At 60.1% G+C, this 57,671-nt stretch carries 39 protein-coding genes (2 of these 39 cut by a window edge); 27 read left to right on the top strand and 12 right to left on the bottom strand.

Translation table 11 applies throughout. The annotated features are described in order from the left end of the window. The 4 genes in view from ulaC to AB8804_RS07520 are tightly spaced (at most 13 nt apart) and all read left to right on the top strand, a layout consistent with a single transcriptional unit that may run on beyond the window. On the top strand, nt 1–298 hold the 3' portion of the coding sequence (gene ulaC, locus AB8804_RS07535) for a PTS ascorbate transporter subunit IIA (protein ID WP_112012015.1). The gene continues 170 nt to the left of window position 1, outside the view; the window shows 298 of its 468 coding nt (coding positions 171–468); its start codon lies beyond the left edge, outside the window; the stop codon is at nt 296–298. A gap of 13 nt (nt 299–311) precedes the next feature. Continuing rightward, on the top strand, nt 312–962 hold the full coding sequence (ulaD, locus tag AB8804_RS07530; protein WP_023334265.1) for a 3-keto-L-gulonate-6-phosphate decarboxylase UlaD: 651 nt from the start codon (nt 312–314) through the stop codon (nt 960–962). Nucleotides 963–971: 9 nt separating this feature from the next. Beyond that, the gene (locus AB8804_RS07525; RefSeq protein WP_371184788.1) at nt 972–1,838 is read left to right on the top strand and encodes an L-ribulose-5-phosphate 3-epimerase; all 867 of its coding nucleotides are present in this window, start codon (nt 972–974) and stop codon (nt 1,836–1,838) included. Continuing rightward, the gene (locus tag AB8804_RS07520; RefSeq protein ID WP_371184786.1) at nt 1,825–2,511 is read left to right on the top strand and encodes an L-ribulose-5-phosphate 4-epimerase; all 687 of its coding nucleotides are present in this window, start codon (nt 1,825–1,827) and stop codon (nt 2,509–2,511) included. Before AB8804_RS07525 ends, AB8804_RS07520 begins: the two co-directional genes overlap by 14 nt. 139 nt (nt 2,512–2,650) lie before the next feature. On the opposite strand, the gene yjfY is transcribed toward AB8804_RS07520, so the two are convergent. Next, nucleotides 2,651–2,926 (bottom strand): DUF1471 family protein YjfY, encoded by a 276-nt coding sequence (gene yjfY, locus AB8804_RS07515; RefSeq protein ID WP_371184785.1) that lies wholly within the window; start codon nt 2,924–2,926, stop codon nt 2,651–2,653. A 341-nt stretch (nt 2,927–3,267) separates the two neighbouring features. Here yjfY and rpsF point away from each other — a divergent pair, with 341 nt between their 5' ends. The 5 genes from rpsF to AB8804_RS07490 all read left to right on the top strand — a co-directional run bounded on the left by rpsF (nt 3,268) and on the right by AB8804_RS07490 (nt 5,785). Further along, a complete protein-coding gene (gene rpsF / locus AB8804_RS07510) occupies nt 3,268–3,663 on the top strand; it encodes a 30S ribosomal protein S6 (RefSeq protein ID WP_014068637.1) in 396 nt (131 codons plus the stop codon). A gap of 6 nt (nt 3,664–3,669) precedes the next feature. Further along, nucleotides 3,670–3,984: a primosomal replication protein N gene (priB, locus tag AB8804_RS07505; RefSeq protein ID WP_014068638.1), complete on the top strand. Its 315-nt coding sequence runs from the start codon at nt 3,670–3,672 to the stop codon at nt 3,982–3,984. Nucleotides 3,985–3,988: 4 nt separating this feature from the next. Further along, entirely contained in the window at nt 3,989–4,216 is a 228-nt protein-coding gene (gene rpsR / locus AB8804_RS07500) for a 30S ribosomal protein S18 (RefSeq protein ID WP_000135199.1), read from the top strand. A gap of 41 nt (nt 4,217–4,257) precedes the next feature. Then, on the top strand, nt 4,258–4,707 hold the full coding sequence (gene rplI, locus AB8804_RS07495; RefSeq protein WP_112012019.1) for a 50S ribosomal protein L9: 450 nt from the start codon (nt 4,258–4,260) through the stop codon (nt 4,705–4,707). A gap of 148 nt (nt 4,708–4,855) precedes the next feature. Continuing rightward, nucleotides 4,856–5,785 (top strand): DMT family transporter, encoded by a 930-nt coding sequence (locus AB8804_RS07490; RefSeq protein ID WP_371184781.1) that lies wholly within the window; start codon nt 4,856–4,858, stop codon nt 5,783–5,785. A 37-nt stretch (nt 5,786–5,822) separates the two neighbouring features. Here AB8804_RS07490 and AB8804_RS07485 read toward each other — a convergent pair whose 3' ends face one another. Next, a complete protein-coding gene (locus AB8804_RS07485) occupies nt 5,823–6,458 on the bottom strand; it encodes an OapA family protein (protein WP_371184779.1) in 636 nt (211 codons plus the stop codon). Between the two features lie 233 nt (nt 6,459–6,691). Here AB8804_RS07485 and fklB point away from each other — a divergent pair, with 233 nt between their 5' ends. Continuing rightward, nucleotides 6,692–7,312, top strand: coding sequence for an FKBP-type peptidyl-prolyl cis-trans isomerase (gene fklB, locus AB8804_RS07480; protein ID WP_371184777.1), 621 nt, complete (start codon nt 6,692–6,694; stop codon nt 7,310–7,312). A 307-nt stretch (nt 7,313–7,619) separates the two neighbouring features. Then, on the top strand, nt 7,620–9,029 hold the full coding sequence (cycA, locus tag AB8804_RS07475; RefSeq protein WP_371184775.1) for a D-serine/D-alanine/glycine transporter: 1,410 nt from the start codon (nt 7,620–7,622) through the stop codon (nt 9,027–9,029). Between the two features lie 95 nt (nt 9,030–9,124). Here the strand turns inward: cycA and ytfE are convergent, their stop codons facing one another. Further along, nucleotides 9,125–9,787, bottom strand: coding sequence for an iron-sulfur cluster repair protein YtfE (gene ytfE, locus AB8804_RS07470; RefSeq protein WP_371184773.1), 663 nt, complete (start codon nt 9,785–9,787; stop codon nt 9,125–9,127). Nucleotides 9,788–10,033: 246 nt separating this feature from the next. Between ytfE and AB8804_RS07465 the strand changes: the two genes are divergently transcribed. Beyond that, nucleotides 10,034–11,683, top strand: coding sequence for a methyl-accepting chemotaxis protein (locus tag AB8804_RS07465; protein WP_371184770.1), 1,650 nt, complete (start codon nt 10,034–10,036; stop codon nt 11,681–11,683). 141 nt (nt 11,684–11,824) lie between these two features. Here the strand turns inward: AB8804_RS07465 and AB8804_RS07460 are convergent, their stop codons facing one another. The 3 genes from AB8804_RS07460 to AB8804_RS07450 form a co-directional block, all read right to left on the bottom strand. Continuing rightward, nucleotides 11,825–12,790, bottom strand: a complete 966-nt coding sequence (locus tag AB8804_RS07460) for a DMT family transporter (RefSeq protein ID WP_371184768.1) — start codon at nt 12,788–12,790, stop codon at nt 11,825–11,827. A 75-nt stretch (nt 12,791–12,865) separates the two neighbouring features. Continuing rightward, the gene (locus tag AB8804_RS07455) at nt 12,866–13,690 is read right to left on the bottom strand and encodes an AraC family ligand binding domain-containing protein (protein ID WP_371184766.1); all 825 of its coding nucleotides are present in this window, start codon (nt 13,688–13,690) and stop codon (nt 12,866–12,868) included. A gap of 81 nt (nt 13,691–13,771) precedes the next feature. Beyond that, a complete protein-coding gene (locus AB8804_RS07450; RefSeq protein WP_371184764.1) occupies nt 13,772–14,620 on the bottom strand; it encodes an SDR family oxidoreductase in 849 nt (282 codons plus the stop codon). Between the two features lie 84 nt (nt 14,621–14,704). Here AB8804_RS07450 and AB8804_RS07445 point away from each other — a divergent pair, with 84 nt between their 5' ends. Further along, on the top strand, nt 14,705–15,091 hold the full coding sequence (locus AB8804_RS07445; protein ID WP_371184762.1) for a winged helix-turn-helix transcriptional regulator: 387 nt from the start codon (nt 14,705–14,707) through the stop codon (nt 15,089–15,091). Nucleotides 15,092–15,174: 83 nt separating this feature from the next. Here the strand turns inward: AB8804_RS07445 and AB8804_RS07440 are convergent, their stop codons facing one another. Further along, the gene (locus AB8804_RS07440) at nt 15,175–17,118 is read right to left on the bottom strand and encodes a bifunctional 2',3'-cyclic-nucleotide 2'-phosphodiesterase/3'-nucleotidase (protein ID WP_371184760.1); all 1,944 of its coding nucleotides are present in this window, start codon (nt 17,116–17,118) and stop codon (nt 15,175–15,177) included. Between the two features lie 190 nt (nt 17,119–17,308). On the opposite strand from AB8804_RS07440, the gene cysQ reads away from it, so the two are divergent. Continuing rightward, nucleotides 17,309–18,049 (top strand): 3'(2'),5'-bisphosphate nucleotidase CysQ, encoded by a 741-nt coding sequence (gene cysQ / locus AB8804_RS07435; RefSeq protein WP_371184758.1) that lies wholly within the window; start codon nt 17,309–17,311, stop codon nt 18,047–18,049. Here cysQ and AB8804_RS07430 read toward each other — a convergent pair. Continuing rightward, nucleotides 18,043–18,600 carry a YtfJ family protein gene (locus AB8804_RS07430; RefSeq protein ID WP_371184756.1) on the bottom strand — a complete coding sequence of 186 codons (558 nt, stop codon included), beginning with the start codon at nt 18,598–18,600 and terminating at the stop codon, nt 18,043–18,045. The genes cysQ and AB8804_RS07430 overlap by 7 nt on opposite strands. Nucleotides 18,601–18,923: 323 nt before the next feature. Between AB8804_RS07430 and AB8804_RS07425 the strand changes: the two genes are divergently transcribed. Then, on the top strand, nt 18,924–19,130 hold the full coding sequence (locus tag AB8804_RS07425) for a DUF1107 domain-containing protein (RefSeq protein ID WP_003856054.1): 207 nt from the start codon (nt 18,924–18,926) through the stop codon (nt 19,128–19,130). 74 nt (nt 19,131–19,204) lie between these two features. Here the strand turns inward: AB8804_RS07425 and AB8804_RS07420 are convergent, their stop codons facing one another. Next, nucleotides 19,205–20,542 (bottom strand): hemolysin family protein, encoded by a 1,338-nt coding sequence (locus AB8804_RS07420; RefSeq protein WP_371184753.1) that lies wholly within the window; start codon nt 20,540–20,542, stop codon nt 19,205–19,207. Between the two features lie 887 nt (nt 20,543–21,429). Between AB8804_RS07420 and AB8804_RS07415 the strand changes: the two genes are divergently transcribed. The 4 genes from AB8804_RS07415 to AB8804_RS07400 all read left to right on the top strand — a co-directional run bounded on the left by AB8804_RS07415 (nt 21,430) and on the right by AB8804_RS07400 (nt 44,358). Next, nucleotides 21,430–22,656, top strand: a complete 1,227-nt coding sequence (locus AB8804_RS07415; protein ID WP_371184750.1) for a TolC family outer membrane protein — start codon at nt 21,430–21,432, stop codon at nt 22,654–22,656. Between the two features lie 123 nt (nt 22,657–22,779). After that, entirely contained in the window at nt 22,780–40,833 is an 18,054-nt protein-coding gene (locus tag AB8804_RS07410; RefSeq protein WP_371184747.1) for an Ig-like domain-containing protein, read from the top strand. 178 nt (nt 40,834–41,011) lie between these two features. After that, nucleotides 41,012–43,186, top strand: a complete 2,175-nt coding sequence (locus AB8804_RS07405; protein WP_371184949.1) for a type I secretion system permease/ATPase — start codon at nt 41,012–41,014, stop codon at nt 43,184–43,186. After that, nucleotides 43,183–44,358: an HlyD family type I secretion periplasmic adaptor subunit gene (locus AB8804_RS07400; protein ID WP_371184745.1), complete on the top strand. Its 1,176-nt coding sequence runs from the start codon at nt 43,183–43,185 to the stop codon at nt 44,356–44,358. Before AB8804_RS07405 ends, AB8804_RS07400 begins: the two co-directional genes overlap by 4 nt. A gap of 32 nt (nt 44,359–44,390) precedes the next feature. On the opposite strand, the gene AB8804_RS07395 is transcribed toward AB8804_RS07400, so the two are convergent. Next, complete coding sequence (locus AB8804_RS07395; protein ID WP_371184743.1) at nt 44,391–45,275, bottom strand: MarR family transcriptional regulator; 885 nt, start codon at nt 45,273–45,275, stop codon at nt 44,391–44,393. Between the two features lie 487 nt (nt 45,276–45,762). Between AB8804_RS07395 and AB8804_RS07390 the strand changes: the two genes are divergently transcribed. Continuing rightward, a complete protein-coding gene (locus tag AB8804_RS07390) occupies nt 45,763–47,220 on the top strand; it encodes an EAL domain-containing protein (RefSeq protein ID WP_371184742.1) in 1,458 nt (485 codons plus the stop codon). 24 nt (nt 47,221–47,244) lie between these two features. On the opposite strand, the gene msrA is transcribed toward AB8804_RS07390, so the two are convergent. Continuing rightward, nucleotides 47,245–47,886, bottom strand: coding sequence for a peptide-methionine (S)-S-oxide reductase MsrA (gene msrA / locus AB8804_RS07385; protein ID WP_371184739.1), 642 nt, complete (start codon nt 47,884–47,886; stop codon nt 47,245–47,247). Nucleotides 47,887–48,110: 224 nt separating this feature from the next. Here msrA and tamA point away from each other — a divergent pair, with 224 nt between their 5' ends. From tamA to AB8804_RS07360, 5 genes are all read left to right on the top strand, one after another. Continuing rightward, nucleotides 48,111–49,844, top strand: coding sequence for an autotransporter assembly complex protein TamA (tamA, locus tag AB8804_RS07380; RefSeq protein ID WP_371184737.1), 1,734 nt, complete (start codon nt 48,111–48,113; stop codon nt 49,842–49,844). Then, a complete protein-coding gene (gene tamB, locus AB8804_RS07375) occupies nt 49,841–53,617 on the top strand; it encodes an autotransporter assembly complex protein TamB (RefSeq protein WP_371184735.1) in 3,777 nt (1,258 codons plus the stop codon). The genes tamA and tamB overlap by 4 nt, the downstream gene beginning before the upstream one ends. Nucleotides 53,618–53,619: 2 nt before the next feature. Next, nucleotides 53,620–53,964 (top strand): gamma-glutamylcyclotransferase, encoded by a 345-nt coding sequence (locus AB8804_RS07370; protein ID WP_371184733.1) that lies wholly within the window; start codon nt 53,620–53,622, stop codon nt 53,962–53,964. 209 nt (nt 53,965–54,173) lie between these two features. Continuing rightward, complete coding sequence (locus tag AB8804_RS07365) at nt 54,174–54,425, top strand: AbrB/MazE/SpoVT family DNA-binding domain-containing protein (RefSeq protein ID WP_371184731.1); 252 nt, start codon at nt 54,174–54,176, stop codon at nt 54,423–54,425. Further along, nucleotides 54,419–54,769: a type II toxin-antitoxin system ChpB family toxin gene (locus AB8804_RS07360; RefSeq protein WP_371184729.1), complete on the top strand. Its 351-nt coding sequence runs from the start codon at nt 54,419–54,421 to the stop codon at nt 54,767–54,769. Before AB8804_RS07365 ends, AB8804_RS07360 begins: the two co-directional genes overlap by 7 nt. 60 nt (nt 54,770–54,829) lie before the next feature. Here the strand turns inward: AB8804_RS07360 and ppa are convergent, their stop codons facing one another. After that, nucleotides 54,830–55,360, bottom strand: a complete 531-nt coding sequence (gene ppa, locus AB8804_RS07355) for an inorganic diphosphatase (protein WP_010427397.1) — start codon at nt 55,358–55,360, stop codon at nt 54,830–54,832. 309 nt (nt 55,361–55,669) lie between these two features. Here ppa and ytfQ point away from each other — a divergent pair, with 309 nt between their 5' ends. After that, complete coding sequence (ytfQ, locus tag AB8804_RS07350) at nt 55,670–56,626, top strand: galactofuranose ABC transporter substrate-binding protein YtfQ (RefSeq protein ID WP_371184727.1); 957 nt, start codon at nt 55,670–55,672, stop codon at nt 56,624–56,626. Between the two features lie 129 nt (nt 56,627–56,755). Next, nucleotides 56,756–57,671, top strand: partial view of a galactofuranose ABC transporter, ATP-binding protein YtfR gene (gene ytfR / locus AB8804_RS07345; RefSeq protein ID WP_371184726.1) — the 5' portion only. Its footprint extends 587 nt past the window's final position; 916 of the gene's 1,503 nt are visible here — the first part of the coding sequence; its start codon is at nt 56,756–56,758; its stop codon lies beyond the right edge, outside the window.

The raw sequence follows: 57,671 nt of genomic DNA, 5'->3' as shown, positions 1-57,671 counted from the left end.
TTTTGTGATTGCGCCAGGCCTGGCGATGCCGCATGGCCGCCCGGAAGAGGGCGTCAAAAAAACCGGCTTTGCGCTGGTGACGCTGAAAACGCCTCTGGTGTTTAACCATGAGGATAACGACCCGGTCGATATTCTCATCACCATGGCGGCCGTTGATGCCAATACCCATCAGGAAGTCGGCATTATGCAGATCGTGAATCTGTTTGATGACGAAGCCAACTTTGACCGTTTACGCGCCTGCCGCACCGAGCAGGAAGTCCTGGATTTAATCGATCACGCCACTGCGGCGGCTGTTTAAGAAGGAATTGAAAATGTCATTACCAATGTTGCAGGTCGCGCTGGATAACCAGACTCTGTCTCACGCTTACGAAACCACCCGCCTGATTGCGGAAGAAGTCGACATCATCGAAGTCGGCACCATTCTGTGCGTGGGCGAAGGCGTTCGCGCCGTACGCGACCTGAAGGCGCTTTATCCGCACAAAATCGTGCTGGCGGATGCCAAAATCGCGGACGCGGGCAAAATTCTCTCCCGCATGTGTTTTGAAGCCAACGCCGACTGGGTCACCGTCATCTGCTGCGCGGATATCAACACCGCCAAAGGCGCGCTGGACGTGGCAAAAGAGTTCAACGGCGACGTGCAGATTGAGCTGACCGGCTTCTGGACCTGGGAGCAGGCGCAGGAGTGGCGCGATGCGGGCATCCAGCAGGTGGTTTACCACCGCAGCCGCGACGCGCAGGCCGCAGGCGTGGCGTGGGGCGAAGCGGACATCAGCGCGATTAAGCGTCTGGCGGATATGGGCTTTAAGGTCACCGTCACCGGCGGTCTGGCGCTCGAAGATCTGCCGCTGTTCCAGGGCATTCCTATTCACGTCTTTATCGCTGGTCGTAGCATTCGCGACGCCGCGTCTCCGGTGGAAGCGGCGCGTCAGTTTAAACGCTCTATCGCTCAGCTTTGGGGTTAAGGAGCGGCTATGTTGTCAAAACAGGTCCCGCTAGGCATCTATGAAAAGGCACTCCCCGCGGGGGAGTGCTGGCTGGAGCGGTTGCAGCTGGCGAAACAGCTGGGTTTCGATTTTGTCGAAATGTCGGTAGATGAAACCGATGAGCGCCTGTCTCGCCTCGACTGGAGCCGGGAGCAGCGCCTGGCGCTGGTGAGCGCGGTGGCGGAAACCGGCGTGCGCATACCGTCCATGTGCCTCAGCGCCCACCGTCGCTTCCCGCTGGGAAGTGAAGATGATGCCGTGCGCGCTCAGGGGCTGGAGATCATGCGCAAAGCCATTCGCTTCGCGCAGGACGTGGGCATTCGCGTGATCCAGCTTGCGGGTTACGACGTTTACTATCAGGAAGCGAATGACGAAACGCGCCGCCGCTTCCGTGACGGCCTGAAAGAGAGCGTCGATATGGCAAGCCGGGCGCAGGTGACGCTGGCGATGGAAATCATGGACTACCCGCTCATGAACTCTATCAGCAAGGCGCTGGGCTATGCGCACTACCTGAACAACCCGTGGTTCCAGCTTTATCCCGACATCGGCAACCTGTCGGCATGGGATAACGACGTTCAGATGGAGCTACAGGCAGGCATCGGACATATTGTGGCGGTTCACGTCAAAGATACCCGTCCGGGCGTGTTCAAAAACGTTCCGTTCGGCACCGGGGTGGTGGATTTCGAACGGTGCTTCCAGACGCTTAAACAGACAGGCTATTGCGGGCCATATCTGATTGAGATGTGGAGCGAAACGTCGGACGACCCGGCAGCGGAAGTGGCGAAGGCGCGCGATTGGGTGCGCGAGCGCATGGCGCGGGCTGGATTGCTGGAGGCAGAACATGCAGACGCTTAAGCAGCAGGTTTTTGAAGCCAATATGGATCTACCGCGCTATGGCCTGGTGACCTTCACCTGGGGCAACGTCAGCGCCATCGATCGCGCTCAGGGGCTGGTCGTGATTAAGCCGAGCGGCGTTGCCTACGACACCATGACCGTGGACGATATGGTCGTCGTGGATCTGGAAGGGAAGGTTGTCGACGGCAAGTGGCGTCCTTCTTCCGATACGGCCACGCATCTGGCGCTGTATCGGCGTTATCCCTCTCTGGGCGGGGTGGTGCATACGCACTCCACGCACGCCACCGCCTGGGCACAGGCCGGGCTGGCGGTTCCGGCGCTGGGGACGACGCACGCGGACTACTTCTTTGGCGACATCCCCTGCACGCGCGCATTAACGCAGGCCGAAGTGGAGGGCGAATACGAGCTCAACACCGGCAAGGTCATCATTGAAACGCTGGGTGAGCGCGAGCCGCTGCATACGCCGGGAATTGTGGTGTATCAGCACGGTCCGTTCGCCTGGGGGAAAGATGCGCACGATGCGGTGCATAACGCGGTCGTGCTGGAAGAGGTGGCGCGAATGGCGTGGATCGCTCGCGGCATTAACCCCCAGCTCCAGAGCATCGATGATTACCTGATGAACAAGCATTTCATGCGTAAGCATGGTCCGAACGCTTACTACGGGCAGAAGTGAAAAAAGTGCTCTGGAATACCAAAAAAGTTGTAACCGGTAGGTATTTCAGGGCCATTCATGTAAAAAAAAGCCCCCGGGCAGGGGGCGAATTTCACTATGGCTCTCTTTCTTCGTTGGCTTTCCTGGTGCTAGCGTAAAATTATTGGTAGATATCTGCACTGGCGTGCATATTGCCGTTGCTGCCGGGTTCACGCATTAAGATGACGTGATAATAGGTTGCGCCCCGGGCATCGGTTTCTTGATTAAGCGCTTGATCTGCCTCGCTTTCAGTGGCGAAATTATGATTAATGTAGATTACGCCTAAGCTTTGCACATCATCCATGTTCCTGGCCTGACGGCCGTCTATCTTGATGGCTGCCATCGCGTTTGCGCTGAGCAAAAGTGCAGCCATAACGGCAATTGCGATTTTTTTCATGATATACGCTCCACGACTGCGTGCTGTGTGACGGTGATTGCTCTCCTTTTGTATCGGATGGGCTTTGGTTAAAGTGTAACCGCTTCTCTGGCCGGGAATGCTGACCATTTCTGATGCTGTTGTTCAAAAAAACAACGCTTCCTGATGTGATTAATTTTAAATCACCCACTTAGACCCGCTTTGCGCTTAGTGCGAATTATTTGTGCAATCAGCTTGAGTTTCCCGGGGCGCGCAAGTATTATGACGCGTCAATTTTTCGGCCGACCTTTAACACGTTCCTTGCCTCCCCGGGCCTCGGCTGACCCAGACAGGAGGCTGAATAATCCGTAAGGAGCAATTCGATGCGTCATTACGAAATCGTTTTTATGGTCCATCCTGACCAGAGCGAACAGGTTCCGGGCATGATCGAGCGCTACTCTGCTGCCATCACTGGTGCAGAAGGTACGATCCACCGTCTGGAAGACTGGGGCCGCCGTCAGCTGGCTTACCCGATCAACAAACTGCACAAAGCACACTACGTTCTGATGAACGTTGAAGCGCCGCAGGAAGTGATCGATGAGCTGGAAACTACCTTCCGCTTCAACGATGCCGTTATCCGCAGCATGGTTATGCGTACCAAAAACGCAGTGACCGAAGCATCTCCGATGGTTAAAGCGAAAGACGAGCGCCGTGAGCGTCGCGATGATTTCGCAAACGAAACCGCAGATGATTCTGATGCTGGGGATTCTGAAGAGTAATTTCTGATGACCAACCGTCTGGTGTTGTCCGGTACCGTGTGCAGGACCCCCCTTCGAAAGGTCAGCCCATCAGGAATTCCGCATTGCCAGTTCGTGCTTGAGCATCGTTCTGTGCAAGAGGAAGCCGGGTTTCACCGGCAGGCGTGGTGCCAAATGCCCGTTATTATTAGCGGACACGAAAACCAGGCCATTACTCACAGTATAACGGTCGGTAGCGCAGTAATCGTTCAGGGGTTCATTTCTTGCCACAAGGCAAAGAACGGCCTGAGCAAAATGGTTCTGCATGCCGAGCAGATTGATTTGATAGATTCTGGAGACTAGCCATATGGCACGTTATTTCCGTCGTCGCAAGTTCTGCCGTTTCACCGCGGAAGGCGTTCAAGAGATCGACTATAAAGATATCGCAACGCTGAAAAACTACATCACCGAAAGCGGTAAGATTGTCCCAAGCCGTATCACCGGTACTCGTGCAAAATACCAGCGTCAGCTGGCTCGCGCTATCAAACGCGCTCGCTACCTGTCCCTGCTGCCGTACACTGATCGTCATCAGTAATCGGGCACGGTCCATTAATACGACTTTAAGAGGATAAGGTAATGCAAGTTATTCTGCTTGATAAAGTAGCAAACCTGGGCAGCCTGGGTGATCAGGTTAACGTTAAAGCGGGTTACGCACGTAACTTCCTGGTTCCACAGGGTAAAGCTGTTCCAGCTACTAAGAAAAACGTAGAGTTTTTCGAAGCACGTCGTGCTGAACTGGAAGCCAAACTGGCTGACGTTCTGGCGGCTGCTAACGCTCGCGCTGAAGCAATCAACGCACTGGGCACCGTTACTATCGCGTCTAAATCAGGCGACGAAGGTAAACTGTTCGGTTCCATCGGTACCCGCGATATCGCTGATGCAGTTTCTGCAGCAGGCGTTAAAGTGGCTAAGAGCGAAGTTCGCATGCCGAACGGCGTTCTGCGTACCACTGGTGAGCACGAAGTTGACTTCCAGGTTCACAGCGAAGTTTTCGCTAAACTGGTTGTTAACGTTGTAGCTGAGTAATTTTTTACTCTGCTCGCGTCGAAGCGCCGGCCTTGTGCCGGCGTTTTGCTTTTCCGCGTATCGAAATCCTTTTCTTCTTGTATGGTAGCTATTCCTGAGACAATCTTTGATAATAAAGTGAAACGTCATTTTATCTTTGAGATTTGCCATGGACACCGCACTGCCCGCGCCCTTCTTTGCCCGTCGAAATGTGGCCTTTGCCTGCGCCACCCTCTGTTGCCTGCTTTGGGGCAGCTCGTATCCCGCCATCAAAAGCGGCTATGCGCTGTTTGAAATCGCGACCGATGACATTCCCTCTAAAGTGGTCTTTGCCGGTTACCGCTTTCTTTTTGCTGGTATCTTGCTGCTGCTCTTTGCGCTGGCGCAGCGAAAGCCCATCGGCAGGTTAACGCCCTCGCAGTTTGGCCAGCTCACGATCCTGGGGCTAACGCAAACGTCTATCCAGTACACCTTCTTTTATATCGGGCTGGCCTACACGACCGGGGTCAACGGCTCAATCATGAACGCGACCGGCACCTTCTTCAGCGTGCTTCTGGCGCACTTCATCTACCACAACGACAGGCTCAGCTATAACAAAGTGCTCGGCTGCGTGCTGGGGTTTGCCGGCGTGATGCTGGTCAATTTCCACAGCGGGCTGAGCGAGTTTCGGTTCGTCTGGAATGGCGATGGGTTTATCGTGCTGGCTGCGTTTATTCTCTCTGCCGCCACGCTCTATGGAAAACGCATATCGCAGACCGTCGACCCAACGGTGATGACCGGCTGGCAGCTGGCGATAGGCGGGGCCGCGCTGGTGGCGGGTGGATATGCCACGGGCGGCACGCTGGTTGTGCATAGCGCGGCTGCCGTAGCCGTTCTGGGGTATCTGACGCTGCTCTCCTCCGTGGCGTTTGCCCTGTGGAGCGCGCTGCTCAAAGTGAACCGCGTCAGTATGATCGCGCCGTTTAACTTCGTGATACCCGTGGCGGGAACGGTGCTCTCCGCTATCTTCCTCGGCGAAAATATTCTGGATATCAAGTACGCCGTCGCGCTGGTGCTGGTTTGCTCGGGGATTTGGTGGGTGAACAGGCGAAACGGATAACGGCCGGGCGGCGGTTTCGCCTACCCGGCTTAGGGCATTATCGTACCCGGATAAAACTGCCGTCGTTCTGACGGGTAAAGAGCACCTGCTGCCCATTTCCCGCGTCAATGGTGAGCCCGGTGACCACGCCGCTGGCGTTCTGACGGATCTGCACCATCTGGCCGTTTTGCAAATTGCTGAGCGGTTTTCCTGCCCCCTCAACCTGCGCCATGGCGTAAACGTCAGTGGGGGGAAGGTTATGATCGCGGAACAGCTGGGCGAGGGTTTTGCCCGGCTCTACGCGATAGGAACGCCACTGCTGTTCAATGCCAGTAGCCTGCGGTTCAGCTGTAGCAGCGGCCTGCTCCTGAGGCTGCTCTTCCTGAACAGGCTCGGGCTCCACCGGGGCAACCTGACCGGGATCGTTAGAGGGCGTCACCAGCTGCGTCTGCATCGGCTGCGCGTCACTCTGCGGCTGCGATTGCGACTGGATATTCAGCTCCGCGTTGCGGGTCACCGGTGCCGTCTCGACGTCATCGCCGCCGGAAGGAAGCAGGAAGCCGAGGATCACCAGCAGCGCGCCAATGATAATCCCTCTGCGGTGCAATGGAGGCAGCGGGTCCATGATGCGAAAATTGTCCGGCGCATGCCAGATTTTCGCCAGGGTAGGTTTCAGTTCAAATCGCCCGGGCATGGCTCTCCTCCTGCTCCGCGTCTTTTTTATCCTGTGTTCCGAAGTATAGTTGGCTAACTGCCTGAACGGCGTAGCAAACCCGACATCCGTGACATCAGTTCGGGATTAATCCTGGTCATCCCTATTGTTTCCGTTTCGCCGCAATTTGTCACCCTAACTTAAGACAAAGTTTTACCCATAAAGGCATGGCTGCTATGCTGCCCGCTACTTTAAATGTGATGGAAGGAAAACCCATGACCACCCCGACTTTTGACACTATCGAAGCGCAGGCAAGCTACGGTATCGGCTTGCAGGTAGGCCAGCAGCTGAGCGAATCCGGCCTGGAAGGTCTGCTACCAGAAGCGCTGGTGGCGGGTATTGCGGACGCGCTGGAAGGCAACCATCCGGCCGTTCCGGTTGACGTTGTACACCGCGCGCTGCGCGAAATCCACGAACGTGCTGACGCGGTACGTCGCGCGCGCTTCGAAGAGATGGCGGCCGACGGCGTGAAGTATCTGGAAGAGAACCGCGAGCGTGAAGGCGTGAGCAGCACCGAATCCGGCCTGCAGTTCCGCGTGATCAACCAGGGCGATGGCGCAATCCCGGCGCGTACCGACCACGTTCGCGTACACTACACCGGTAAGCTGATCGACGGCACCGTGTTCGACAGCTCAGTACAGCGCGGCGAACCGGCTGAGTTCCCGGTCAACGGCGTGATCGCAGGCTGGATCGAAGCCCTGACCCTGATGCCGGTAGGCTCTAAATGGGAGCTGACTATCCCTCACAACCTGGCCTACGGCGAGCGCGGCGCGGGCGCGTCCATCCCGCCGTTTAGCACCCTGGTGTTTGAAGTCGAGCTGCTGGAAATCCTGTAATCGACATACGATTTTCCTCTCCCCGCGCGGGAGGGGAAAATAGCGAGAAAACCTATACTTACGCCGGAATCAACATTTTATCTTGCAAATGTACACGTTGCGTGTATTTTTGTGAGCTGTTTCGCGTTGTATGAGTGATATGACACTCACTTTAAACATAAAATTAACATTATATTCAAATCATAGTATTCATCCCGCCGATTCTTACCTACTATCGATGAGTCCTTAACCGGGACCGTCACCTCTTGACGCAATTAAAGGCCAGAAGAGCCTTAACAACACAGACAGGCACAAACAGGAAAATCACATGGTAGATCAGGTCAAAGTCGCCGCCGCAGAAGAGGCGGAGTCTGAACAGTCGCTACGGCGAAATCTCACAAACCGTCACATTCAGCTTATCGCCATCGGCGGTGCCATTGGCACCGGGCTGTTTATGGGATCGGGCAAAACCATCAGCCTTGCCGGACCGTCGATCATTTTCGTGTATATGATCATCGGCTTTATGCTCTTTTTCGTGATGCGGGCAATGGGCGAACTGCTGCTCTCGAATCTCGAATACAAATCCTTCAGCGACTTCGCGTCCGATCTGCTTGGCCCGTGGGCGGGCTATTTTACGGGCTGGACCTACTGGTTCTGCTGGGTGGTCACCGGGATGGCGGACGTCGTTGCGATTACGGCCTATGCGCAGTTCTGGTTCCCCGGCCTGTCGGACTGGGTCGCCTCGCTGGCGGTCATCATCCTGCTGCTGGGTCTTAACCTCGCGACCGTAAAAATGTTCGGCGAGATGGAGTTCTGGTTCGCGATGATCAAAATCGTGGCCATCGTTGGGCTGATCGTCGTCGGTCTGGTGATGGTGCTGACGCACTTCCAGTCGCCAACGGGCGTTCAGGCCTCGTTTACCCATCTGTGGAACGACGGCGGCTGGTTCCCGAAAGGCATTAGCGGCTTCTTTGCCGGGTTCCAGATTGCGGTGTTTGCGTTTGTCGGCATTGAGCTGGTGGGCACCACGGCTGCGGAAACCAAAGATCCGGAGAAATCCCTGCCGCGCGCCATCAACTCGATTCCGATTCGCATCATCATGTTCTACGTTTTCGCGCTGATCGTGATTATGTCCGTGACGCCGTGGAGCTCGGTCGTGCCGACCAAGAGCCCGTTCGTTGAGCTGTTCGTGCTGGTTGGGCTGCCTGCTGCGGCGAGCCTGATTAACTTCGTGGTGCTGACCTCTGCCGCTTCCTCCGCGAACAGCGGCGTGTTCTCCACCAGCCGCATGCTGTTCGGCCTGGCGCAGGAAGGCGTTGCCCCGCGCGCGTTCGCGAAGCTGTCCAAGCGTGCCGTACCGGCGAAAGGGCTGACCTTCTCCTGCATCTGCCTGCTGGGCGGCGTGGTGATGCTCTACGTGAACCCGAGCGTGATCGGCGCGTTCACCATGATCACCACGGTCTCGGCGATCCTGTTCATGTTCGTCTGGACCATCATCCTGTGCTCATACCTCGTGTACCGCAAAAAGCGTCCACAGCTGCATGAAAAATCGATCTACAAAATGCCGCTGGGCAAGCTGATGTGCTGGGTGTGCATGGCGTTCTTCGTTTTCGTGCTGGTGCTGCTGACGCTGGAAGAGGATACCCGTCAGGCGCTGATCGTCACCCCGCTGTGGTTCATCGCGCTGGGGCTGGGCTGGCTGTTTATCGGTAAGAAACGAATGGCAGGCATGAGGTAAAAGCAAAACGGCAACTTCGGTTGCCGTTTTTAGTTTTGCACCCTCTCCCCGTGGGAGAGGGCCGGGGTGAGGGCACCAGACCGCAGCGGCCTTTTTTATTCCCCCGCTAATGCCCGCGGGAACAGCACGTTATTCTCAAGGCTGATGTGTTCCATCAGGTCGTCGATCGTTTCGTTAATGCCGTTGTACATCGCTTTCCACGTGGTGCACGCTTCCGGCGGCGGCGTCACGTTGTTGGTGGTGTGCTTGATCACTTCCAGCAGCTCGCCCGCGTCATCATGTTCGCTCTCCATCACGCTGATAGGCCCCATCGCCTGGCTGCCCATGCCCTGCTTAATCATCGGGAACAGGATCTGCTCCTCTTTCATCATGTGGCTGGAAAGCTCCTCGTGCAGCATGGTCAGGTATTTCGCCAGGCCGCGCGGAACGGAAGGTTTATCGGCGTGAACGCGCTCCACTTTGGTTGCCTGCATTATCAGCTCCGGCAGCTGCTCGCGGTGGCGGTCGTGGTAACGCACGATAATGTGGTCGATGATTTCCGCAAGCGGCGCGGCGCGCCAGTCCTTCTCAATCGGCTGTTCGGCCAGCTTTGCCAGCTCGGCTTCAATAGCCTCAACGTCCAGCTCCTTGCGCGAGGCGGCGCGGGCCAGCGTCTGCTTACCGCCGCAGCAGTAGTCCATGTCGTATTTACGGAACAGCGCGGAAGCGCGGGGGATGGAGAGCGCCAGCTCGCCCAGGGGTTGGTCGCGGAAGGCCATAGCAGTTACCTCGTCATCAATAATATAAGATGCATATTAAATGCATCTTTAAGCCGAGGCTATAACCCTTTAGAGGCAAGGGTAAAAATGTTATGCCGATCACAAAAAATCTTATTCATTAACCTGCTGAATGAACGCGGGAAATTCCTTTCGAAAGTTTTTAAAGGCGCAGAGACGGTAAATAACCCGCTTCGCCTGCCGATAGATACAGGTCTGACAATATATCCTGCACATACAAGGCCAAGCATGTTTAAACGTATAAAAGTGATAACTCTCCTGATCTCGGTGCTGCTCGTCCTCGGCGTCATGCAGCTGATCTCCGCTGGCATTTTTATTAATGCGCTCAATAACGATAAGCACAATTTCACGGTGTCCCAGCTTTCAAGCCAGAACGTGGCTGAATTTACCGACGCGTGGATCAGCCTCAACCAGGCGCGCGTGACCCTGAACCGCGGCATGCTGCGCCTGCAAAGCAGCATGGCGAACCAAATTAACGGCGGGCAACTGAACGAGCTGGTCACCACCGCGAAAAACCTGCTGGCCGACGCGCAGGCGCACTACGATAAATACTACGCGCTGCCGGAAACTCCGGGCCTGGACGAGAACCTCGCGGACCGCCTGGAGGCGGAATACCGCAACTACTCCTCAACGCTGGCACAAATGAACACCCTGCTGGCGCAGGGCAACCTGGAAGATATGTTCAAGCAAAACGCTGAGCAAAAGCAGGTGGCGATGCAGCGCGTCTACGGTGAATGGCGCGAGGCGCAGGCGAAGCTCTCCAACGCCGGCATCAAGGATAACGAGAGCGACTACAAACGCATTCTGTGGATCCTTTCCGCCGTCATGATTCTGGTGATTGCCGTCATTATCTCCAGCTGGATCGCGATGCGCCGCGTGCTGCTGCTGCCGCTGCAGGACGTTATCAGCCATATTCGCGCCATTGCCGCAGGGGATTTAACCCGTCCGATTCAGGCAGAGGGTAAAAATGAGATGGCCATCCTTGCGCGCAACGTGCAGGAGATGCAGACGTCGCTGGCGAACACGGTCGGCGTGGTGCGCGAAGGCGCGGATACCATCTACACCGGCGCGGGTGAAATCTCAGCGGGCAGCAACGATCTCTCTTCCCGCACCGAGCAGCAGGCGGCGTCTCTGGAAGAGACGGCGGCCAGCATGGAGCAGCTGACCGCCACCGTGAAGCAGAACGCCGACAACGCCCGTCAGGCATCGCGTCTGGCGCTTGATGCGTCATCTACGGCGAAGAAGGGCGGCAGCGTGGTTGAAGGCGTGGTGCGCACGATGGACGAGATCGCCACCAGCTCCAGCAAAATTGCGCAGATCACCAACGTGATCGACGGCATTGCCTTCCAGACCAACATCCTTGCGCTGAACGCGGCGGTGGAAGCGGCGCGCGCGGGCGAGCAGGGGCGCGGCTTTGCGGTCGTGGCGGGCGAAGTGCGCACGCTGGCCCAGCGCAGCGCGCAGGCGGCGAAAGAGATCAAGGCGCTGATCGATGATTCCGGCGAGCGCGTCAGCGCGGGGTCCCAGCTGGTGAACGAAGCCGGGTCGACCATGGCGGAAATCGTGAATGCGGTCACCCGCGTCACCGACATCATGGGCGAAATTGCGTCGGCCTCCGACGAGCAGAGCCGCGGTATCGATCAGGTGGGTCAGGCGGTTGCCGAGATGGATCGCGTGACGCAGCAGAACGCCTCGCTGGTGGAAGAATCTGCCGCCGCGGCGGCCGCGCTGGAAGATCAGGCGGCGCGCCTGAACGAGGCGGTGGCGGTGTTTAAAATTACCCGCAGTCAGGCGGTAAAAGCCGCGCCAGTGAAAACCTATGCGCCAAAAGCGCAGCCGGTAGCGGCGGCGTCTGAAGCGAACTGGGAAACGTTTTAACAACATGCCGGGTGGCGCTGACGCTTACCCGGCCTACAAACGTGGCTCGTCTGCCGGGTGGCGGCTGCGCCTTACCCGGCCTACATAAACGACAACACCGCGCCCTGTAGGCCCTGCAAGCGAAGCGCCGCTAGGCAATACTCACACCTCCGAAGCCGGAACCACCGTTGGTTTTTCCGGCTTTGCCCGCACCGCAATCACCACGCCCACCACCAGCAGCGCGATCCCGCAGGCCGTCAGCAGCGGCGGCACGCTCTGGCGCATCAGGAAGGTATACAGCAGCCCGGCCAGCGTTTCGAAGACGATCAGCGGCCCGAGGATCACCGTCGGCAGCTTCTGGCTGGCGATGTTCCAGCACAGCGCGCCGACCCAGGAGCACAGCACGGCGATGACGATCATCAGCCCGACGAAGACCCACGGGCGCGGCCCCAGCGGCAGGGCAAACTCGGGCTGCTGGCTCCCCAGCCACAGGCAGGCTCCCGCGTAGCCCACCAGCGAGACGGGAAGCGTGACCAGCGCCTGCGCCGTGGCCCACATCATCGGATGCTTGTCCGGATTCTCGCGCAGCCAGCGGGCGTTGCGCAGGGCATACCACGCCCAGCACACCACGGAGACGCAGGCCAGCAGAATGCCCGAACCGTAGCGCCACGGGCTAAAATCGGCCAGGCCGTGATTCAGCTCGGCAATATTCACGCACGCCAGCCCAACGGCGATGCACACCAGCGCTGGCACCATCTTTATCCACGCCAGCTTGCCGTCCCGCTGGCTGTACAGCAAATTGGCGAAGACGGGGATCACCACCGGCAGCGTGCCGATAATCATGGTCGATACCGGCGCGCCCGTGCGCTGAATCGCGCTCGCCAGGCAGAAGTAGTAGATGAGGTTGCCCATCATGGTCAGCGCCAGCGCGGTGAACCAGTCCTTGCGGCTCAGCTGGCGCAGCCGCGCGCGGCCAAGCCAGGCCAGAGGAAGGGCAATCAGGCCCAGTGCCAGATAGCGCCCCATGGACTGCAATACCGCCGGATAGTCCGGCACGATCAGAGGGCCGACAAATATCAGCCCCCACATCAGACCTGCAAGCAGGGCATACAACACGCCGCTAATCATCTTTCTGTCCCAATCACTTAACCCGGCATGGAGTGTAGGCAGGAAAAACGCGTCCGTATTGTATGAGGTTGCGCATTAGCGCTGAACGACCTGCTTCTGGTAGCGCACGGGCGTAATGCCGTAGCGGCGGGTGAACGCGCGGGTCAGATGCGACTGATCCGTCAGCCCGGCCGCGGCGGCGACGTCGGCGGCGGGCATGCCGTGGGTGAGAAACGCCTTGGCGCGCCACAGGCGGATGGCCATCAGCATCTGGTGCGGCGTCACGTGGAAATGGGCCTTGAACTGGCGCTGGAAATGGTACGGGCTAAGCGACACCACGTTCGCCAGCTCGTCCAGCGTCAGCGAACGCATATAGTTATCGTGCAGGTATTCCCGCACGCGCTCGAAGCGATGCGCCCCTTCCCGAACGACGGGCGCGTGGCGGGCCAGCGGCTGAAACGTCTCGATCAGATCCAGCAGCAGCCCCTTCTGCGCAAGCGAATCGTCCGCATGCCACAGGCCGTAAATCAGTCGGCCAATCTGCACCGAGCGCAGGGGATCGTACCGCGTGACGTCGCTAAACCACCAGTGGCGAAGGCCGGTCACCTCTTCCAGCAGGTCGGGTTCGATGTAAACCATGCGGTAGCGCCAGCCGTCGTCGGTGGCCGACTCCCCGGTGTGGATCTCATCCGGGTTCATGGTGACAACGGATTTTTCCGGCGCGAGGTGCTGCGTGCCGCGATAGCGAAAGCGCTCGGCACCGGTTTCAATCGTGCCGATGCCGAACGCTTCGTGGGTGTGAGGCTCAAAGGCATAGCCGGAGATATGTGCGTGATACAGTTCGATGCCCGGCACCTGCGCCAGGTGGCGAAAGCGCGCGCTGTCTCTCTCATCAATGAACTGGTCCGGTACGCCTTGCACGGTGAGCCTCCTTATGGGTCATCGCTTCATTATCAGAGATGACCCGAGGGGATGCCACAAAAAATAACCAGTTTGTAACATTTACAGGATGGCGTTAATGCTTTCCGAAAGCGGCGTCGTCGGGCGGCCGATCAGCGCGCTCAGGGTGCGGCTGTCGTCGAACAGGCCGCCTTTGGATGCGCCGGTGTCGGAATCCGCCAGCATATCCGCCAGCCCGGCAGGCAGGCCGACGCCCTTCAGCGCGGCGGCAAAATCGGCCTCGCTCAGGTTCTGGTACGCCACCGGCTTGCCGCTCTGCTTGCTGAGCTCAGCGGCCAGCTCGCTCAGCGTCCACGCGTTATCGCCCGCAAGCTCATAGACCTTGCCCGCATGGCCATCTTCGGAGATCACCTTCGCGGCCGCCGCGGCGTAGTCCGCACGGGTCGCGGAGGCAATCTTGCCTTCGCCTGCGGCACCGATAAACACGCCGTGTTCCAGGGCCGGCGGCGCGCTCGCCAGGTAGTTTTCGGTATACCAGCCGTTGCGCAGCAGCGCATAAGGGATGCCCGATTCCGCCAGCGCTTTCTCGGTTTCGACGTGTTCAACGTGCAGGCCGAGCGGGGATGTATCCGCGTGCAGCAGGCTGGTGTAGGCAATAAACGTCACGCCAGCCGCCCTGGCCGCGTTAATCACGTTCTGATGCTGCGCAGCACGCTGGCCCACTTCGCTGGAGGAGATCAGCAGCAGCTTATCCACGCCGCTCAGCGCGTGAGTTAATGCGGCCTGGTCGGCGTAGTCCGCCTGACGAACGATAATCCCTTGCTGGCTCAGCGCCTCGGCCTTTGCCGGGTTACGGACAATCGCCACAATCTGGCCTGCCGGAACGGTTTTCAGCAGTTCTTCAATAACGTGTTGGCCCAGCTGGCCGGTAGCGCCGGTAATCGCGATCATGGTAAATCTCCTTCGTGTTTGTCTGGTGTTGTGGCACACTATCACCATAGCTAACTTTTAGTAAGTACGTACAAAAAGGTAAGTATGAAAACAACGATCCCAACGCTCAGCGAACAAATGCGCGACGGCAACCTGTTTGCCGAGCAGTGCCCCTCGCGCGAGGTGCTCAAGCACGTCACCAGCCGCTGGGGCGTGCTTATCCTGGTGGCGCTGCGCGAAGGCACGCACCGCTTCAGCGATTTGCGCCGCAAGATGGGCGGCGTAAGCGAAAAGATGCTGGCCCAGTCTTTACAGGCGCTGGAGCAGGACGGGTTTGTCGATCGCGTGTCGTATCCGGTCGTGCCGCCGCACGTGGAATATAGCCTGACGCCGCTGGGCGCTGAGGTGAGCGAGAAGGTGGCCGCGCTGGCCGACTGGATTGAGGTGAATACGCCAAAGGTGCTGGCGAATCGGGACGATCGCGCGGCGTGACATGCCGGGTGGCGGCTTCGCCTTACCCGGCCTACACGATCGCGTAGGTCGGGTAAGCGAAGCGCCACCCGACACAATCATCGCTACCTGCTCAAATCCACCTGATAAATCGCGAACCCAATATCATCCGTCGCCACCTTCGTCATCGGATACTGCGCCTTGTCTTTGATAAACGCGGCGGCCTTATCGGACGGAGAGGTCTCGAAACGGATATCCAGCTTCGTGTCGCCGTGGATCGGCGCGAGACGCCAGTTGTTATCCACGGCCGGATGAATTTCACCCGCCTTTTTCGACTCCGCGCTAATCCACGCCGCCAGCACCGAGCGGTTTTCGTCCGGTGAGGCAAACGCGATGTGGCCGTCGCCCGTTCCGGCAAACTTGCCGCCGTAGGCGCGGTAGTTATTGGTGACGACCAGGAACGTGGCGTTCGGATCGATCGGCTTATCGTTAAAGGTCAGGTTTTTGATGCGCTCCGCCTGCGGATTTATAGCCTGGCACTCGCCGTCGTACTTCGCGGGCTGCGTCACGTCAATCTGATACTTCACGCCGTCGATCACGTCGAAGTTGTAGGTGCGGAACCCGTCCCAGTTGATCAGCGACTGCGGTTTACTGCTCTTCGGATCGATCTGGTTAAACTGTCCGGCGGAGCACTCGAGCCACTCCTTCACCTCTTTACCCGTCGCTTTTACCACTACCAGCGTGTTCGGATAGAGGTAAAGATCCGCGGCGTTGCGGAAGGTGAGCTGGCCTTTTTCAACCTCAACGTAGCTGGCCGGATCGTTCTTGCGCCCGCCCACCTTGAACGGCGCGGCGGCAGAAAGCACCGGCAGTTTCGCCAGATCCGGATCGCCCTGAATAAAGTGCTCGGCGTAGGCCTTCTGCGCCATGTTGACCACCTGCACGGTCGGGTCATCCTGGACAAGCGCGAGGAAGCTGTACATGTTGTCGGCGGATTTGCCGATCGGCTTGCTGACGAACGCGCGCGTGGCGTCGTGGTCGTGCTTCAGCACCTCGGCCAGCTTTTTATCTTCAGCCGCCAGCGATTTTTTCGCCGCCGCGTCGTAGATCGGCCGCGCTTCGGCTTTAGACTGGGTGACCTTCCAGCTGCCGCTGTCGTTGTTCAACACCAAATCCACCACGCCAAGATGATCGCCCCACATGCCCGGCATCACGGACGGCACGCCGTTCAGCGTCCCCTTTTCGATATCCGCGCCCTTAATGCTGGCGAAATCCTTGCCCGGGAACACCGCGTGGGCGTGGCCAAAGAGGATCGCATCCACGCCCGGCACCTCGCTGAGGTAATACACCGAGTTTTCCGCCATCGCCTGGTAAGGGTCGGCCGACAGGCCAGAGTGAGCGACAACGACAACCAGATCGGCGCCTTTTTCGCGCATTTCCGGCACGTATTTGCGCGCGGTTTCGGTGATGTCGTTAACGGTCACTTTGCCGTCAAGATTCGCCTTATCCCACGTCATGATCTGCGGCGGTACGAAGCCGATATAGCCGATTTTCAGCGTCTGTTTTATACCGTCCTTATCCGCGACCTCGGTCTCTTTAATCAGGTACGGGGAAAAAAGCGGCTTTTGGGTCTTAACGTCGATGATATTGGCGTTAACGTACGGGAATTTTGCACCGTCCAGCGCGTCGTGCAGGTACTTCAGGCCGTAGTTAAACTCGTGGTTGCCGAGGTTGCCCACGGTATAGTCCAGGGTATTCATCGCCTTGTAGACGGGATGAATTTCGCCCTTTTTCAGCCCCTTCGCCGCCATATAGTCGCCGAGCGGGCTGCCCTGAATTAAATCCCCGTTGTCGACCAGCACGCTGTTTTTGACCTCATCGCGCGCGGCGTTAATCAAACTTGCGGTGCGTACCAGTCCGAATTTTTCAGTAGGGGTATCTTTGTAGTAATCGAAGTCCATCATGTTGCTGTGCAGATCGGTCGTTTCCAGTATGCGGAGATCGACCGTCGCCGCCTGAACGCTGGCCGCAACCAGCGTTGCCAGGAGCGTTGCGCTAAACTTAATCATCTGAGGAGTCCTTTTTCCGATCCAGGCCACAAAAGAATATGTATCTACATTGAGTTACTTACAGAACTGTGAATCCTGCCAGAAAAAGGGGCGAGTAAACCGGAATTGCTTCACAGATAGCGGAATTGTTCACAATACGATATAAATAAAACAACGAGTTATACCCACTGCGTTAACCAAGAGGTGGAGAATGCTAGATAAAATTTGTCAGCTCGCACGGGATGCGGGTGATGCCATTATGCAGGTGTACGACGGCGCGAAGCCGATGGACGTGGTCAGCAAGGCGGACGATTCGCCGGTGACGGCGGCGGATATCGCGGCGCACGGCGTGATCCTGAAAGGCCTCCAGGCGCTCACGCCGGATATCCCCGTGCTTTCTGAAGAAGCGCCGCAGGGCTGGGACGAGCGCCAGCACTGGCAGCGCTACTGGCTGGTCGACCCGCTGGACGGCACCAAAGAGTTCATCAAGCGCAACGGCGAGTTCACCGTCAATATCGCCCTGATTGAAAAGGGCAAGGCGGTGCTCGGCGTGGTCTACGCCCCGGTGATGAAGGTGATGTACAGCGCGGCGGACGGCAAAGCCTGGAAGGAAGAGTGCGGCGTGCGCAAGCAGATTCAGGTGCGCGACGCGCGTCCGCCGCTGGTGGTAATCAGCCGCTCGCACAGCGACAGCGAGCTGGAGGAATATCTGCAGCAGCTTGGCGAACACCAGACGACCTCGATCGGTTCCTCGCTCAAGTTCTGCCTGGTGGCGGAAGGGCAGGCGCAGCTCTATCCGCGCTTTGGGCCCACCAACGTCTGGGATACGGCGGCAGGCCACGCGGTGGCTGCGGCAGCCGGTGCGCACGTCCATGACTGGCAGGGCAAGCCGCTGGACTACACCCCGCGCGAGTCATTCCTCAACCCCGGCTTCCGCGTGTCTCTTTACTGAGCCAGCAGCTTGTGCAGCAGGGCAACCACCTGCTGCACCTCATCCTGCGTCAGCGCGCCGTCTTTGACCCACTGCACGCGACCCTCTTTATCGAGCACAATAATCGCAGAGCTCTCCTCTTCCAGCTGCCAGGCCTTGCGCGTCACGCCGTTGCTGTCGACGATAAACTGCGACCACGGGTAGAGCTTTTTATTGCTCTCAAGGCTTGAGCGAACGAACATCCCGGAGCCCGGAATGGCGTCGTCGGTATTCACAATCGTGGTGGTCTGGTAGCGGTCATGGGGGAATTTTCCGCTTTTAATCGCCTCCACCAGCGTGGCATTTTTCTCTTTTGCAGATGTACGGCCGGCAATATGTTGTACAACTCTCACTTTCCCCGCGAGCTGCGCGCTATTCCACGGTTTGTAGCTAAACTTATCGTTGTCGAGAATCAATTCTCCCCGGTCTGCAATACCGACAGGGGGCACGCGTTGTCCTTTTTCAATATTGTGCGCGCAAGCCCACAGGGGCAGCAGCAGGAGCGCGGCTGCCAGGATGTTACGTAGGGTCATGGTGTTTCCTTATTGTTAGCAGGTGATCCGACCACTTGGTCATACGCTTTTAATCATAAGTGCGATCAATGTGGTTTTCCCGCAATCCCGATGCCAGTTTGCGGGTTGACGCACATATCCATGAAAAAACGACGACTTATACTGACCGAAATGGCGGTTTGCAAAGATTATTCTGAATAATTGTAATCAAACGGTAAATAAACTTATGCATACTGGGTATCAATGGTTTTCTGGTCTATAGTCATGGTGCATTAAATTTGCGCTCAGGACAGTCGGCCCGATTGTGGCGCCGCAAGAGCGTATGATTCGCAGGAGATACAAGAATGAAAATTTTCCAACGCTACAACCCGCTTCAGGTGGCGAAGTACGTGAAGATCCTGTTCCGAGGACGGTTGTACATCAAGGATGTTGGCGCTTTTGAGTTCGATAAGGGCAAAATTCTTATCCCAAAAGTGAAGGACAAACAGCACCTGTCTGTGATGTCCGAAGTCAACCGCCAGGTTATGCGTCTGCAGACTGAGATGGCTTAACCAACGTGCTATGCAGTAAGTAGTAAAAAAAACGGCTCCCGATGGGAGCCGTTGATGTTTGTGGCGCACGCAGCTTATGCCGACGCCTTCTCTTCCGCGTCAGGCAGTCGTGGCACCAGCACCGTCGGTTTGTTGTCGATGCGCGTCACCAGCAGCTGGTCGATGCGGTAGTTATCAATATCCACCACCTCGAACTTGTAGCCGGAGAACTTCACCGAGTCGGTGCGTTTCGGGATTTTACGCAGCATGAACATCATAAAGCCGCCGATGGTCTCGTAATTGCCGGACTGCGGGAACTCGTCAATATCCAGCACGCGCATCACGTCCTCAATCGGCGTACCGCCGTCGATCAGCCACGAATTTTCGTCACGCTGCACAATCTGCTCTTCCAGCCCCTGGCCGACCAGGTCGCCCATCAGCGTGGTCATCACGTCGTTCAGGGTGATAATGCCCACCACCAGCGCGTACTCATTCATGATCACCGCGAAGTCTTCCCCGGCGGTTTTGAAGCTTTCCAGCGCTTCCGAGAGCGTCAGGGTGTCCGGCACAATCAGCGTATTGCGGATCTGCACGCCGCTGTTCAGCGCCAGGCTCTGGTTCGCCAGCACGCGGTTCAGCAGGTCCTTTGAATCCACGTAGCCAATGATGTGGTCGATATCTTCATTACAGACCAGGAACTTAGAGTGCGGATGCTCGGCCACCTTCTGCTTCAGGCTTTGCTCGTCCTCGTGGAGATCGAACCAAATCACGTTTTCGCGTCCGGTCATGGACGACGGCACGGTGCGGGACTCCAGCTCAAACACGTTCTCAATCAGCTCGTGCTCCTGCTTGCGCAGCACGCCCGCCAGGGCGCCCGCTTCGAACACCGCATAAATGTCATCGGAGGTAATGTCGTCCTTACGCACCATCGGGATCTTAAACAGGCGGAAAATGCTGTTAGCCAGGCCGTTGAAGAACCACACCAGCGGGCGGAACAGGAACAGGCAGAAGCGCATCGGGTTGATGATGCGCAAAGCCACGGCTTCTGGCGCAATCATACCGATGCGTTTCGGGGTCAGGTCAGCGAAGAGGATGAACAGGCCGGTTACCAGCGAGAAGGAGAGGATAAAGCTCAGCTGCTCGGAGAGTTCAGGGGAAAAGTAGCGTGAGAACAGCCCGTGAAACACCGGCGAAAACGCCGCATCGCCGACGATACCGCCGAGGATGGCGACAGCGTTCAGGCCAATCTGCACCACGGTGAAGAACATGCCGGGATTTTCCTGCATCTTCAGGATGCGGGAGGCATTGACGTTGCCTTCATCGGCAAGCAGCTTGAGTTTGATTTTACGAGAGGCGGCCAGCGAGATCTCCGATATCGAGAAAAATGCGCTGACGGCAATAAGGCAAAGTATTACTAAAATACTGTTTAACATAGTTTATCTGACTTCTGTCAGATCCTCGGAAGGGAAGTTGATCTTAGTTGTGTGAAGACACATTGAACACCGGCTCGTAGCGTTGAGCCGATTATTTCAGCGGTAGTATAGCGTAAAGACGTGTAAATCTGCCAGAGGTCACGTTTTCGACGATACGCCCGCTCTGCCCGGCTGCGGCCCGACGATCGCTGCGCGCCGAAAAACGGCTGTTCTGACCGTTCGTAGGGGCATTTCACATCGGAGACTGCCGTAAATTAACATTCAAGAGATTAATCTTAATGAGGATCGTTTTAAATGTTAATTCGCTGACATCATCTTAACCTATGGTATTTACCAGCGTTATAAGCCTCTTTTGCGGGTTAATATCCTGATAATGTAAATAATCAGGGCATTCTCGATATTTTTATCGGAGTTAACCGAGACGGGCATGATAAATGCCGCTCGACGGCGTGAAATTGACACTTCTTTGAAAATCTTTGTGTTATATAACCTGTGAAACTAACGCAAAAATGTACATTTCGCATATTACAATAATCCCTTAAATAACAATGCGCTTAACATCACACAAAAAAGGCGCCATTTCTTCCGTTTGTCTAGAAACCACAGGAATTGTCTTATTGTTAACACCTCGTTAACAATGTGGGTATAGTTCTCACCGGTACGTTTTGTTATGCTCAGACAAATCTTAAGTTTTAATAATCCAATTCCTTATTTGAATTGGAGGAATGCCTACATTCAAAAATTCTGGCATTTCGAACTCTGGCCCAGCGAAATAAGGAGGGTAACCATTGCGGTTGTTATTATTACAGATGGCTACAGCCTGTATTTTATTTGCGGGAGTAAACTCAAAGGCCATTTCCAGTAATGGATTACCCGGTGCGGCAACGGTGCAAAAGACCTCGCTGAAGGAGAGCATTTTATTTGCTTTCGATCGCGACCCCTCTATTAACCAACAGGCCGCGCAGCTGGGTATTGGCCAGGCGCGCATCGACGAGGCGCGCAGCGGCTGGATGCCGCAAATCGCCCTGACGGGCAGCACGGGCCATAGCCAGACAACCGACTCCAGCGGCTCGCTAAAAAACTCTGCGGCCTATGGCTTAAGCCTGACCCAGCTGGTGTACGACTTTGGTAAAACCAACAGCGCCATCGACCAGGCTTCCGCCCAGCGCGACAGCTACCGCTATCAGCTGATGGGGACGTTGTCCGACGTCGCCGAGAAAACGGCGCTGAGCTATGTCGAAGTGCTGCGCTACACCGCGCTGACCCAGGCGGCGCAGGAAAACATCGTTGCGCTGCAGAACGTACAGCGTCTGGCGACGCTTCGCTCCCAGGCCGGGCTGAGCTCAACCTCCGACGAGCTGCAGACCGAAACGCGCGTTGCGGGCATGCGGGCAACGGTTGAGCAGTATAAAGCCGCGCTGAACAGCGCCCGCGCGCGCCTGAGCGTGCTGACGGGCATAAACGCCATGACGCTTTCCCCGCTGCCCGCCTCGCTGGAAGTGGAGGACGGCTCGCTGGACAGAATTGATTATTCGCTGATCCCGACGGTGCTGGCCGCGCAAACCATGGAGACGGCGGCGGAGCACGGCGTTTCACAGGCCCGCGCCCAGCACTGGCCAACCGTCAGCCTTCAGGGCGGCAGGACGCGCTATGAATCCACCAACCGCGCCTACTGGGACGACCAGATCCAGCTCAACGTGAACGCGCCGATTTATCAGGGCGGAGCCGTTTCATCCCGCGTTCAGCAGGCCCAGGGCGCGCGCGCGATGGCCGCCTCGCAGGTCGATCAGGCCCGTTTCGACGTGCTGCAGAAAGCGTCCGTCGCCCAGGCCGACTGGGCCGGCGCGCGCGGGCGCATGCAGGCCGGCATACAGCAGCTGAACAATGCCCTGCGCACCCGCGACGTCTATAAAAATGAATACACGCTGAGCAAAAGAAGCATCAACGATTTACTCAGCGTCGAGCAGGACGTTTGGCAGTCAACGCTGTCGAAAATATCAGCAGAATATGACGGCTGGAGCGCGGCAATTACCTATGCTTCCGCCATCGATAATTTAATGCCGATTGCCGGGATTGAAAAAAACGCTGAAGCAAAACTACCTGATTTGAGTTAACTAAAAGCGCGGATTATTCCGCAGAAAATAAAACCGTAACGTATGGGATTATTTCCCAGGGACGACTACATCCGTCGGGCGGAAATATCTGCCTGACGCGTACGCCTGCAAGGAGTCAAAAAAATGAGTCATGCTAAAATTGTCGATGTCATCATTCGTAAAACGGCTGAAAAAACGGTGCTGACGGGGGAAGGAAATCTCTCCGTATCCGTAACCTCACCGAGCGTCATTGAAATTCACGGTTCTGCCCAGGACGTGGCGCGCTATATGCGCCAGGGCAAAGACCTGCTGATTTATATGAAGGATGGCAGCGTCATTCGCTGCAATAACTATTTTCTTGACGATCCTGAGGGTAAAAACCACTCCGAGCTGGTGTTCAACGACCAGCAGGAGCTGACGCATATCACCTTCGCGGACACGGGCGAAGCCAGCGGCCTGGCGATGACCGAACTCACCGCGCAGGCGACGCCAATCAGCAGTATTGAACCGCTGCTGGCGCAGGAGGGCGTTCTCGGCGACGCGCCGTGGGGCTGGATTGCCGGTGCGGCGCTCGGCGGCGGCGCGATTGGCGCGCTGCTCGCGCACGGCGGCGACGGCGATACCAAAACCGAAGTGATCGACAACACCAAAGAAGTTGAAAGCGCAAAGCCGACCTTCCTCGTGACGGACAAGGCGGGCGACAAGCAGGGCGTGCTGACGGCGAAAGAGATCACCGACGATAACACCCCGACGTTTAGCGGTACCGGGCAGCCGGGCGCAACCATTCAGATCAAAGACGCCAGCGGCAGCACCATCGCCAGCACCATGGTGGGCTCAAACGGCGCGTGGACGGTAAAACTGCCGACCCAGACCGACGGCGAGCACACCTGGTCCGTGGTGCAGATCGACGGCAGCAAAACCACCCAGGCGGGCAGCATTACCGTGACCGTTTCCACCGCCGACGCCACCGTCACGCTGGCGACCACCGCAGGGGATAACGTCATCAACGCCAGCGAGCAGTCGGCGGGCTTTACCCTGTCCGGCGCAAGCAAAAACCTGGCCGCGGGCACCGCTCTGACCGTAACCCTGAACGGCAAAACCTACTCCGCGGAAGTGGGCGCTAACGGCGCGTGGAGCGTGAAGGTGCCAGCCGCCGACGCGGCCGCGCTGGGCGACGGCAGCTGGACCGCCACCGTGAGCGGCAAAGACGCGGCGGGGAACACCGTCACCGGCAGCCAGACCATCGTTGTCGATACCGCCGCGCCGACGCTCTCCGTCGACGCCATCGCACAGGACAATATCGTTAACGCCGCCGAGCACGGCCAGCCGCTGGCGATCTCCGGGAAAACCAACGCCGAAGCCGGGCAGATCGTCACCGTGACCGTCAACGGCAAAAATCACACCGCCACCGTGGGCAGCGACGGCAAATGGTCCGTCACCCTGAGCGCCAGCGACGTCAAGGCGCTGGCCGACGGCGATCACACCCTGACGGTAAACGTCAGCGACAAGGCGGGGAACGGCACGTCCACCTCCGCCGGGTTCAGCGTGGACACCGCCGCGCCGGTGGTGACCATTAACAGCGTGGCGGGCGACGACATCCTCAACGCCACCGAGCAGGGCCACGCCCAAATCATTACCGGTCACGCCAGCGGCGCGGCGGCGGGCGACGTGGTGACGGTGACGCTGGGCGGCAAAACCTACACCGGCGTCGTGCTGGCCGACGGCAGCTGGAGCGTGGGCGTGCCTGCATCCGCTATCAGCGCCCTGGGTGAAGGCGATCATACGTTCTCGGTGACCGTCACCGATGCGGCGGGCAATACGGGCAGCGCCACCCACGGCGTGACCCTGAGCGGCAATCCGCCGGAATTTACCATCGACGCCCTGAGCCAGGATAACGTGCTGAACGCCCAGGAGGCGATGCAGCCGCTGACCCTGAGCGGCACCAGCAGCCTGCCGGACGGCAGCGCGATTACCGTCACCCTGAACGGCGTCGGCTATCCGGCTACGGTCGCGAACGGCGTCTGGTCGGTCAACGTGCCGGTCACGGACGTGCTGAACCTGGCGAACACGCTGTACACCGTGAGCGTCAGCGGCACCGACAGCGTGGGCAATACCGGCTCCGCCGAGGCGAACCTGCTGGTCGATACCGCGCTCCCGCAGGTGATTATCAACACCTTCGCGGGCGATAACCTCGTCAACAGCAGCGAAGTGAACGTCGACCAAATCCTGAGCGGGCGCGTCACCGGCGCGGCGGCGGGCGATACCGTCACCATCAGCGCGGGCGGCAAAACCTACACCGCGAAGGTCGGCAGCGATCTGACGTGGAGCGTCACCGTTCCGTCCGCGGATCTGACCCAGTTCGGCGACGGCGATCTGACCTTCACGGCCTCGGTCACCAACGGCCACGGCAACACCGGCACCGGCGAGCGCGATATCAACATCAACGCCAACCAGCCGGGCCTGCGGGTGAACACCATCTCCGGCGATGACGTGATCAACGCCATCGAACAGCAGCAGGATTTGACCGTTACCGGCACCAGCAGCCATCTGGCCGCGGGCGCGCAGGTCACCGTCACCATCAACGGCATTGACTACCCGGCAGTGATTACGGCCAGCGGCAGCTGGCAGATCGGCGTTCCGGCGGCGGATCTGCAGAACTGGGCGGCGGGCGATATCGACGTAAAAATTTACGCCAAAGACACCTGGGGCAACGAAGCCTCCGCCGACCACCACATCGCGCTGGATCTCAACGCCGTGGCGGTGACCGTGGATACGGTGAGCGCGGACGACATGATCAACGCCGCCGAGAAGGGCGCCGACCTGACGCTCTCCGGCAAAACGCAGGGCGTGGAGGCGGGCCAGACCGTGGTGGTGAAATTCGCCGACCAGACCTTTACCGCGCAGGTCCAGCAGGACGGAAGCTGGAGCCTGACCGTGCCCGCGGCCGCGATGGACGGCCTGAGCGACGGCCGCGCGCAGATTAGCGTGAGCGTCACCAACGTCAGCGGCAACAGCGCCGACGCCTCGCGGGTGGTGGTGGTGGATACCCAGCCGCCGTCCATTACCCTCGACAACCTGACGTCCGACAACATCATTAACGCCGCCGAAGCGCAGCAGCCGCTCACGGTGAGCGGAACCACCACTGCCGAAGTGGGCCAGACCGTTACCGTGAGCCTCAACGGCAAGCAGTACACGACGACGGTGCAAAGCGGCGGAACCTGGCAGCTGGACGTGCCGGCGGCCGACGTGGGCGCGCTGATTGACGGCCAGGTCACGGTGACCGCCAGCGTTAGCGACGTGGCGGGCAACGGCAGCAGCGTCGACCGCATCGGGCTGGTGGACGCCACCGTGCCGCAGGTGACCATCGACGATTTCGTTACCAGCACCAACACCATCAACCACAGCGCGCATTCGCAGGCGCAGATCCTGAGCGGCTCCGTCACCGGCGCGGAGGCGGGCGATCGCGTCACTATTACCATCAACAGCGTGGACTACACCACGGTGGTTGACGCGGCGGGCCGCTGGAGCTTAGGCCTGCCTGCGTCCGTCGTGCAGGGGCTGGCGGACGGCACCTGGCCGGTCAGCGTTTCCGTGACCGATAAATCGGGCAACACCGGCACCGGCGCGCTGGACGTGGTGGTGAACACCTCCACGCCGGTGATTGCTATCGACACGCTGGCCGCGGATGACGTGATCAACGCCAGCGAAAAAGGGGCCGACCTGCGCCTCTCCGGCACCAGCAACCAGCCGCAGGGTACGACCATTACGCTGACCCTGAACGGCATTCACTACACCGCCACGACGGCGGCGGACGGCACCTGGAGCGTCAACGTTCCGGCTTCCGCCGTGGGCGCGCTGGGCGAAGCGAACTATACCGTTACCGCCAGCGTCACGGACAGCGTCGGCAATACCGCCTCTGCCAGCCACGACGTGCTGGTGGACAGCTCCCTGCCGGTAGTGACCATTAACACCCTGGCGGGCGACAACATCGTCAACGCGGCGGAAGTGGCCGCGGGCCAGTCGCTGACCGGAAAGGTTAGCAACGCGGCGGCGGGCGATACGGTCACCGTGACGCTCGGCGGCAAAACCTACACCGCCGTGGTGCAGGACGATCTCACCTGGAGCCTGCCGCTGACCGACGCGCAGCTTACCGCGCTCGGCAACGGCGACCTGACCGTGACGGCGAGCGTCACCAACGCCCACGGCAACACCGGCTCCTCCACGCTGGATATCACCATCGACGCCCAGCTGCCGGGCCTGCGCTTCGACACCGTGGCGGGCGATGACGTGATCAACATCATCGAGCACGGCCAGAACCTGATTATCTCCGGCTCAAGCACCGATCTGGCGGCGGGCAGCATCGTCACCGTTAACGTCAACGGCAAAGACTACCCGGCCACCGTGCTGGCGGACGGCACCTGGAAGGCGGCGATCCCGGCGGCGGACGTGGGCCAGTGGGCCGACGGCCAGCTGACGATTACCGCCAGCGCGCAGGACAGCGCCCAGAACCCGGTGAACATCGGTACCATCGTCGACGTCGACCTGGCGCCGGTCGCGATTAGCATTGACGCCATCGCCACCGACGACGTGATCAACGCGGCGGAAAAAGGCCAGAATCTGGTGCTGTCCGGCACCACGGCGAACGTGGATGAAAACCAGACCGTGACCATCACCTTCGGCGGCAAAACCTACACCGCGAAGGTCGACGCGGACGGCAAGTGGACCACCACCGTGCCGTCCGCGGATCTGGCGGGGCTGAAGGACGGCGACGCCAGCGTGCAGGTGAGCGTGACCAACGTGAACGGCAACGGCGCGACGGCGGGCCGCGAGTACAGCGTGGACGCCACCGCGCCAACGGTCACCATTGATACGGTTGCGGCTGACAACATGCTGAACGCCGCGGAGGCCGGGGCCGATCTGACCCTGAGCGGCACCTCCAGCGCGCAGGCGGGGCAAACCGTCACCGTTGCCTTCAACGGCAAACAGTACACCGCGCAGGTGCAGGCGGACGGCAGCTGGACGCTGAACGTTCCGGCAGCGGACATGGCGGGCATTGCCGACGGCAGCGCGGCCATTACCGCCTCCGTTTCTGACAAGGCAGGCAACCCGGCCAGCGCCAGCACCACGGTGCTGGTGGACACTACTGTGCCAAAAATCACCTTCGACACCCTCGCGGGCGACGACGTGATTAACCTCACCGAGCACGGCCAGGCGCTGATCGTCTCCGGCAAGGTGACGGGCGCGCAGGCGGGCGACGTCGTCACCGTCAACCTGAACGGCAAAGAGTACACCGCGATCCTCGACGCGGCGGGCAGCTGGAGCGTGGGCGTTCCAGCCGCGGACGTCGGGGCGCTGGCCAACACCGACTACACCGTGACCGCGTCGGTGACGGATAAGGCGGGCAACAGCGGCAGCGCCACGCACGATCTTGGCGTCGCCCTGACCGCGCCGACGCTGGCCATCAACACCATCGCCGGTGATGACGTGATTAACGCCCTGGAGAAAGGGGCCGACCTGGTGCTTTCCGGCACCAGCAACCAGCCGCAGGGCACCACCGTGACGGTAACCCTGAACGGCATTAACTACACCGCCACCACGGCGGCGGACGGCAGCTGGAAGGTCACCGTTCCGGCCTCCGCCGTCAGCGGCCTCGGCGAAGCAAATTACACCGTAAGCGCCTCCGTGACCGACGCGGCGGGCAACGCCACCAGCGCCGCGCATAGCGTGCAGGTGGACAGCGCCCTGCCGACCGTCACCATCAACGCCATTGCCACCGACGACGTGATTAACGCCCAGGAGCTGGCGGCGGGCCAGACCGTCAGCGGCAGGGTAACTCATGCCGAAGCGGGCAACACCGTAACGGTCACCATTGGCGGCAACACCTACACCACCACGGTGCAGAGCGATCTGACCTGGAAAGTGGACGTCTCTGCGGACGACCTGAAAGCGCTGGGCAACGGCGATCTGACCGTCACCGCGAGCGTCACCAACGGCCACGGCAACGCCGGCAGCGGCGATCGCGATATCACCATCGACGCCAACCTGCCGGGCTTGCGCGTGGACACGGTGGCGGGCGATGACGTGATCAACAGCATCGAGCACGGGCAGAATCTGATCATCACCGGCAGCAGCGACGGCCTGACGGCGGGCACCGCCCTGACCGTCACCGTCAACGGCAAAACCTACCCGGCCGTGGTGCTGGCGGACGGCACCTGGAGCGCGGCGGTTCCGTCTGCGGACGTGAGCGCGCTGGCGGCGGGCAAGCTGACCATCACCGTTGAAGGCCAGAGCAGCGCCGGGAATCCGGTCTCCATCGGCCACGGCGTCACCGTCGATCTGGCCGACGTTGCCATCAGCGTGAACGCCATCGCCACCGACGACGTGATCAACGCCGCGGAGAAGGGCGCTGACCTGGTGCTGTCCGGCCTCACCACCAACGTGGAAGAAAACCAGACCGTCACCATCACCTTCGGCGGTAAAACCTACACCGCGAAGGTGGATGCGGACGGCAAGTGGACGACTACCGTGCCGTCGGCGGATCTGACCGGCCTGAAGGACGGCGACGCCAGCGTGCAGGTGAGCGTAACGAACGTAAACGGCAACAGCGCCTCGGCGGGCCGCGAGTACAGCGTGGACGCCACCGCGCCATCGGTGGCGATTGATATCGTCAGCGATAACAACATCGTCAATGCGGCAGAGGCGCAGTCTGCCCTGACCATTCACGGCACCAGCAATGCCGAAGCGGGCCAGACGGTGACCGTCACCCTCGGCACTAAATCCTACACCACTACCGTGGGCGCGGACGGCAGCTGGACGCTGGACGTTCCGGCGGCGGACGTCGGCGCGCTGGCGGATGGCAGCTACACCATCGGGGCATCGGTGGCGGACAAGGCGGGTAACCCGGCCTCCACCGCGCGCGACGTGCTGGTGGACACCACCGTGCCGGAGCTCACCATCAACACCGTTTCCGGCGATGACGTGATCAACAGCGTCGAGCACGGCCAGGCGCTGACCGTCAGCGGCAGCGCCACCGGCGCGGCGGCGGGCGACGTGGTGACCGTGACCATCAACAATAAATCCTACACCGCGACGCTGGACGCGGCGGGCAAGTGGACCATCGGGGTTCCGGCTGCCGACGTGGGCGCGCTGGTCGCCGGGGATTACACCATTACCGCCTCCGTCACCGACAGGGCGGGGAACAGCGACAGCGAAACGCACGACGTTAAGGTGAACCTGACCGCCCCGGTGCTGACCATCGACACCGTTTCCGACGACGACGTGATCAACAGCGTTGAGAAAACGCAGCCTCTGGTGATTAGCGGTACCGCGACCGGCCTTGCGTCGGGCGCCGTCGTCACGGTAATGCTGAACGGCAAAGCCTACAGCGCGACGGTGGACGGCAGCGGTAAGTGGACCACCACCGTACCGGCCGACCAGGTTTCCGGCCTGGGCGAAGCGCTCTACGAGATTACCGCCTCGGCCACCAGCGCGGTGGGCAACAGCGGCAGCGCGTCGCATACCGTGACCGTTGAGTCCGTGCTGCCTGGCGTGACCATCAACGCCATCGCCACGGACGACGTGATCAACGCGGGCGAAGTCGGCGCGGGCCAGACCATCAGCGGCAAGGTCATCAACGCCGAAGCGGGCAACACCGTGACGGTGACCGTGGGCGGCAAAACCTACACCACCACGGTGCAGAGCGATCTGACCTGGAAGGTGGACGTCTCCGCGGACGACCTCAAGGCGCTGGGCAACGGCGATCTGACCGTCACCGCGAGCGTCACCAACGGCGTGAACAACACCGGCTCGGCGGATCGTGATATCACCATCGACGCCAACCTGCCGGGCCTGCGTGTGGACACCGTCGCGGGCGACGACGTGATCAACAGCATCGAGCACGGGCAGAACCTGATTATCACCGGCAGCAGCGACGGCCTGACGGCGGGCACGGCGCTGACCGTCACCGTCAACGGCAAAACCTACCCGGCGACCGTGCTGGCGGACGGCACCTGGAGCGCGGCGGTTCCGTCTGCGGACGTGGGCGCGCTGGCGGCGGGCAGCGTGACGATTACCGTGGCGGGCCAGAGCACCGCCGGGAATCCGGTCACCATCAGCCACGACGTGACGGTGGATCTGGCGGCGGTTGCCATCAGCATCGACGCCATCACCTCTGACGACGTGATCAACGCCGCGGAGAAAGGAACCGATCTGGTCCTCTCCGGCACCACCGCGCAGGTGGAAGAAAACCAGACCGTCACCATCGTCTTCGGCGGGAAAACCTACACCGCGAAGGTGGACGCGGACGGCAAGTGGACGACGACCGTGCCGTCGGCGGATCTGACCGGCCTGAAGGACGGCGACGCCAGCGTGCAGGTCAGCGTGAGCAACGTGAACGGCAACGGCGCCTCGGCGGGCCGCGAGTACAGCGTGGACGCCACCGCGCCGTCGGTCACCATTAACACCATCGCCGGGGACGACGTGCTCAACGCGGCGGAAGCGAAAGCCGCGCTGACCGTCAGCGGCACCAGCACGGCCGAAGCGGGCCAGACGGTGACCGTCAGCCTGAACGGCAAAACCTATACCGCGAACGTGGGCGCGGACGGCAGCTGGACGCTGGACGTACCGGCGGCGGACGTCGGCGCGCTGACGGACGGCACGGCGACGATTACCGCCTCCGTTTCTGACAAGGCGGGCAACCCGGCCTCGGCTAGCCACAACGTCACGGTGGACGTGACCGTTCCGGTCGTAACCATCAACACCATCGCGGGCGACGACGTGATCAACGCCACCGAGCACGGCCAGGCGCAAATTATCAGCGGCTCGGCGACCGGCGCGGCGGCGGGCGATAAGGTCACCGTCAGCATCGGCGGCAAGGACTACACCACCGTGCTGGACGCGGCGGGCAACTGGAGCGTCGGCGTACCGGCGAGCGTGATTTCTGCGCTTTCCGACGGCAAGGTGACGGTCAGCGTCAGCGTGACCGACGCGGCGGGCAACACCGGCAGCGGCACCCACGACGTAACCGTGGAGACCGGCCTGCCGTCGCTGAACTTTGACGCGATTTCCGGCGATAACGTACTGAACGCGGTGGAAAAAGGTCAGGATCTGAGCGTGAGCGGCACCAGCGCCAACCTGAGCGCGGGCACCACGGTCACCGTGACCCTGAACGGCAAGCAGTACACCGCCACCACGGCGGCGGACGGCAGCTGGAGCCTGACGGTGCCTGCGGCGGATCTGGCGGCGCTGGGCGAGGCGAACTACACCCTGAGCGCGGCGGCGACCAATGGCGTCGGCAACGGCATCAGCAATACCGCGAACCTGCAGGTGGATACCGCCCTGCCGACCGTGACCATCAGCACCGTGGCGGGCGACAACGTGATCAACGCCGCCGAGGTGGCGGTGGATCAGACCGTCAGCGGCAGGGTTGCCCACGCGGAAGCGGGCAACACCGTGACCGTGAAGATCGGCGGCAACACTTACACCACCACGGTGCAGAGCGATCTGACCTGGAAGGTGGACGTCTCCGCGGACGATCTTAAGGCGCTGGGCAACGGCAGCCTGTCGATCGTCGCGACGGTCACCAACGGCCACGGCAACACCGGCAGCGGCGAGCGCGACATCACCATCGACGCCAACCTGCCGGGCCTGCGCGTGGACACGGTGGCGGGCGACGACGTGATCAACAGCATCGAGCACGGTCAGAACCTGATTATCACCGGCAGCAGCGACGGCCTGACGGCGGGCACCGCCCTGACCGTCACCGTCAACGGCAAAACCTACCCGGCGACCGTGCTGGCGGACGGCACCTGGAGCGCGGCGGTTCCGTCTGCGGACGTGGGCGCCTGGGCTGAAGGGACGGTAAAAATCACCGTCTCCGGCGACAGCGCGGCGGGTAACCCGATTACCATCAGCCACGACGTGACGGTGGATCTGGCGACGGTGGCCATCAGCATCGACGCCATCGCCACCGACGACGTGATCAACGCGGCGGAAAAAGGCGCCGATCTGGTGCTGTCCGGCACGACGCTTAACGTCGAGGCGGGCCAGACCGTGACCGTGAGCATCGGCGGCAAGCTTTACACCGCGAAGGTCGACGCGGACGGCAAGTGGACGACGACCGTGCCGTCGGCGGATCTGACCGGCCTGAAGGACGGCGACGCCAGCGTGCAGGTCAGCGTGAGCAACGTGAACGGCAACGGCGCCTCGGCGGGCCGCGAGTACAGCGTGGACGCCACCGCGCCGTCGGTCACCATTAACACGATCGCCGGGGACGACGTGCTCAACGCGGCGGAAGCGAAAGCCGCGCTGACCGTCAGCGGCACCAGCACGGCCGAAGCGGGCCAGACGGTGACCGTCAGCCTGAACGGCAAAACCTATACCGCGAACGTGGGCGCGGACGGCAGCTGGACGCTGGACGTACCGGCGGCGGACGTCGGCGCGCTGACGGACGGCACGGCGACGATTACCGCCTCCGTTTCTGACAAGGCGGGCAACCCGGCCTCGGCTAGCCACAACGTCACGGTGGACGTGACCGTTCCGGTCGTAACCATCAACACCATCGCGGGCGACGACGTGATCAACGCCACCGAGCACGGCCAGGCGCAAATTATCAGCGGCTCGGCGACCGGCGCGGCGGCGGGCGATAAGGTCACCGTCAGCATCGGCGGCAAGGACTACACCACCGTGCTGGACGCGGCGGGCAACTGGAGCGTCGGCGTTCCGGCGAGCGTGATTTCCGCGCTCTCCGACGGCAAGGTGACGGTCAGCGTCAGCGTGACCGACGCGGCGGGCAACACCGGCAGCGGCACCCACGACGTAACCGTGGAGACCGGCCTGCCGTCGCTGAACTTCGACGCGATTTCCGGCGATAACGTGCTGAACGCGGTGGAAAAAGGCCAGGATCTGAGCGTGAGCGGCACCAGCGCCAACCTGAGCGCGGGCACCACGGTCACCGTGACCCTGAACGGCAAGCAGTACACCGCCACCACGGCGGCGGACGGCAGCTGGAGCCTGACGGTGCCTGCGGCGGATCTGGCGGCGCTGGGCGAGGCGAACTACACCCTGAGCGCGGCGGCGACCAACGGCGTCGGCAACGGCATCAGCAATACCGCGAACCTGCAGGTGGACACCGCCCTGCCGACCGTGACCATCAGCACCGTGGCGGGCGACAACGTGATCAACGCCGCCGAGGTGGCGGTGGATCAAAGCATCAGCGGTAAGGTTGCCCACGCGGAAGCGGGCAACACCGTGACCGTGAAGATCGGCGGCAACACCTATACCGCCGTTGTGCAGAGCGATCTGACCTGGACCGTGAACGTCCCGGCTGACGTGCTGAAAGCGCTCGGCAACGGCGATCTGACCGTGACCGCGAGCGTCACCAACGGCCACGGCAACACCGGCAGCGGCGAGCGCGACATCACCATCGACGCCAACCTGCCGGGCCTGCGCGTGAACACGGTGGCGGGCGACGACGTGATCAACAGCATCGAGCACGGGCAGAACCTGATTATCACCGGCAGCAGCGACGGCCTGACGGCGGGCACCGCCCTGACCGTCACCGTCAACGGCAAAACCTACCCGGCGACCGTGCTGGCGGACGGCACCTGGAGCGCGGCGGTTCCGTCTGCGGACGTGGGCGCGCTGGCGGCGGGCAGCGTGACGATTACCGTGGCGGGCCAGAGCACCGCGGGTAACCCGGTCACCATCAGCCACGACGTGACGGTGGATCTGGCGACGGTGGCCATCAGCATCGACGCCATCGCCACCGACGACGTGATCAACGCCGCGGAGAAGGGCGCGGACCTGGTGCTGTCCGGCCTCACCACCAACGTGGAAGCAAACCAGACCGTGACCATCACCTTCGGCGGGAAAACCTACACAGCGAAGGTGGATGCGGACGGCAAGTGGACCACTACCGTGCCGTCAGCGGATCTGACCGGCCTGAAGGACGGCGACGCCAGCGTGCAGGTCAGCGTGAGCAACGTGAACGGCAACGGCGCCTCGGCGGGCCGCGAGTACAGCGTGGATGCGACTGCACCAACGGTCACGATTGACACGGTTGCGGCCGACAACGTGATCAACGGCAGCGAAGCGGCGGCGGGCGTAGCGATTACCGGCACCACTACCGCGGAAGTGGGCCAGACGGTCACCGTGACGCTGGGCGGCAAATCGTACACCGTGCAGGTCGGGCAGGGCGGCGCGTGGAGCGTGAACGTCCCGGCGGACGACCTGGCGGCGCTTGCCGACAGCGGCTACACCGTGCAGGCGAGCGTCAGCGACGCGGCGGGCAACCCGGGCAGCGCCAGTAAGGCCATTACCCTCGACACCACGCCGCCGACCATCAGCTTCAACACCGTGGCGGGCGATGACGTGATCAACGGCGTTGAGCACGGCCAGGCGCAGATCGTCAGCGGTACCGCCACCGGCGCGACCGTGGGCGATAAGCTGGTCGTCACGATTGGCGGCAAGCAGTACACCACCACCGTTGACGCCAGCGGCAGCTGGAGCGTGGGCGTTCCGGCAAGCGTCATCTCGGCGCTGGCGGACGGTAAAGTGACCATCAGCGCCACCATCACCGACGGCGCGGGCAACAGCAGCACCCAGACCCACGACGTGGTGGTCAATACCGCGTCGGTTGCGCTGACCGTCAACACCCTCAGCGGTGACGACGTGATTAACGCCGCCGAAGCGGGCAGCGCGCTGGTCATCAGCGGCTCCAGCGCCCAGTTCGCCAGCGGCACGCAGGTGAACGTCACGCTGAACGGCAAATCCTACACGGCGACCGTGCAGAGCGACGGCACCTGGAGCACCACGGTTCCGGCGGCGGACGTGGGCGCGCTGGCGGACGGCGCGAGCTATCAGGTGACCGCATCGGCGCAGGACAGCGCGGGCAACAGCGCGTCGGCTAACCACAGCATCAGCGTGGACACCACCCCGCCGGTAGTGAGCATCGCGACGATCTCCGGCGACGATATGCTCAACGCGGCGGAAGCGCAGCAGCCGCTGACCGTTCGCGGTTCGAGCAGCGCGGAGTCCGGGCAGACGGTTACCGTCACCCTCGGCGGGAAGACCTACACCGCGCTGGTGAAGGCTGACGGCACCTGGACGCTGGACGTTCCGGCGGCCGATCTCGCCTCCCTGAGCCAGGGCGCGCTCACCGTGACCGCTTCGGTCAACGACAGGGCGGGCAACGGCGGCAGCGCCTCGCATACCCTGACGGTAGATACCGTTGCGCCAACCGTCACCATCGGTACGGTGGCGGGCGACAACATCGTCAACAACGCCGAACAGCAGGCGGGACAAACCGTCAGCGGGACTACCACCGCCGAGCAGGGGCAAACCGTGACCGTGACCTTTAACGGCCACAGCTACCAGGCCACCGTTGGCGCGGACGGCACGTGGTCGGTGTTTGTGGAAGGGCACGATCTGGTGGGCCTCGCCGACGGTAAGTACACCCTTACCGCATCGGTGGCCGATAAGGCCGGCAACCCGGGCAGCGCGACGCACGACGTGACGCTGAGCGGCGACGTGCCGACGATCGCTATCAACACCTTTGCGCAGGACGATATCGTCAGCGCCGCGGAGCACGGCACGCCGCTGGTGGTCAGCGGCACGACCAGCGCGCCTGCGGGCCAGACGGTGACCATTACGCTGAACGGCAAAACCTACACCACGACCGTACAGAGCGACGGCAGCTGGAGCTACACGGTTGGCAGCGCGGACGTGACGGCGCTGGCGGACGGCGGTGCATACGTGATTAACGCCCAGGTCAGCAACGCCATCGGCAACGGCGCGAGCGCGGACCATACGGTCACGGTCGATTTGACCCCGCCGTCGATGGGCATCAGCATCGATTCGCTGCAAAACGACACCGGCCTGAGCGCGAGCGATTTCATCACCAACGACAAAAACGTGGTGGTTAACGGCTCGCTGACGGCGCAGCTCGGCAACAACGAGAAGGCGCAGATCAGCCTCGACGGCGGCGTGACCTGGATTGACCTGACGGTGACCGGCACGACCTGGCGCTACGCCGACGGCCGCACCTTAACCGACGGCACGTACCAGTATCAGGTCCGCGTGATTGATAACGCGGGCAACGTTGGCGCGACCGACAGCCAGGACGTGGTGCTCGATCTGACCGCGCCTGCGGCAACCACCATCACCGTGGATGCCGTCACGCAGGATACCGGGCTGTCCAGCAGCGACTTCATCACCAGCGATAACCAGATCACGCTGAACGGCACGCTCGGCGCGGCGCTGGGGCGCGGCGAGCACGCGCAGATCAGCATTGACGGCGGGACGACCTGGATTGACGTCAACGTCAGCGGGCTGACCTGGACCTACGTCGATGGCCGCACGCTGGCCGACGGCGACTACAACTACCAGCTGCGCGTGATCGACGACGCGGGCAACGTCAGCGCCACCGCTAACCAGGTGGTGACCATCGATACCGTTGCGCCGGACGCCAGCAAAACCGTCTCTATCGACAGCATCAGCGACGATACGGGCCTGAGCAACAGCGACTTCGTGACCAACGACACCTCGCTGACGCTGCACGGCTCGCTCGGCGCGACGCTGGCCGACGGTGAAGGCGTGCAGATCAGCCTCGACGGCGGCAGCACCTGGCAGAACGTGATCGTGGTCGGCAAGACCTGGTACTACGTCGATGGCCGTACGCTGGGCAACCAGACCTACGACTACTGGGTGCGCGTCATTGATGCGGCCGGCAACGTGGGCGAATCCGCGCACCAGCAGGTGACGGTAGATACCGTTGCGCCAGACGCGGCGATCACCGTGACCGTGGATAACATCACCGTCGATACCGGTTTTGACGACAACGACTTCCTGACCAGCCAAACCTCGTACACGCTGAACGGCACGCTCGGCGCGGCGCTGGGCAACAACGAGTATGTGCAGGTTAGCCTCGACGGCGGCGCGACCTGGGTTTACGCGAAGGTGAACGGCACGAGCTGGAGCTACACCGACACGCGCACGCTTGCCGACGGGGACCATGACTATCAGGTTCGCGTGGTCGATCAGGCGGGCAACGTCGGTTCAACCACCTCGCAGACGGTGACCGTGGACACCAAAGCGCCGCAGTACGGCATCACCATTGACGCCATCAGCGACGATACCGGGCAGTCCGGCAGCGACTTCATCACCAACGATACCTCGCTGACCGTGCGCGGCACGCTTGGCAGCGAGCTGGCGAGCGACGAACGGGTGCAGATCAGCCTGGACGGCGGCGCGACGTGGATTGACGTCACGGTGAACCACACCCAGTGGACCTACACCGATACCCGCACGCTGACCGACAATGACTACACCTATCAGGTGCGCATCATCGACCAGGCGGGCAACGTCGGCTCCACCGCGCAGCAGGTGGTGACGGTAGACACCACGCCGCCGGTGACGAAGGGCACGATCGTCAGCTATACCGATAACGACGGCGAGCGTACCGGCGTCTTTGGTGAAAACGTGGCGACGGACGACACCACGCCACTCATCAGCGGCACCCTGAACCAGGGGCTGGCGAGCGGTGAAATTGCGCAGCTTTATCGCGACGGCGTCCTGCTGGGCCAGGTCACCATGAACGGCGCGACCAGCTGGTACTTCCAGGACAGCGGCCTGCACGACGGTAACCATACCTACGTGCTGCGGATCACCGACGTGGCGGGGAACTACACCGACTCGGACGATTTTGTCCTCAAGGTCGATACCAGCATCCCGTCCACCACGGCGACCATCGCCGCCCTGACGACGCCGGACACCACGCCAATCCTGAATGGCACCGTGTCGGCGGCGCTGACCAACGGGGAGTATCTGGTTGTTACCGTAAACGGTAAAACCTACACCTCCGAAGCGGGCGGTGCGGTGGTGGTCGACCCGGATCACAACACCTGGTATCTGCAGATCCCGGACGGCGACGCGCTGACCGTGAAGAGCTACGACGTGACGGCGCAGGTGAAGAGCAGCGCGGGCAACGGCAATACGACCGGTACCACCACGGGCAGCATCGTGATTGGTAACGAGGAGTCGGTCACGCTGGGCTTTACAACGACCAGCGCGACCACGGCGAACGCCGCGAGCTATATGCTGGATTCGGACGGCCTGTGGACGGTGACGGCGAACCAGCAGATCGCCTCGGCGAATGCCGACAGCCGCAGCTCGTGGACGGTGGGCAGCAACTTTACGATGACGGGGAACTACACTTCCGGCACGTACGCGGATATCAACCGTGACGGCCTGAACGACATCCTGGCCGAAAGCACCAACTACAGCTACATGCAGCAGCTGATTAACAAGGGCGACGGCACCTACACCTCGACGGCGCTCAGCGGCTTTGGCGCGCTGGTCTGGTACGGCGCGGTGGTGGCGATTGATATTCAGGGCGACGGCTACACGGACTTCGTGGTTGGCGATGCGGGCGGCCCGGACTCCAGCACCTTCATGCTGAACAACAACGGCACGCTGGTCGGCAGCTCGAAGGCCGGAACCTACGGCACCTTCGTGTCCGGCTCGACGGTGGGGAACTACAACAGCCTGATCGAAGTCTCCGGCGTCGACTTGAACAACGACGGTAAGGTGGATATTGCCCAGCACACCACCAACGGCAGCAACAACTACGCGCTGTCGACGATGTTCAACCAGGGGAACGGCTCGTTTACTTGGGGGCAGAACTTCATCAACACCATGTACAGCGGCACCGGTTCCGGCGCGGCGACCGACTCCGTCAGCATGACCTGGGGTGACTTCAACGGCGACGGCTACATGGATCTGTACATGAGCATGTACCGCACCTCCAGCGGCACCAACACTGGCGGCGTGCTGATGCTGAACGACGGCACCGGCAACCTGCTGGCGGGCACCGCGGTGGGCACGGCGACCACGGACAAGTTCGTCGGTAACGTCAGCGTGGCGGTGGACTGGAACATGGACGGCAACATGGACATCATCAAGCTGGCCAACAGCGGGCAGTCCTGGCTGTATACCAACAACGGTATCGCGGGCTCGGCGAGCTTCACGGCGTCGAAGTTCAGCACCGCCACGGCCACGCAGGTGTCCGGCGCGGCGCGCCTCGACTACGACTGGGACGGCGCGCAGGATCTGCTGATCTTCCGCCAGAACGGCAGCGTGATCCTGGAGCGCAACACCAATACCGTTACGCCGGGGACGGCGATGCACCTGAAGATTGTCGACAGCGAAGGGATCAACGCCTTCTTTGGCAACACCGTTCAGCTGTACAACTCCGCGGGCAAGCTGGTTGCCAGCCAGATCCTCAACGCGCAGTCGGGGATGGGGATCAACGACTCCTCGTCGCTGATCAGCTTCTACGGGCTGGATGCCAACGAGACCTACCATGCGGTGCTGGTGCGCGCGACCAACGGCGTCTCCAGCAACGTCACCTGGGACGGGCTGGAAGCGGGCAACGGTAAGGAAGGCTACGTGCTGACCGCCGAAGCCGCGACCGGCGGCCACAGCGGGACGATCGTCGGGACCGGCTATAACGACACCTTCGTCGCGGAAGCGGGCACCTATACCTACAACGGCTCCGGCGGCTGGACGACGACCTCCGAGCACGATACCTGGAGCAGCACCGGCGGTATGGACGTGGTGGATTACATCAACGCCGGAACGGGCGTGACGGTAAACCTGGGGCTGACGACGGCGCAAAACACCGGCTTCAACACCGCGACGCTGGTGAATATTGAAGGGGTGGCAGGCTCAAACCACGACGACGTGATCACCGGCAACAGCGGTGATAACCAGTTCGAGGGGCGCGGCGGCAACGACATCTTCAACATCGGCAGCGGCGGCCACGACACGCTGCTCTATAAGCTGATCGACGCTTCCGACGCCACCGGCGGCAACGGCAGCGACGTGGTCAACGGCTTTACCGTCGGCACCTGGGAAGGGACCGCGGACACCGACCGCATCGATCTGCGCGATCTGCTCACGGGCAGCGGCTATACCGGAAACGGATCGGCCAGCTACGTCAACGGGGTCGCCACGCTGGACAACGGCGCGGGCAACCTCAGCGACTACATCCGCGTGGTGCAAAACGGCAGTAACACCGAGATCCAGATTGACCGCGACGGAACGGGCAGCAGCTTCGACCCAACCACCGTGGTCACGCTGAACGGGGTGCAAACGGATCTGGCAACGCTGCTGGCGAACCATCAGCTGCTGGTGGTCTAGTCCACACGCCGCGGAGGGCAACCTCCGCGGCACTTTGCCGTTCTTTACATCACTTACAGTAACCCTATAAATCATATGTTAATTTTTTCGATTGCGTTTAGGGACTGTTCAGTTTCTAACCATTCGGAAACGATATCATTCCAGCGCGTGAATACCGCGCTGGACAGGACGTAGCATGATGAAAACACATCCGCTCTATGAGCCCTGGCTGCAGGCCATGCTCATTGTTGCGCAGCACTATCGCCTGGACTTCTCCGCGGAGCACGTCCGGGTGACGATCAACCACGAAAGCCAGTCCCCGCGCCAGCAGGTGCTGGAGGATATGGCGCGCCAGCTTGGGCTGGGCATGCGGCTGGCTCCGGCGGACTCCACGCTTCTCGACCCGTGGCGCCTGCCGCTGGTGGCCGAATTTACCGGCGGCCAGATTGCGGTAATTAACCGCATGGACAACGACGGCAACGTCAGCCTGCAGTTCAGCGGCGACGGCGGCCTTGAAACGGTGCTCACGCGCGACGAGCTGGGCACGCGCCTGAAGGGGCTGCTGGTGCTCCGCCCGCTGGAGTCCACGCCGGACGCGCGCGTGGACGATTACATCAAGCCCTACGAGAAAAACTGGTTCTGGCAGCTGGCGCTCAAGGACTGGCGGCGCTACAGCGACATCATGCTGGTGGCGCTGGTCGCCAACGTGCTGGCGCTTTCCGGAATGATTTTCTCCATGCAGGTGTATGACCGCGTGGTGCCCTCGCAGTCCGAAGCGACGCTGTGGGTGCTGTTCGGCGGCGTGATGGTGGCGATCCTGTTTGAGTTCATCATGCGCATGCTGCGGGTGCATATCTCCGACGTTATCGGCAAGCGCGCCGACCTGCGGATCTCCGAGCGCGTGTTTGCCCACGCGTTACGCATTAAAAACGGCGCGCGCTCGAAGTCGACCGGGTCGTTTATCGCCCAGATCCGCGAGCTGGAGTCGGTGCGCGAGCTGATCACCTCCACCACCATCGCGGCGATTTCCGACGTGCCGTTCTTCCTGCTGTTCGTCTTTATCCTGTGGATGATCGGCGGCCCGCTGGTGCTGGTGGTGCTGCTGGCGGTGCCGCTGCTGCTGATCCCCGGCCTGCTGGTGCAGCGTCCGCTCGGGCGGCTTTCCAGCGAAGGGATGCGCGAGTCCGCCATCCGCAACGCCACGCTGGTGGAGGCGGTGCAGGGCATCGAAGACATCAAGCTGATGCGCGCGGAGCAGCGTTTTCAGAACCAGTGGAACAACACCAACGACGTGGCGGCGACCGTGGGGATGAAGCAGCGCTGGCTGACCGGCATGCTGCTGACCTGGACTCAGGAAGTGCAGTCCATCGTCTACGCGGTGGTGCTGCTGGTGGGCTGCTATCTGGTGATCAGCGGCGACATGACCACCGGCGCGCTGGTCGGGACCTCGATTCTGGCCTCGCGCACCATCGCGCCGCTGGCGCAAATCTCCGGCGTGCTCTCGCGCTGGCAGTCGGCGAAGGTGGCGCGCAAGGGCCTGGACGATCTGATGCAGCGCCCGATTGACGACCCGCAGCACGGCAAAAAGGTGCACAAATCGCACCTGCACGGCCGCTACGCGCTGGAGGACGTCGGGTTTTACTACGATGACGAAGAGAAGCTGAACGTGCTCAATATTGCCCGCCTGAATATCAAAGCCGGCGAGCGCATTGCGGTGCTGGGGCGTAACGGCTCCGGCAAAAGCACGCTGCTCCAGCTGCTGGCCGGGATGCAGGAGCCGCAGCAGGGATCGATCCTGCTCGACGATATCGCCCTGAACCATCTTGACCCGGCCGATCTGCGCCGCGATATGCAGCTGTTAAGCCAGCAGGCGCGGCTCTTCTTTGGCTCGGTGCGCGACAATATCGTGATGGGCAACCCGCTGGCGACCGATGAGGAGATCCACATGGCGCTGACGGTGAGCGGGGCGCTGGACTTTGTGCGCAAGCAGAAGATGGGCCTGAACTATACCATCAGCGAAGGCGGCGCCGGGCTGTCCGGCGGGCAGCGTCAGGCGCTGCTGCTGGCGCGCGCGCTGATTACCTCGCCAAACATCCTGCTGCTCGATGAGCCGACGGCGTGGCTTGACGAGGTGAGCGAGAAGCAGTTTATCCAGCAGATGAAGGGCTGGCTCGGCAAAAACCGCACGCTGGTGGTGGCGACCCATCGCCTGGCGATCCTCGAGCTGGTGGACCGCATCATCGTGCTGGATAACGGCAAAATCGTGATGGACGGCCCGCGCGACGCCATCCTGCGCGACCACGGCATGGCGCCGATGAAGGCCGCGCCGCAGCGCACGGTGACCATGAAGCCAAAACAGGAGGCCACGGCATGAGCGACTTAACCCGCTACAACAGCCGCCTCCAGGAGCCTAAGCTGCCGCGCTCGACGCTGGTGGCGTGGAGCCTGTTCGCCCTGCTGGCGGTCTTTATCGCCTGGGCGAGCCTGTTCCACCTGGACGAAGTGACGACCGGCAGCGGCAAGGTGGTTCCCTCCTCGCACGAGCAGGTGATCCAGTCCCTTGAGGGCGGCATTATCCACAAGCTGCTGGTCCACGAAGGGGATATCGTCGAGCGCGGGCAGCAGCTGGCCCAGCTGGATCGCACCAAGACCGAGTCCAGCGTGCTGGAGAGCGAATCGCGCCTCAACGCGGCGATGGCCACGGCGGCGCGGCTGAGTGCCGAAGTGAACGACACGCCGCTGGTCTTTCCCGCCGAGCTCGACGACGACGTTGAGCTGGTGAAGCAGGAGACGGCGCTGTATACCTCGCGCCGCGACAGCCTCGAAAAAGGGATGGCCGGGCTTCGTCAGGGTGCGGCGCTGGTGCAGCGCGAGCTTGCCCTGACCCAGCCGCTGGTGAAGCAGGGGGCCGCCAGCAGCGTGGAAGTGCTGCGTCTTCAGCGTCAGAAAAACGAGCTGGAGAACAAAATGACCGAGATGCAAAACCAGTACTACGTCCGCGCCCGGGAAGAGCTGGCGAAAGCCAATGCTGAAATCGAGGCGCAGCGTTCGGTGATGAAAGGGCGCGAAGATTCGCTAACCCGGCTCACCTTCAACGCGCCGGTTCGCGGCATCGTTAAGGATATCGACGTGACCACCGTGGGCGGCGTTATTCCGCCAAACGGCAAGCTGATGACGCTGGTGCCGCTGGACGATCAGATGGTGATTGAAGCCAAAATCTCGCCGCGCGACGTCGCTTTTATCCATCCGGGCCAGCGGGCGCTGGTGAAAATTACCGCCTATGACTACTCCATCTACGGCGGGCTGGACGGTGAAGTGACCATGATCTCGCCGGATACGATTCAGGACGAGGTCAAGCGCGATATCTACTATTACCGCGTGTACATCCGCACCAGCGATAACCACCTGACCAACAAGCAGGGCAAAACGTTCCCTATTTTTCCGGGGATGATTGCCACGGTGGATATCAAAACCGGCGATAAATCGATTCTCGACTATCTGCTGAAGCCGCTTAACAAAGCGAAAGAAGCGCTGCGCGAAAGATAAGCCCATAGCGATCGGTTGCCCGATCGCTATCATTATTTTTGAAGCACGGCCTGCTGGGGCTGTCGTTTCTCAACCGGATGAATATTGAGGTAGTGGGTGACGTAGGCAAAATAGAGCGCCGCGTAATTTTCAACCAGCTCGATAAAGCACGGGCGAACGTCGAGCGACCCGTCACCGCGATCCCGGAGGTAGCCCGCCTCTTCCGCGGATTTGATGATGCGATGGACGTGGATGCGCGAAACAAAAAACTCTTTTGCCAGCACGCTGGCGGAATACTCAATAATCGCCCCGCGCGCATTGAGATGTCGTCTCGCCTGGAGATAGAGATACAGCATAATCATTCTTCCGCCGTCCTTTTCGATAAATAACCCGATTTCAGGGAATATCTTTTTGAACGTTACGCCGCGAAAGAGATATTCCGCCGCGCGGCGGAAGAAGTTATGCCGCAGCGTCTCATTATCGAGAAGATCGACGTTGATATTATTCTCCGGGAAGAGACGCTTCACGGGTAAAAACGCGCCCGCCATATAGCGCTTGAGCTCATCGAGACCCTTCTGCGTGGGTTCGATTAACACCTTTCGGCGATCCTCTTCGCTGCGCCAGGTTTTAATGCGGTGCGTGGTTTTCAATAATGTGATAATTGCGATGACGCTGTTCGGGCTGGCAATGCCGTAGCGAGAACACAGCGCTTTAATTTCCGATACCGACGACGCCTGGTTTCCAAACACGAAGCAGCACATTGACAGGACGATATTAAAACGCGATTCCTGGAGCATGACTTTATAAAAAAGAGGCTGTTTCTTATAGATGGCATCGTTGATGTCAAAGTGTTCTTTTATCGCTTCATGGAAGCGGAGGTTCTTTTTTATAAAGTTTCTTCGATGCAGGAGAGCATCAATGGAAACATGTATATCCATAAATTTCCTTGTTAAAGAAAAGGATTTGTTTGATATTTACGATCTCAATAAATCTTCGCTTATTATACACGGAATAAATGAAATATACGCTCGCCTTTACCGAAATATAAGCTTTAACCCGTTTTCGCGCATTTCGTTACATGGCGTAGCACCTCTGTCCTTGCACATTTTTGCAACATGATAAAATTGCGTTAACCACTGAGGGAAATAGGCACAAATTTGTACAGACGTCGCCCTAAGGATTATGCGGTTTTTTATTTCTTTTTATTATAAAGAAGAGAATAAATGGTGGTTATAAGCGCTTTTTGTTTGATGAGATATGGTGCAATGGTAGTTGTTTTGCTACCATTTTGTTAGCAGGATGAAGTAAGCGCGCGGCATCCTGATTATAAAAACGCTATTGAATACTCCTTTTTGGGTATTATTTATTTGGTTTGATGATATTCAACATCATTGCTTTTGTACGCATGCATGACAGGAAAGATATATGGACAGGATTTCAACGCATAATACGGTATCCGTTATTTCCGGCTGTAATTTTGCTTTTGCAGGTCTGGCAGGATTACTTAAACAGGAAAATATCGCGATCAAACGCGTCTCTTACGATGTAGAAGAGGCCAGCAACGACGCTCGTATTTTATCGCAGCCGGTTTCGGCCTCCAGGCTTTTTGTTTTCTTTCACAGCGGCGTGGGAAATGTGCTGGAAGCCTTAAAAAAGACCGTTGATATTATCAATAATAGCGAAGCGAACCTTGAGGTTATTGCTTTCGGTCAGGGGGCAACAAGCTGGCTATACAGAATGTTTTCCTCCCTGGTTATTGATAAAAATAAGCTTAAGCAGATTTACGTTATGCCCTGTGTAAACAGGAAGGAGAGTATTTCCTCTGATGATTTCGTTCTGCTTGAGCCGCTGGCCATTCAGGAAGAATTGCATCAAGGATATATTTTTGAAGGCCTCACCGAGAGAGAGCTTGATGCGGCAATCTATTTCTTTCGTGGGCTAACCGTTAAGCAGCAATCCCTGCGCGACGGCATCTCGATTAAAACGATCTATATTCACAGGCAGAAGGCCCTGCAGAAGCTGCAGCCCGCCATGCACTGCGTCAACGGCGCGCCGGCCAGGCAGAGCGGGGGGCTGGCGGCACAAAAGCCTGTCGTTCACGAGCTGCTTTTTACGGATGAGAATGTCGCTAAGGCGATTGAAAATAATGAAATTTTCCCTGTTTTTCAGGTCATCGTCGATCGCCAGAAACGTGCCACAGGTTTTGAGATCCTGCTGCGCTGGCAGCGTGAAAATACGCTGCTGATGCCGAGCGATTTTCTGCACAACCTGCGCAGCCGCTATATTTGGCTGAAGCTGACGGCCATTGTGATCAACGCCGCGGTGCGTGTGGTCAATAAATATAAAGGGGCCTATTACTTTGCCGTCAATATTCCCGCCGTGCTCGCTTCCGGCAATGCGCTGCCGGGAATGGCCAAAAAGGCGCTCGAGCTGCTTCACAACCCCGCGTGGGCCGACAGGCTGGTATTTGAATTTGCCGAAAATATCGACGTCACGCAGGATAAAGACATTATTAATACCATGGCGCGGGTAAAAGAAACCGGCTGCAAGCTATATCTTGACGACTGCTTCTCGCGGGATCACGTGATGTTCCCGGTTAGACATATTCATTTTGACGGCCTGAAGCTGGATAAAGATCTGATCGACACCTTCGCCGCTAACGAAACGGACTCTAGCCTGATAAAAGCGATCATCTATTTTAGCCAGATGACGGGCACGGCCTGCGTCGCCGAGGGCGTGGATAGCGAGGAGAAATTTGCCGCACTGGCTGAGATGGGCGTAAGCAGCTTTCAGGGGTTCTATTTCTCTGCGCCGGTTAAGGAGGCGCATCTGGACGGCACGCTGCTGCAGCTTATGCAGGCCGCGACCGACGAGAAACGCTAGCGGGTCGTCCCTGACCCTGCGATCTTACGCCAGCTGCGGGGGCAGGCAGACGCCAATCCCGCCGATGCCGCAATAGCCGTACGGGTTTTTATGCAAATACTGCTGATGATCGTCTTCGGCATAGTAGAACGGTTTTGCCGTGGCGATTTCCGTCGTCACCTGACGCTTATCGCCCGCCTGGTGCATCGCCGCCTGGAAGCGTTCGAGGCTGGCGCGGGCGGCGCTCTCCTGCTCTGGCGTGAGCGGGTAGATCGCGGAACGATACTGCGTGCCGCTGTCGTTGCCCTGACGCATCCCCTGCGCCGGGTCATGGTTCTCCCAAAAGACCTGCAGCAGCTGCTCGTAGCTAATCACGCTCGGGTCGTAGACCACGCGCACGGCCTCCGCATGGCCGGTCTCGCCGGAGCACACTTCGCGGTAGGTCGGGTTTGGCGTATATCCCCCGGTATAGCCTGCCGCGGTGCTGTAAACGCCGGGCAACTGCCAGAACAGGCGCTCAACGCCCCAGAAGCAGCCCATGGCGAACAGCGCAATTTCCATTCCATCAGGAACATTTGTCATTGAATGACCGTTTACCGCATGTAATGTTGCGACGGGCATGGGGGTATTGCGTCCCGGTAATGCATCGGCTTGTGATACGAGATGCTTTTTATCGAATAAACTCACGGTGGGGCCTCCCGGGGAGCGATGTTTCGGTTAAGGTTGTCACGGCGCGTTTAATTGAACACAATAAACGCGATGAATGAGTCTAGATTTAATCATAAGAAATATTTGGGTGTTATACCCTTTTTCAACCCTTGATTGGGGTTTTGGGCTGATTAGCCGTCGAGGCCGCGGAGCGGCACTTCATTTGCTTCCAGGGGTGGACACAAGGATATTCAGGAGAAAACGTGCCAAAAATCCGCCAGTTATGTTTCGTCAGTCTTTTGCTGACAAGCGGAGTCGCCAGCGCGGCGAATGTTCGTTTGCAGGTTGAGGGGTTATCCGGGGCGCTGGAAAAAAACGTACGTGCGCAGCTGTCCACCATTGAGAGTGACGAAGTCACGCCGGACCGCCGCTTTCGCGCGCGCGTAGATGATGCCATCCGCGAGGGGCTAAAAGCGCTGGGCTATTACGAGCCGACGATTGACTTCGACCTGCGCCCGCCGCCGGCCAAAGGGCGCCAGGTGCTGATTGCCCGCGTCTCGCCGGGCGAGCCGGTCAAAATAGGCGGCACCAGCGTTATCCTGCGCGGCGGCGCGCGCACCGACAGCGATTTTCTTGACCTGCTCAGCACGCGCCCGAAGGTGGGCACCGTGCTTAACCACGGCGATTACGACCACTTTAAAAAGTCGCTCACCAGCGTCTCGCTGCGCAAGGGCTACTTCGACAGCCAGTTTGATAAAAGCCAGCTGGGCGTCGCGCTGGATCGCCATCAGGCATTCTGGGATATCGATTACGACAGCGGCGAGCGCTACCGCTTCGGCGACGTGACCTTCGAAGGCTCGCAAATCCGCGAAGAGTATTTGCAGCATCTGGTGCCGTTTAAAAAAGGCGATTACTACCAGTCGAAGGACCTGGCCGAGCTGAACCGCCGCCTGTCGGCGACCGGCTGGTTTAACTCCGTCGTTGTTGCGCCGGAGTTTGAAAAAGCGCGCAAGACCAAGGTGCTGCCGCTGCACGGCGTGGTATCGCCGCGCACTGAGAACACCATTGAAACCGGCGTGGGCTACTCCACCGACGTTGGGCCGCGCGTCAAGGCGACGTGGAAAAAGCCGTGGATGAACTCCTACGGCCACAGCCTGACGACCAGCGCCAGCATCTCCGCGCCCGAGCAGCAGCTCGATTTCAGCTACAAAATGCCGCTGCTGAAGAACCCGCTCGAGCAGTATTACCTGGTGCAGGGCGGCTTCAAGCGTACCGATCTCAACGATACCGAGGCGGACTCCACCACGCTTGCGGTCTCCCGCTACTGGGACCTGTCCAGCGGCTGGCAGCGCGCCATTAACCTGCGCTGGAGCCTCGACCACTTTACCCAGGCCAACGTCACCAACACCACCATGCTGCTCTATCCGGGCGTGATGATCAGCCGAACCCGCTCGCGCGGCGGGCTGATGCCGACCTGGGGCGATTCCCAGCGCTACTCCATTGATTACTCCAACACCATGTGGGGATCGGACGTGGACTTCTCGGTGATTCAGGCGCAAAACGTCTGGATCCGCACGCTGTATGACAAGCACCGCTTCGTGATGCGCGGCAACCTCGGCTGGATTGAGACCGGCGATTTCGACAAAGTCCCGCCGGACCTGCGCTTCTTCGCCGGGGGCGACCGCAGCATTCGCGGGTACAAGTACAAATCCATCGCGCCGAAAGACGACGACGGCAAGCTGATCGGTGCCTCCAAGCTGGCGACCGGCTCGCTGGAGTATCAGTACAACGTCAGCGGCAAATGGTGGGGCGCAATGTTCGTCGACGGCGGCGAGGCGGTGAGCGACATCCGCAAGAGCGATTTCAAAACCGGCGCGGGCGTGGGCGTGCGCTGGCAGTCCCCGGTCGGGCCGATCAAGCTCGACTTCGCCGTTCCGGTCGGCGACAAAGAAGAACACGGTTTACAGTTTTACATCGGTCTGGGGCCTGAATTATGAGTTTATGGAAGAAGATAAGCCTCGGGGTGCTGATTTTTATCGTGCTGCTGCTCGGTACTGTGGCGTTCCTGGTGGGCACCACCACCGGCCTGCACCTGCTGTTTAACGCCGCCAACCGCTGGGTGCCGGGGCTGGAAATCGGCCAGGTGACGGGCGGCTGGCGCGACCTGCGCGTGAAGAACCTGCGCTATGAGCAGCCGGGCGTGGCGGTCAACGCGGGCGAGTTTCATCTGGCGGTGAAGCTCGGCTGCCTGCGGGACAGCAAGCTCTGCGTCAACGATCTGTCGCTAAAAGACGTTAACGTGGCGATAGATTCGAAAAAAATGCCGAAGTCTGCGCCGGTCGAGGAAGAGGACAGCGGTCCGCTGAATCTCTCCACGCCGTACCCGATTGCCCTTTACCGGGTCGCGCTGGACAACGTTAATATCAAGATCGACGACACCACCGTGTCGGTGATGGATTTCACCTCCGGCCTGCGCTGGCAGGAGAAAAACCTCACCCTGACGCCAACGTCGCTGCAGGGGCTGCTGATCGCCCTGCCGAAAGTGGCGGACGTGGCGCAGGAGGAGATCGTCGAGCCGAAGATCCAGAACCCGCAGCCGGAAGAAAAGCCGCTGGGCGAAACCCTGAAGGAACTCTTCTCTAAACCGGTGCTGCCGGAAATGACCGACGTTCATCTGCCGCTTAACCTTAATATTGAAGAGTTTAAGGGCGAGCAGCTGCGCCTGACGGGCGATACCGACCTGACGGTGTACAACATGCTGCTCAAGGTCAGCAGCATTGACGGCAACATGAAGCTCGACGCGCTGGATATCGACAGCAGCCAGGGCTCCGTTAACGCTACCGGCAACGCGCTGCTGCGCGACAGCTGGCCGGTGGATATCACCCTCAACAGCGCGCTCAACATCGACCCGCTGAAGGGCGAGAAGGTGAAGCTGAAGGTCGGCGGCGCGCTGCGCGATAAGCTGGAGTTTGGCGTGAATCTCTCCGGCCCGGTGGACATGGTGCTGCGCGGACAGACCCGGCTTGCGGAAGCCGGGCTGCCGATCAATCTTGAGGTTGTCAGCAAGCAGCTGTACTGGCCGTTCACCGGCGAAAAACAATTCCAGGCCGACGACCTCAAGCTGAAGCTGAGCGGCAAGATGACCGACTACGCGCTCTCGTTCCGCACCGCGGTGAAGGGGCAGGGCGTGCCGCCTGCGACCATCACCCTGGATGCAAAAGGCAACGAGCAGCAGGTCAATCTCGACAAGCTGACGGTGGCGGCGCTGGAAGGCAAAACCGAGCTGACCGCGCTGCTGGACTGGCAGCAGGCGATCAGCTGGCGCGGCGAGCTGAAGCTGACGGGCATCAACACGGCGAAAGAGGTGCCGGAGTGGCCGTCAAAACTCGACGGGCTGATCAAAACCCGCGGCAGCCTGTACGGCGGCACCTGGCAGATGGACGTGCCGGAGATCAAGCTGGCGGGCAACGTGAAGCAGAACAAGGTTAACGTCGACGGCTCGCTGAAGGGGAACAGCTATCTGCAGTGGACGATCCCCGGCCTGCACGTGGCGCTGGGGCGTAACACCGCGGATATCAAAGGCGAGCTGGGGGTGAAGGATCTTAATCTGGACGCCACCATCGACGCGCCGAATCTGGACAACGCCCTGCCGGGCCTCGGCGGCACGGCAAAAGGGCTGGTCAAGGTGCGCGGCACGGTGGATGCACCGCAGCTGCTGGCCGATATCACCGCCAATAACCTGCGCTGGCAGGAGCTCTCCGTCGCGCGCGTTCGCGTGGAAGGGGACGTGAAGTCCACCGACCAGATCGGCGGCAACCTGAACCTGCGCGTGGAGCGCATCGCCCAGCCGGACGTCAACATTGGCCTTGTGACGCTGGACGCCAAAGGCAACGAGAAGCAGCACGACCTCCAGCTGAGAGTGCAGGGCGAGCCGGTCTCCGGCCAGCTTCACCTCACCGGGAGCTTTGACCGCAAGGAGGAGCGCTGGAAGGGCACGCTGGACAATACCCGCTTCAACACGCCGGTCGGCCCGCTGGCGCTGTCGCGATCCATCGCGCTGGACTACCGCAACGCCGAGCAGAAGATCAGCATCGGGCCGCACTGCTGGACCAACCCGAACGCCGAGCTGTGCGTGCCGCAGACGATCGACGCGGGCGCGGAAGGGCGCGCGCAGATCAACCTCAACCGCTTCGACCTGGCGATGCTGAAGCCGTTTATGCCGGACACCACCCAGGCGAGCGGCGTCTTCAGCGGTAAGGCTGACGTGGCGTGGGACACCACCAAAGAGGGGCTGCCGCAGGGCAGCGTGACGCTCTCCGGGCGCAACGTGAAGGTGACGCAGGTGGTCAACGACGCCTCGCTGCCGGTGGCCTTCGACACGCTCAATCTGAATGCGGATCTGCACAACAACCGCGCCGAGCTCGGCTGGACGATCCGCCTGACCAACAACGGGCAGTTCGACGGTAAGGTGCAGGTGACCGATCCGCAGGGGCGGCGCAACCTGGGCGGCAACGTCAACATTCGCAACTTCAACCTGGCGATGGTGAACCCGATCTTCTCGCGCGGCGAAAAGGCCGCCGGGATGCTGAACGCCAACCTGCGCCTGGCGGGGGATGCGCAAAACCCGCAGCTGTTCGGGCAGATGGGGCTTAACGGCATCGACATCGACGGTAACTTTATGCCATTCGATATGCAGCCGAGCCAGATTTCGATGAACTTCAACGGCAGAAGCTCGACGCTTGCCGGGGTGGTGCGCACGCAGCAGGGCGAAATTAACCTCAGCGGCGACGCCGACTGGAGCCAGCTGGAAAACTGGCGCGCCCGCATCGCGGCGAAGGGGAGCCGGGTGCGCATTACGGTGCCGCCGATGGTGCGCCTCGACGTATCGCCAGACGTGGTCTTTGAAGCGACGCCGAGCCTCTTCACGCTGGACGGCAGCGTGGACGTGCCGTGGGCGCGAATCGTGGTTCACGACGTGCCGCAAAGCGCGGTGGGCGTCTCCAGTGATGAAGTTATGCTCAATGAAAATCTGAAACCTGTCGAAGAGAAGAGCGCGGGCATACCGATCAATAGTAATCTGATCGTGCACGTGGGGAATAACGTGCGGTTGGATGCGTTTGGGCTGAAGGCGAGACTCACCGGCGATCTGAAGGTTGCGCAGGATAAACAGGGGCTTGGCCTGAACGGGCAAATCAATATTCCTGAGGGGCGCTTCCACGCCTACGGTCAGGATTTGATTGTGCGTAAAGGCGAGCTGCTGTTCTCCGGGCCACCGGATCAGCCGCTGCTGAACATCGAGGCGATCCGTAACCCTGATGCCACGGAAAACGACGTGATTGCCGGGGTGCGCGTGACCGGCTCGGCGGACGAGCCGAAAGCGGAGATCTTCTCCGACCCGGCGATGTCGCAGCAGGAAGCGCTTTCTTACCTGCTTCGCGGGCAGGGCCTGGAGAGCGGACAAAGCGACAGCGCGGCGATGACCTCAATGTTAGTTGGCCTGGGGGTTGCACAAAGTGGTCAGGTTGTGGGTAAAATCGGCGAGACGTTTGGCGTAAGCAATCTGGCGCTGGACACCCAGGGCGTAGGAGACTCGTCGCAGGTGGTGGTCAGCGGCTATGTACTGCCGGGTCTGCAGGTAAAATACGGCGTGGGGATCTTTGACTCACTGGCAACACTCACGCTACGCTATCGCCTGATGCCTAAGCTATATCTGGAAGCAGTGTCTGGCGTAGATCAGGCACTTGATCTGCTCTATCAGTTTGAGTTTTAGCAATGCGAATATTTGTTTACGGCAGTTTACGTACCAAGCAGGGCAACAGTCACTGGATGACCAACGCCCTGCTGCTGGGAAATTACAATATCGAAAACTACCAGTTGTACAGTCTGGGCCACTATCCAGGCGCGGTTCCGGGCAACGGAACGGTACAGGGTGAGGTTTATCGTATTGATAATGCCACGCTTGCCGAACTTGATGCCTTGCGCACCAGGGGCGGTGAGTACGCACGTCAGTTGATCCAGACTCCTTATGGGAGCGCCTGGATGTATGTCTACCAGCGTCCCGTCGACGGACTGAAGCTGATAGAAAGCGGTAACTGGTTGGACAGAGACCAGTACTGATAAATGACAACGCCACCGAAAGGTGGCGTTGTTTTTTGCGACGTTCTTCGCGTTCTGCTGCGCCTTTTTTTCATCAATTTCTTTTTTTCGTCGAGCAGGTTTCTGCTTTCTTCATCGCTGCGCGTTTTTTGCTGGTCTCCACACTTTTGAGGGTGTAAAACCTTGTCGTCGCCAAAAGAGTTATACTAAGTATAACTTCGGAGGTGCAGATGCGTATAACCATTAAGAAATGGGGAAACAGTGCGGGTATGGTCATTCCTGGCGTGGTAATGAAAGCGCTCGGCTTGAAGCCGGGCCAGAGTATGGAGGCTCATGTGACGAATAATCAGTTAGTGCTCACTCCGGTAACAAAGCAGTATTCACTGGAAGAGTTGCTCGCTCAGTGCGATATGTCCGCGCCTGAAATTAGCGAGCAGGAGGTATGGGGAAGCGCTAAGTCGGCGGGCGATGAGGTATGGTAAAGCGGCCCTGTTTTGAACGAGGCGACATCGTTCTGGTTGGGTTCGATCCTGCCAGCGGCCACGAGCAGCAGGGAGCAGGACGGCCCGCGTTGGTGCTTTCCGTGAGCGCGTTCAATCAGCTGGGCATGACGCTGGTGGCGCCCGTCACCCAGGGCGGCAATTTTGCCCGCTACGCGGGGTTCTCCGTGGCGCTTTCTTGCGAAGACGGTGACATTCAGGGCGTGATTCTCGTCAACCAGATCCGCATGATGGATTTAGGCGCGCGGCAGGCCAAACGCATTGGCGTGGCGTCTGATGAAACGGTAGAAGACGCGCTTCTGCGGCTGCAGGCGATAGTGAGCTAACTGCCGGAAATCGCCCACAAAAAAGCCCCGACCAGCGGGGCTTAATAACAGCAAGAAGTCTTACTTCTTAGCAGCACGCTCGAAGGACGCGATGATCTCTGCTTTTGCAGCTTCCGCGTTGTCCCAGCCGTCCACTTTAACCCACTTGCCTTTTTCGAGGTCTTTGTAGTGCTCGAAGAAGTGAGTGATCTGCGCTTTCAGCAGCTCTGGCAGGTCGTTCACATCTTTAATGTGATCGTATTCTTTGCTCAGCTTGGTGTGCGGTACGGCAACCAGCTTCGCATCTTCACCGGATTCGTCGGTCATTTTCAGCACGCCAACCGGGCGGCAGCGAATAACGGAGCCTGGCTCCAGCGGGTATGGCGTTGGGACCAGCACGTCAACCGGGTCACCGTCCAGAGACAGGGTGTGGTTGATGTAACCGTAGTTGCACGGATAGAACATCGCGGTAGACATGAAACGGTCTACGAACAGGGCGCCGCTCTCTTTGTCCACTTCGTATTTGATAGGATCTGCGTTTGCCGGGATTTCGATAACAACGTAGATGTCTTCTGGCAGTTCTTTACCCGCAGGGACGTTGAGTAAGCTCATGTCGGTGTCCTTAAAAATGGATGGTAAACAAGTGGCAGGTATTATAGCCAACTGGCGCTGAATGTCTTCGCCTGTTTTCACCTTCTCTCCTCGTTTGGCCCACTTTTCAGACCGATTCCACGGCAGGAAAATCCATAAACTCAGCCACATTTTTCATGCGGAAATGAAAGCGATTACAAACTTGTGATTAACGTTTTATTCACTTTCCCGAAGTGTGATGTAACGCAATTCGTTACATATATCATTGGCTATAGTCATTTCGCAGAACATCTTTTAATCAACAATAAATCACCCTACGAGGACGTTCATATGTGGAAGCGCTTACTTCTAGTCACAGCAGTTTCGGCAGCCATGTCGTCTATGGCGATGGCCGCCCCTTTAACCGTAGGTTTTTCGCAGGTTGGATCGGAATCCGGCTGGCGCGCGGCAGAAACTAACGTCGCGAAAAGCGAGGCTGAAAAACGCGGTATTACGCTTAAAATCGCCGATGGTCAGCAAAAACAAGAGAACCAAATCAAAGCGGTACGTTCATTCATCGCCCAGGGCGTGGATGCCATTTTCATTGCGCCCGTGGTCGCAACGGGCTGGGAGCCGGTGCTGAAGGAAGCGAAAGACGCTGAAATTCCGGTCTTCCTGCTCGACCGCTCCATCGACGTCAAAGACAAATCGCTGTATATGACCACCGTCACCGCCAACAACGTGCTGGAAGGGCAGCTGATCGGCGACTGGCTGGTGAAGCAGGTCGACGGCAAGCCGTGTAACGTGGTGGAGCTGCAGGGCACGGTCGGCGCGAGCGTGGCCATTGACCGTAAAAAAGGCTTTGCCGAGGCGATTGCTAAGTCGCCAAACATCAAGATTATCCGCTCACAGTCCGGCGACTTTACCCGCAGCAAGGGCAAAGAGGTGATGGAAAGCTTTATCAAGGCGGAAAACAACGGCAAGAACATCTGCATGGTTTACGCCCACAACGATGACATGGTGATTGGGGCGATTCAGGCCATCAAAGAGGCGGGCCTGAAGCCGGGTAAAGACATCCTGACCGGCTCCATCGACGGCGTGCCTGATATCTACAAGGCAATGATTGACGGCGAGGCTAACGCCAGCGTCGAGCTGACGCCAAACATGGCCGGTCCGGCCTTCGACGCGCTCGAGAAGTTCAAAAAAGACGGCACGATGCCGGAAAAAGTGACCGTCACCAAATCCACGCTCTACCTGCCTGACACGGCGAAAGAAGAGTTAGAGAAGAAGAAAAATATGGGCTATTAAACCCGCGCCCCTCACCCCAGCCCTCTCCCCAAAGGGGAGAGGGAGAAAGGCGAGTCGGGCGGAAAATTAAAGGCTGGCACGAACAGTCCCCTCTCCCCGCCGGGGAGAGGGTCAGGGTGAGGGGGAACCATGACCACTGAACAACACCATGAAATCCTCCGCACAGAGGGCTTAAGCAAATTCTTCCCCGGCGTAAAGGCGCTGGATAACGTCGACTTCAGCCTGCGGCGCGGCGAGATCATGGCGCTTCTCGGGGAGAACGGTGCGGGGAAATCGACGCTGATCAAAGCCCTGACCGGCGTCTACCACGCCGATCGCGGCACCATCTGGCTGGAAGGCAACGCCATTTCGCCAAAAAATACCGCCCACGCGCAGCAGCTGGGCATCGGCACGGTCTACCAGGAGGTGAATCTGCTGCCGAACATGTCGGTGGCGGACAACCTGTTTATCGGACGCGAGCCAAGACGCTTCGGCCTGCTGCGGCGTAAGGAGATGGAAGCGCGCGCCACGGCGCTGATGGAATCGTACGGCTTCTCGCTCGACGTGCGCGAGCCGCTGAACCGCTTCTCGGTGGCGATGCAGCAGATCGTCGCCATCTGCCGCGCCATCGACCTCTCGGCGAAGGTGCTGATCCTCGATGAACCCACCGCCAGCCTCGATACCCAGGAAGTCGAAATGCTCTTTACCCTGATGCGTCAGCTGCGCGATCGGGGCGTGAGCCTGATCTTCGTCACCCATTTTCTCGATCAGGTCTATGAGGTGAGCGATCGCATCACGGTGCTGCGCAACGGCAGCTTCGTCGGCTGCCGCGAAACCCGCGAGCTGCCGCAGATCGAGCTGGTCAAAATGATGCTGGGCCGCGAGCTCGAAACCAACGCCCTCCAGCGCGCGGGCCGCACGCTGCTGAGCGACAGGCCGGTCGCCGCGTTCAGCGGCTACGGCAAAAAGGGGACGATCGCGCCGTTCGATCTGGAGGTGCGCCCCGGCGAGATCGTCGGCCTGGCGGGCCTGCTGGGATCGGGCCGGACCGAAACCGCCGAGGTGA

The sequence above is a fragment of the Enterobacter sp. KBR-315C3_2022 genome, from assembly GCF_041399425.1.
Taxonomy (GTDB): domain Bacteria; phylum Pseudomonadota; class Gammaproteobacteria; order Enterobacterales; family Enterobacteriaceae; genus Enterobacter.
Note: the sequence above shows the minus strand (reverse complement) of the source record. Positions and strands in the feature narration are given on the sequence as shown.

Bases quoted from the DNA above. Each gene is read 5' to 3' on its own strand.
- ulaD (WP_023334265.1), top strand. From the start codon at position 312: ATGTCATTACCAATGTTGCAGGTCGCGCTGGATAACCAGACTCTGTCT.
- AB8804_RS07525 (WP_371184788.1), top strand. From the start codon at position 972: ATGTTGTCAAAACAGGTCCCGCTAGGCATCTATGAAAAGGCACTCCCC.
- AB8804_RS07520 (WP_371184786.1), top strand. From the start codon at position 1,825: ATGCAGACGCTTAAGCAGCAGGTTTTTGAAGCCAATATGGATCTACCG.
- yjfY (WP_371184785.1), bottom strand. From the start codon at position 2,926: ATGAAAAAAATCGCAATTGCCGTTATGGCTGCACTTTTGCTCAGCGCA.
- rpsF (WP_014068637.1), top strand. From the start codon at position 3,268: ATGCGTCATTACGAAATCGTTTTTATGGTCCATCCTGACCAGAGCGAA.
- priB (WP_014068638.1), top strand. From the start codon at position 3,670: ATGACCAACCGTCTGGTGTTGTCCGGTACCGTGTGCAGGACCCCCCTT.
- rpsR (WP_000135199.1), top strand. From the start codon at position 3,989: ATGGCACGTTATTTCCGTCGTCGCAAGTTCTGCCGTTTCACCGCGGAA.
- rplI (WP_112012019.1), top strand. From the start codon at position 4,258: ATGCAAGTTATTCTGCTTGATAAAGTAGCAAACCTGGGCAGCCTGGGT.
- AB8804_RS07490 (WP_371184781.1), top strand. From the start codon at position 4,856: ATGGACACCGCACTGCCCGCGCCCTTCTTTGCCCGTCGAAATGTGGCC.
- AB8804_RS07485 (WP_371184779.1), bottom strand. From the start codon at position 6,458: ATGCCCGGGCGATTTGAACTGAAACCTACCCTGGCGAAAATCTGGCAT.
- fklB (WP_371184777.1), top strand. From the start codon at position 6,692: ATGACCACCCCGACTTTTGACACTATCGAAGCGCAGGCAAGCTACGGT.
- cycA (WP_371184775.1), top strand. From the start codon at position 7,620: ATGGTAGATCAGGTCAAAGTCGCCGCCGCAGAAGAGGCGGAGTCTGAA.
- ytfE (WP_371184773.1), bottom strand. From the start codon at position 9,787: ATGGCCTTCCGCGACCAACCCCTGGGCGAGCTGGCGCTCTCCATCCCC.
- AB8804_RS07465 (WP_371184770.1), top strand. From the start codon at position 10,034: ATGTTTAAACGTATAAAAGTGATAACTCTCCTGATCTCGGTGCTGCTC.
- AB8804_RS07460 (WP_371184768.1), bottom strand. From the start codon at position 12,790: ATGATTAGCGGCGTGTTGTATGCCCTGCTTGCAGGTCTGATGTGGGGG.
- AB8804_RS07450 (WP_371184764.1), bottom strand. From the start codon at position 14,620: ATGATCGCGATTACCGGCGCTACCGGCCAGCTGGGCCAACACGTTATT.
- AB8804_RS07445 (WP_371184762.1), top strand. From the start codon at position 14,705: ATGAAAACAACGATCCCAACGCTCAGCGAACAAATGCGCGACGGCAAC.
- AB8804_RS07440 (WP_371184760.1), bottom strand. From the start codon at position 17,118: ATGATTAAGTTTAGCGCAACGCTCCTGGCAACGCTGGTTGCGGCCAGC.
- cysQ (WP_371184758.1), top strand. From the start codon at position 17,309: ATGCTAGATAAAATTTGTCAGCTCGCACGGGATGCGGGTGATGCCATT.
- AB8804_RS07430 (WP_371184756.1), bottom strand. From the start codon at position 18,600: ATGACCCTACGTAACATCCTGGCAGCCGCGCTCCTGCTGCTGCCCCTG.
- AB8804_RS07425 (WP_003856054.1), top strand. From the start codon at position 18,924: ATGAAAATTTTCCAACGCTACAACCCGCTTCAGGTGGCGAAGTACGTG.
- AB8804_RS07420 (WP_371184753.1), bottom strand. From the start codon at position 20,542: ATGTTAAACAGTATTTTAGTAATACTTTGCCTTATTGCCGTCAGCGCA.
- AB8804_RS07410 (WP_371184747.1), top strand. From the start codon at position 22,780: ATGAGTCATGCTAAAATTGTCGATGTCATCATTCGTAAAACGGCTGAA.
- AB8804_RS07405 (WP_371184949.1), top strand. From the start codon at position 41,012: ATGAAAACACATCCGCTCTATGAGCCCTGGCTGCAGGCCATGCTCATT.
- AB8804_RS07400 (WP_371184745.1), top strand. From the start codon at position 43,183: ATGAGCGACTTAACCCGCTACAACAGCCGCCTCCAGGAGCCTAAGCTG.
- AB8804_RS07395 (WP_371184743.1), bottom strand. From the start codon at position 45,275: ATGGATATACATGTTTCCATTGATGCTCTCCTGCATCGAAGAAACTTT.
- AB8804_RS07390 (WP_371184742.1), top strand. From the start codon at position 45,763: ATGGACAGGATTTCAACGCATAATACGGTATCCGTTATTTCCGGCTGT.
- tamB (WP_371184735.1), top strand. From the start codon at position 49,841: ATGAGTTTATGGAAGAAGATAAGCCTCGGGGTGCTGATTTTTATCGTG.
- AB8804_RS07370 (WP_371184733.1), top strand. From the start codon at position 53,620: ATGCGAATATTTGTTTACGGCAGTTTACGTACCAAGCAGGGCAACAGT.
- AB8804_RS07365 (WP_371184731.1), top strand. From the start codon at position 54,174: ATGCGTATAACCATTAAGAAATGGGGAAACAGTGCGGGTATGGTCATT.
- AB8804_RS07360 (WP_371184729.1), top strand. From the start codon at position 54,419: ATGGTAAAGCGGCCCTGTTTTGAACGAGGCGACATCGTTCTGGTTGGG.
- ppa (WP_010427397.1), bottom strand. From the start codon at position 55,360: ATGAGCTTACTCAACGTCCCTGCGGGTAAAGAACTGCCAGAAGACATC.
- ytfQ (WP_371184727.1), top strand. From the start codon at position 55,670: ATGTGGAAGCGCTTACTTCTAGTCACAGCAGTTTCGGCAGCCATGTCG.